This is a genomic window from Halococcus agarilyticus (genome assembly GCF_000334895.1).
Classification (GTDB): Archaea; Halobacteriota; Halobacteria; order Halobacteriales; family Halococcaceae; genus Halococcus; species Halococcus agarilyticus.
The window spans coordinates 1-55,501 of the sequence record NZ_BAFM01000004.1; the positions used below are offsets into that span (position 1 = coordinate 1).

Genomic DNA, 55,501 nt, shown 5'->3' on the forward strand with positions numbered 1-55,501 from the left:
GCTACTACGACGCGGTCAACGAGGTCTACGGCGACCTCCTCACGGAGCCGTACCCCGCGCGCAGCGCGTTCGAGGTGGTGAAACTCCCCGTGGATATCGACGTCGAGATCGAAGCGGTGGCAACGGTCCCCGAAACCGGCGAGTCGGACTGACGGCCGCGCGGGACCGTCGCCCACGGCGAAGGCGCGGTTCGCGTACCCAGGGGATTAATACTGTACGACCGGCTCGTACCGGTATGCAAATCACCGGCTACGACCTGTACGAAGTCCCGCCGCGCTGGCTCTTCCTCAAGATCGAGACGAGCACCGGGCTGGTCGGCTGGGGCGAGCCGATCGTGGAGGGGCGGGCGAAGACGGTGCGAACGGCGGTCGAGGAGCTGTTCGACAGCTATCTCGTCGGCAAGGACCCGCTCCGGATCGAGGACCACTGGCAGGCGATGTACCGCGGCGGGTTCTATCGCGGCGGTCCGATCCTCATGAGCGCGATCGCGGGGATCGACCAGGCGCTCTGGGACATCAAGGGCCGCCACTACGAGGCCCCGGTGTACGACCTGCTCGGGGGCAAGAGCCGGGAGAAGATTCGCGTCTACAAGTGGATCGGCGGGGATCGGCCCGGCGACGTGGCGAGCGAGGCGACCCGGCTCGCGGAGGCCGGCTACACCGCCTTGAAGATGGACGCGACCAACCAGACCCGTCACGTCGAGGGGCGCGAGGTGCTGGAGGGGATCGTCTCGCGGATCGAGCACGTCCGGAGCGAGGTCGACGACGCGGTCGACATGGCGGTCGATTGTCGGGGTCGGGTCTCGAAGTCGATGGCGAAGACGCTGACCCGCCGGCTGACCGAGTTCGACCTGCTGTTCGTCGAGGAGCCGGTGCTGCCGGAGAACCTCGAACACCTCCCCGTGATCGCGAACCAGGCGGGCACCCCGCTCGCCGCGGGTGAACGGCTCTACTCACGGTGGGACTACCAGCCGGTGTTCGAGGACGGCGCGATCGACGTGATCCAGCCCGACGTCTCCCACGCCGGCGGCATCTCCGAGATGCGGCGGCTGGCGAGCGCCGCCGAGACCCACGACGTCGCGGTCGCGCCCAACTGCCCGCTCGGGCCGATCGCGCTCGCGTCCTCGCTCCAGGTCGTGACCCACGTCCCGAACTTCCTCGTTCAGGATCACGGGTTCGACGTCCACTCGGACGCGCGGGGGCCCGCCCACGAGTACCTCGCGGGGGAGTCGCCGTTCGTGTTCGACGACGGCTATCTCGACACGCTCGACGAGCCCGGACTGGGTATCGAGATCGACGAGTCAGTGGTCGCGGAGAAATCCGCGATGGAGACCGACTGGCACAATCCGATCTGGCGGCACGAGGACGGCAGCATCGCGGACTGGTGACCGCGAGGATCGTGTCGGCGTTGGGACGGATCTACTGGATGGCCCACCGGATATCTTCGACGAGCGTTCCGCTGACCGGTCGTGGGGAACGGGTTCGCCACCGATCGCGTGGCGTCATTCGACCCACCCGCGGTAGGCGGTGTTGATCTCGATGACGCCGGCGACGTTTTGGAGAGCTTGGGGGAACTCCTCCTCGAAGGCTTCGTCCGAGAGGTCCGCGGTGGAACTGCTCACGCTGAGCGCGCCGAGGAGACCTCCGGCGTCGGTGACGAGGGCGGTCGAGACACACCGGACGCCCTCGAACTGTTCGTTATCGTCAAACGCAATTCCTCGCGAACGGACGTCGGCTATCTCTGCGCGCAGAGTCGCCGGGTCCACGATGGTGTTTCGAGTGTGTCGCGTCAACGCTCCCCGTTCGAGGAACGCATCGAGATACGAGTCGTCGAGGGCGGCGAGCATCGCCTTCCCCGCGGCGGTGCTGTGGAGATGCTCGCGCGTGCCGAGCGTGGTCGGGATCTCCTCGTGGGGACGTTCCGAGGACTGATACAGCGTGACGGCGTACCCGTTGCGCTCGACGACGAGTCGGGCGGTCTCGCCGGTGGTGGCCGCGAGCCTGTCGACGCCCTCCTTTCCGGACTGAAACACCGCCTCGCGCTCGCGGGCCGCGCCACCGTACGAGAGCGGTCGGAGGCCGAGGCGGTAGGTCCCGTCGACCTGCTGGACGAAGCCGTGTCGCCGGAGGGTCGTCAAGTAGTGATGGACGGTAGCCTTCGAGAGACCCACCGCGTCGCCCAACTCCGTGACCCCTGCGGTCTCCCGGGCGAGGAGCTCGTCGAGGATGCGAACCGCGTTGTCGACCGAGTTGATCGTCTTCGCGCCGTCGGCGTCCGGGGTCATGTCGGGGGTTGTGCGTGTCGATATAAATATTCGGCCCTCGTCGCGGGCCGGGGCTCACTCGTTTTCGGCGTAGATACGGTCGACGACCTGCTGGACGGCGAGCGCCTGTTCGGTGGTGTTCACCGACGGCGGGGCGTCCTCGGTGATCGCCGTCGTGAACGCGCGCAACTGCTCCCGGTACGGGTCGTTCGAGTTCACCGTGACCGAAGCGTCGAGATAGTGGTCCATGCCGCCCGTGTTCGCGCCGTAAAATCGAAGGCTCTGGTCGACCTCGGCCATATCGTCGAGGCGGTCGGTGATGTCGAGTACCGCGCCACCCTCGGTGCCGTAGAGCTGGTATCTGTGCACCGACTCGGCGTTGGCCGCCCACGCGACTTCGAGCGTCGCGGTGGTTCCGTCCTCGTAGGTCAAGAACCCCGACGCCGAGTCCTCGACGTCGAACATGTTCGCGTCGGCGTCCTCACCCCACATGTCGAGGTAGGCGTAGGACTCGCGGTGGCCGAAGTCCTGACGGGTCGTGGCGGCGACGTCGTCGATCACCGGCGCGTCGAGGAAGTGGTGAAGGAGGTCGATCAGGTGAATGCCGATGTCGATCACCGCGCCGCCGCCGGCGATCTCCGAGGAGGTGTACCACGACCCGCGACCCGGCACCCCACGCCGCCGGATGTACGCTGCCTGAACGTGTCTGATCTCCCCAAGGTATCCCTCGTCGATGTACCACTTGAGGACCTTACAGACGTTCAAAAATCGACTCTGGAAGCCGACCATGCAGAGACAGCCCGTTTCACGCGCGGTTGCGGCGATCCGTTCGGCGCTTTCGAGGGTGTGGGCCAGCGGCTTCTCGACGAACACGTCGAACCCGCGCTCCATCGCCGCCGTGGCGACCGGCTCGTGGAACTTGTTCGGCGTCGTGACGAGAACGCCGTCGAGATCGCGTTCGAAGAGTTCGGCGGGGCGTTCGAACACCGCGGTGCCGACGCGGCGCTCGAACTCCTCGCGGGCGTCCGGGCTCGCGTCCGAACCGTAGACGGTGTGGCCGAACTCGGCGAGGATTTTCGCCCGGAGGAGACCGTAGGTCCCGAGCCCCGCGACCCCGATTTCGAGCGTGTCCTCGGTCATAGTTGTCCCTCCGGAGCGAGTGTGATACCGCTTTCGACCGATCGGACCTCGAAATCGTTTCCCAATATCAAACGATCGAGTTTCACGGCCACATACCTACCACGACATCCGGATCAAAGCATTGCAACGAGTCAGCCAGGTGCCACGGCATTTATTCGGCCCAAAGTAAATCTTTTACCGACACGGCCCCAACCTGTGTGCATGGCCACCACATCAACGGCCCACGACGAACGCCCCTACATCGACGGGGAGTGGGAGAGCGGCGACGGCGTGATCGAGGTCGATGATCTCGCGGAGGGCGGCGTGTTCGGTCGGATCGCCGCCGCGGGCCCGCTCCAGGCCGAGGCCGCGCTCGACGCGGCCGAGAACGCACAGACCGCGATGGCCGCGTCGACGATCCCCGAGCGGGTGGCGTGGCTCGAAGCCATCGCCACGGAGCTGCGCGACCGGAAGGACGAGCTCGCGGACGTGATCGTTCGCGAGGCGGGCAAACCGGTGTCGAGCGCCCGGGGCGAGGTCGAGTCGGCCGCCGAGCGCTTCGAGCGCGCCGTCGAGGAGGCACGGGGACTGGACGGGGAGTTCCGTCCGGGGACGACCGCGGGCCACGAGGGGTGGGAGGCGATCGTCAAACCCGAGCCCCGCGGGACCGTGCTCTGTATCACGCCGTACAACTACCCGCTCTCGACGACCGCGCTTCAGGTCGCGCCCGCGCTCGCCGCCGGCAACAGCGTCGTGCTCAAGCCCGCGAGCAAGACCCCCGTGAGCGCCGCCGTCCTGACCGACGTCATCGCCTCGACCGACGTTCCGGCGGGCGGGTTCAACTTCGTTCCCGGACACGGAAGTTCGATCGGCGACGTGCTCGCCGGCTCGGACCAGATCGACGCGATCGCGATGACCGGTTCCTCGGGCGCGGGCGAGCACGTCGCGCGCCAGAGCGGCATCGTGAACCTCCACATGGAGCTCGGGGGCAACGCGCCCGCCGTGGTTTTCCCCGACGCCGACCTCGACGAAGCCGCCGCGGCGTGTGCGAAGGGCGGGCTCAAGTACGCCGGCCAGCGGTGTTCGGCGATCAGCCGCGTGCTGGTCCACGAGTCGATCCACGACGACCTCACGGAGCGGATCGAGAGCGAGATGGACGCCTACTCGACGGGCGATCTCTTCGACGAGGAAACGGCGCTCGGACCGCTCATCAGCGACGATCAGGCCGATTGGGTCGAGGAACTCGTCACCGACGCGGTCGATCGGGGTGCCGAGATCGTTCGCGGCGGCGGGCGCAGTGGACGAGAGTTCGAGCCCACGCTACTCGGCCGTGTTCCGGAGAGCGCACGCCTCGTCGCCGAGGAGCAGTTCGGGCCCGTGATCCCGGTGACGACGTTCGCCGACGAGGATCACGCCATCGAGATCGCCAACGGAACCGACCTCGCGCTCGACGGCTGCGTGTTCACGACCGAGTACGATCGCGCGCTCCGGGTCGCCGAGCGGATCGACGCCGGCGGGGTCCGGATCAACGGTGCCCCCTCGCACGGCCTCGGCGACATCCCGTTCGGCGGGAACGAGAGTTCGGGAATCGGCCGCGAGGGGATCGGGACGAGCATCGAGGGGTTCGTCCGGTACAAGAGCATCGTGCTCTGAAGACACGGCTTCGAGACAGTCCGTCGACCGGACCTGCCAGGAGAAACCGTTTTACCGCCGACCCGAGATCACGGGGTATGGCACGATCGGCCATCCAACTGTACACGCTGCGCGCGCTCGACGAACCGCTCGACGAACTGCTCGCTCGGGTCGACGACGCGGGGTTCGAGGGCGTCGAGTACGCAAACCGGATCGGCGATGCGGACGCCGACGCCGTCCGGACCACGCTCGACGAGACGGGTCTCGAATCGGTCGCGGGCCACGTCGGGATCGACGCTCTCGAAGACAACGCCGACGATACCGTCGAGTTCTACCGGTCGCTCGGGTGTGAGCACCTCGTGGTGCCGTGGCTCGATCCCGAGTGCTTCGAGAACGAGGCCGCTATCGAGGAGACCGCGGATCGGCTGATGACGGTGGCCGAGACGGTCGACGATCACGGGATGGCGCTGTCCTATCACAACCACGATCACGAGTTCGCCGAGGTGAACGGCCGGCCGGCGTTCGAGCATCTCGCGGAAGCCACCGAGGAGCCGCTCGGCTTCGAACTCGACTGCGGCTGGACCACGGTGGGGGGTGCGGACCCCGTTGCCGTCCTCGATCGGTGGGCGGACCGCGTGTCACTCATCCACGTCTCCGACGCCGACGAGTCGGGCTCGCCGGTCGAAGTCGGCGACGGCGTACTCGACGTAGCAGCCTGTGCGGCAGCAGCTCGGGAGCACGACGTCGAGTGGGCGATCTACGAGCACGACGACCCCGACGATCAGATGGCGTCGGTCGTCCACGGCGCGGACGTGCTGGAACGGTTCTGAGGAACAGGAGTGTGCTTTCGGTGTAGCGGCTAGGGACCACAACGATTCGACGCAGCACTTACGAGCTGTCGAGTGCGCCGACGAACGACGCCTCGGCGTCGCGCCACGCCGCGACCACCCGATCGTATTCGGGGTCGCTTTCGGCGTCGTCGATCCGGTCGCGCTCGGCGAGCCAATCGACGGTGCGGCGGACGCCTTCTTCCCAACTGATCGTCTGCTCGAACCCGAGATCACGGCGAGCCTTCGCCGTGTCGAACACCGTGCTGAACCGGAGATGATCCTCGAGACCGCCGGTCCGGTCGGGGACCGCCGCAGTGAGCGCGTCGGTCGGGATATGGACGAGATCGGGGGCGGGCGCGTCGAGCGCGTCGGCCGCGCGGCGGTGGTACTGATTCCACGTCATCGGCCGTTCGCACGTCACGTGGTAGGCCTCGCCGATCGCCGCCCGGTTGTCGAGCGCCCCGACGAACGCGCCCGCGACGTCGTCGCGGTGACACGGCCCCCAGATCGACGTGCCGTCGCCGTGGACCACGATCGGTTTTCCCTCGCGGAGCCGGTCGATGTAGGCGGTCCCGTCGCCGAGCGTGTGGATCAGCGTTCCGCCCTCGCCGTAGGTGTGCCACGGTCGGAGCACCGTCGCCGGGAACCCACGGTCGCTGTGGGCTTCGAACAGCCGATCCTCGCAGGCGGCCTTGTCGGCTCCGTACTCGCTGACCGCGGGACTGCGTGCCGCTGACTCGACGATCGGCATGTCCGCAACCGGACGGTGATAGACGTCGATCGTGCTGCAGAAGACGTACTGCTCGATCTCGCCCGCGAACGCACGGATCGTGGATTCGACGTCCGCTGGCTCGAAGGCCACCATGTCGATCACGCGATCGACGTCGAGGTCCGCCATCTGTTCCTCGAAGCGGTCGTAGTCGGTTCGGTCGCCGGTGACGTGTGCGACGCCCGGCGGGAGGTCGGCGTCGGTGCGGCCACGGTTGTACACCGTCACGTCGTGTCCGGTGTCGACGAGCTGGCGGGTGATTCCCGTACTGATCAGTCCCGTGCCGCCGATGACGAGGACGTGCATGTGCCGACCTCGGTCGTGGTTCGGATAAACGTCCCGACGGTATCGAGATCGTCTCCATCGATAGCGATCGTCGGCCCACACCGTCCGCATCGATCGAGCGAAAGCACTATACTGCTGGTCCCCGCTGTCCGCAAACGAGATGGACCAACACAGGGTCGCCATTATCGGTACTGGCCCGGATCCGCGAAACCCCACGGTCGAGGGGTTCGCGATGGGGTATCGACACGCCGAGGCGTATCGGAACAACGAGGACTGCCGGCTCGTCGCCTGCGCCGACCTCGTTCCCGAGAATGCCAACGCGTTCGCCGAGACGTTCGATCTCGGCGAGGACGGGATCTACGCGGACTACGAGGACATGCTCGCCGCGGTCGAGCCCGACGTCGTCAGTGTCACCGTGCCGCCCGCGATCCACGAGCAGGTCGTCGTGGACTGTGCGCGCAGCGGGGTCGTCGACGCCGTCCACTGCGAGAAACCGATGGCGCTCTCGTGGCCGAGCGCCGAGCGGATGGTTCAGACCTGTTGGCGGCGGGACGTCCAGCTCACGTTCAATCGTCAGCGCCGGTTCGGCCGGCCGTTCACCGAGGCCGACCGGCTGCTCGACGCCGGCGAGATCGGTGCGCTCCGCCGGATCGAGATCGGGTGGGGCGACTTCTTCGACACCGGCGCACACACCGTCGATCTCGCGGGGATGTTCAACGACGACCGACCGGCCGAGTGGGTCATCGCCCAGCTCGACTATCGCGAGGAGGACGTCCGGTTCGGTGCCCACCAGGAGAACCAGATGTTCGCCCAGTGGCGCTACGACAACGGCGTCCACGGCGTGCTCTCGACCGGCGCGGGCGCGTCGCTGACCGACGCCGCGATCGTGCTTCGGGGGACCGACGGGACGCTCCGGATCGACGTCGACGACGATCCGATGCTCGAACTCGAACGGGATGGCCGGCGGGAGGCGATCGACGTCGGCGGCGAGACGATGCACGCAACGGCCGACGACGGCGATCGGTTCGGCTCGCGGTTCCACGATCGCTCGATCGGCGACGTGATCGACGCGCTCCGGACCGGCGAGGAGTCACAGCTCGCCGGTCGGATCGGCCTCAACACCGCGGAGATCCTCTTCGGTGGCTACGAGTCGGTCCGTCGGCGGGGGCGAGTCGACCTCCCGCTCGACGTCGACGACAGTCCGCTCGAAGCGATGGTGGATTCGGGCGCACTCTCGCCGTCGGGAATGGACGACGACGAGACGTAACCCGTCACAGTGCGGTCGTTTCACGTTCATCAGTCGTTCCATCGACGAGATCACCGACCGTTACGCATATGCCGCTCGCCGCCGCCGTTCGTGGCAATGACACACGCTACCGCGGACGATATTCGCGAACTCGACCCCGACGAGATCACGCCGGCGGATGTCGACATCGAACACGTCCGGGCCGCGCTCACCGACGAGGAGAACCTCGTTCGGACACACGCCGCCAAGATCGCCGGTACGCTCGCGAACCAGGATCCCGATGTAGTGGTGGCGCTGGTGCCGACGCTCCTCGATCGGCTCGCGGAGGATCACTCGGTCGTTCTGAAGGAGAGCCTCACGGCGCTCGCGCTCGTCGCCGACGAACGACCCGCCGAACTCGCCGACGGAGTGCCAGCCCTCGTCGATCTCCTCGACCACGATCTCCCGCTGGTGCGGACGTTCGCCGCACGCGTCGTCCGTCCGCTCGCGGCCGAGCACCCCGAGTGGTTCGCGACCGAACTCGACGACCTCCTCGCAACGCTCGACGGCGAGATCACGGATCTCGTCGAGGAACTCGAAGAGCCACCGATGGGCGGTCTCTCGACGTTCGAGCAATACCGTGCCATCGGCGAGGAGGGACGGAAGCGACAGCTCGCCGCGCGGGCGGTCGCGGCGAACGTCGTCGTGGCGGTCGCCGAGGCCGACAGCGACGCGGTGGTCGAACACGTTCCGGAACTCGTCGACCTCCTCGACGGCGACGACACCCTGCTGGTCGCGACGAGTGCCGACGCGATCGCGAACGTCGCCGAGGACCACCCCGACGCCGCGACTGCGGCAGTCGAGCCGCTGTGTGCGTGTCTCGACGGCCACGACGAGACCGCGAGGGCGAGCGCGGTGGCTGCGCTCGGGTTCGTCGGGGACGACGAGGCGGTCGGGCCGCTCCGCGAGGTTGCGAACGATGAGGAGGCCGACGAGGACCTCCGTGCGCTCGCCGCCGACACCGCCGACTGGCTCGATCGCGACGCCTGAGATCAGGGCTCGCGCTGGCGGCGCGCGGCGTACCAGTACAGTCCGATCGCGACCGCTCCCAGCCCGACGATCAGGACGAGATTGACGTACGCGATCGTGCGCGACTCGGTTCCGGGCTGTCCGAACGCGAACGTGATCGCACTCAGCAACGCCATCAACACCAGAAACGCCCAGAGCAATCGGAAGTACTCCCGTGATTCGTAAACCAGCGTCCAGAACTCGTCACGCCACGACATACTCGCCACGTTCGGGGCCCGGTTCAAAGAAGCTTCGCCCACGGGTCGATTCCGGAAGGCTCGGCAGTCAGTCGGTGAGTTCCGGGCTGTCCCAGTACTCGTGGTCGTCGTCCTCGCGGAAGCACGCCACCCGCTGGCCGTCGTGCTGATAATCCGGCGGCGATTCCTGACGGCACGCTTCACGTGCCTCCGGACACCGGGTGTGGAACCGACAGCCCGACGGCGGGTTCACCGGATCCGGGATGTCGATCTTCCGCATCGGCGGTTCGCCCGCCTCCCGGAGCGAGAGGTCCGGCGTCGCCCACCGCAACACGTTGGTGTATGGGTGGTGAGGGTCGTTTACCATGTCCTCGGCGGGACCGATCTCGGCGAGTTCGCCGAGATACATCACCCCGATCTTGCCGTCGCCGTGCTGGGTGAAGTAGCGCGCGTTCGAGAGATCGTGGCTGATGAACACGTAGGAGGTATCGAACTCGTCCTGGAGGTCGAGCATGAGATCCATCATCTCCACCCGCAACGAGACGTCGAGCGCGCTGATCGCCTCGTCGGCGAGGATCACGTCGGGGTTCATCAGGAGGGCGCGACACAGCGCGACCCGCTGTTTCTCGCCGCCCGAGAGCTCGTGAGGGTAGCGATCGGCGAAATCGGCGGCCGGCGTCATTCCGACGTGTTCGAGGAGCGCGTAGATGCGCTCGCGGCGCTCCCCCCGGCTCAGGTCCGCGCCCGTCAGCCGGAGCGGCTCCGAGAGGATCGAGATCAGCCGGCGGTTCGGATTGAGCGAGCTCCCGGGGTCCTGGTGGATGATCTGGAGCGACTGGCGGATCTCGTCCCACGTGATGTCGGCGTCGCTCTTGCCGTCGCGGACCTTCCAGATATCGTGACCGCGATACTTCACGCTGCCGCCGGTCGGGCGCTGGAGCCCGATCGAGGTCTTCCCGAGCGTGGTCTTCCCACAGCCCGACTCGCCGACCAGCGAGAGCACGTCGCGTTCTTCGAGGTCGAAGCTCACGCCGTCGACGGCCCGCACCGTTTGAGTCTCGCCGCCGAAGTCGAACAGACCGGGCCGGTTCTCGAAGTGGACCTCCACGTCGGACAGCGAGAGTACCGGCTCCGACCCGGTGGTGTCGTCGTTACTGCTCATCGGCGGCACCTCCCCCGGTCGCCGCGGTATCGCCGAGCGAGTCGGCGTAGTTCAGCGGAATTTCCTCGATCGCTTCCTCCCAGTGGAAACACGCCGCGCCGTGGCCCTCGGAGACCTCGTGATAGCCGGGGACCTCCTCGCGACACCGATCGGTCGCGAGCGGGCATCGTGGATGGTACGCACAGCCGCTCGGGAGGTTGATCGGGGCCGGGCTCTTGCCGTCGATCGGCCGCATCTCCTCCAGGGGTGCGTCGAGGTTCGGCGTCGAGTTCAGGAGTGCGCGGGTGTAGGGGTGGCCCGCGCCCTCGATCATCTCGCGGGTGTCGGCGATCTCGACCAGCTTGAACGCGTACATCACCGCGAGCCGGTCGGCGAGCGCCGCGACCAGCGGCAGGTCGTGGGTGATAAAGACCATCGTGAGGTCGTACTTCTCGCGCAGTCCTCCGAGAAGCTGAAGGATCGAACGCTGCATCAGGAGATCGAGCGCGGCGGTCGGCTCGTCCATCACCAGCAGGTCGGGATCGAGCACGAGACTGAGTGCGATCAGCGCGCGCTGGGTCATCCCGCCCGAGAGCTCGTGGGGGTACGAGTCGAGCACGCGGTCGGGATCGAGGTAGAGATCCGAGAGCAGCTCGCGCGCCCGCTCCATCCCCGCCCCCTCGTTCGCGTCGTGGGCATCGAGCGTCTCCTTGAAGTGACCCCGAATTTTCATCGTGGGGTTGAACGAGCTCATCGCGCCCTGAAACACCATCGAGATCTCCTCCCACCGCATCGAGCGGAGCTCCGACTGGGAGAGTTCGAGGACGTCGGTCTCGGTCCCGTCGCTCGGCCGGTAGACGATCTCGCCCGAGAGCAGTCCGGGGTTCGGCACCGCGTCGAGCATCGCCGAGGCGAGCATCGACTTCCCGGAGCCGCTCTCGCCGACGATCCCGAGGATCTCGCCCCGCTCGATCTCGAGCGAGACGCCGTCCAGAACGTACGATTCCCCGTCGTCGTAGGTCACCGACGCGTCGTTCATCCGGATGATCGGATCGGACGCACCGATGGTGTCGCGTTGCTGAGTTCGTTCCATCGACATCAGGTCATCACCTCGTTGCTCGCGGTCGTTTCGTCGTCGATTTCGCCGGCGGTGGATTCGGACTTGCCCGCGAGCCGCGTCCGGACCCGAGGGTTGAACACCCGATCGAGCCCCTGGGACAGCAGGATGAGCGCGAGCGCGATCCCCATGATCGCGAGCATCGGGACGATCAGCTGGTAGAGCGCGCCGGTCCCGACCAGCGCCCCGGCCTGCTTGTAGGCGTTGTTGAGCTGGAGCCCCCAGTTCGCGACCGACGTCGGGAGGATGCCGAGGTAGTACAGCCCGACCGAGGTGAACACGACGTAGCGGGCGGCGTTCGCGAAGTTCACCAGCACGTACGGCATCAGGTTCGGGATGATGTCCTTGAACAGGATCCGCGAGGTGCTCGCGCCCATCGTCCGCGAGGCCTCGACGTAGGAGTTCTCACGGAGCGTGAGCACCTGTGACCGGATCGCCCGGGCGAGCCCGGCCCAGTAGTTGATCGTGATCAGCACGCCGATGAGGGCGGGGTTGGTCGGCTCGAACACGACTGCGAGCACCATCACCAGCGGGAGACCCGGGATCGACATCACCACGTCCGAGAAGGAGGTCAGTCCCCGATCCACGACGCCACCCTTGTAGCCGGCGACGGTCCCGATCATCACGGCAACGCCGGTGGCGAACACCCCACCGGTGGCGATCATGATCAGCATCGAGGGGGTGGCGTGGATCACCATCGCGAGGACGTCCTCGCCCGCCCCGGTCGATCCGAGCGGCGCACTCCACACCTCGAACGGGCGAAGGCCCCGAGCCGCCTGATTCGACGTCGGCTGGCGATAGAACAGCGACGCGATCGCCATCAGGACGTAGATCCCGAGGATCGCCCCGCCGATCTTGGTTCGGCGATCGTTCCACGCGACGACGCCGGGCTTGTAGACGAACTCCCCGTAGAAATCACGGAGGCGCTCGCCCCACGTCACCTCGACGTCGGAACTGGTCGTCTCGAACGAGAACTCGCCGCTCACGGATTCGGACTCAGTAGGCTTCACTGGACTCACCCGATTCGATCCGCGGATCGATCTTGCCGTACGTGAGGTCGGCGATGTACACCGAGAGCACCAGCGCGATCGTGATGACGAGGAAGATCCCCATCATCAGGGGGTAATCCCGGTTTTCGAGCGCCTGGAACAGGTAGTAGCCGATCCCGGGGTAGGTGAACACCTCCTCCAGGATCGGCGAGCCGCCGAAGTAAAACCCGATGAGGGTCAGGAAGCCGGTGTACATCGGGAGGATGGCGTTGCGTGCGACGTATCGCGTCGAGATACGCCGATCGGAGAGACCACGCAGCCGGGCGACCCGGACGTAGTCCTCGCCGAGCACCGAGATGGAGTTGCCCCGCATCGCGAGCGCCTGGAGTCCCGCGCCAGTGATGACCAGCGACGCGATCGGCAGCGCCGCGTGGCGGAGCGCGTCCACGACGAACTCGATCGAGAGCCCGGCTTCGACCCCGGGACTCGTCCGATACCGAGCCGGCAGAACTTGGAACTTGTACGAAAAGAGGACGACGAGGCCGATGGCGAGCACGTAAAACGGCATCGACCCGAGGAGGATCGACGCACTGCTCGATGCCATGTCGAACGTGGAGCCTTCCCGGTAGGCCATGACTGCCCCCCAGACGACGGCGATGGCGAAGATGAGGATCACCGACGTTATCATGAGGAACATCGTCCACGGAAGCGCGTCCCCGATGATCGACGCGACCGAGTTGGGGTTCGTGATCGACTGGCCGAGATCGCCCTGGAGGAGCGACGTGACGTAATCGAAGTACTGGACGTACAGCGGCTGATCCGGTTGGACGTTCTGGTAGTTCTCGATGAGGGCGTTGATTCGTGAGGCCGAGTACCCCTGCCGGCTCAGCTCCGCGCGGAGCTGTACCAGCGGCCCGCCGGGGAGCAGCCGGATCATGCCGAAGGTGAGCGTGATGACGAGCCATACCGTCACGATGGCCCGCAGCGTGCGTTCTACGTAGTAGTTCATGGGTCAGGTGGTGTGTGTTGGGTTCGTGTCCTCGATCGACGACACCCGTTCGGGTGCCGAACTCGACGTACGGTCCGGTGTGGGTCGTTCCATGACCATGTGTAACGCGATACAGCTAATCCGCAATATGGATTGTGGTCGGTTGCCGGTACCGGCTCAGTTGCCAGCGTACTGCATCTCGCCCTGCCGGGGGAGCCACGTGTTGGCCCACCGAACCTGCGAGACTTCGGCACCCTCCTCGGGAATGTTCCACTCGCTACCGCCGGTGAGGAACGTCTGTTCGAGCTTCTCCATCACCGGGATCATCGGCAGGTCCTGGTTGGCGACCCACGCCTGCTCGACAGTGATCTCGTCGATCGTGGACTCCTCGGTGGCCTGTGAGAGCTCGCCGATCCGGTCGGCCGGATTGACCGTCATCTCGCCCGAACCGCCCCGCGCGGGGACGGTGATGTCCGCGTTCGAGCCACCCCGTTCCTGATTGGCGGCCGGGTAGTTGTAGCCGTAGCCGCGGTCGTTGAACACCAGCTGATGGCGCAGCGAGAAGTAGGGGTACGCCCCGGACGGCGCGCCGTCGAGCCAGCCGCCCGCAGTGAGCACGAAGTCGCCGTTCGGCCACGTGCTCCCGAGCAGCGTGCCGAACTGGCGTGCGTCGATGGCGCTCTCGAAGCCGAAGGAGGTGAGCTGGTCGGCGACGGTCTGGGCGGCAGTGTTCCAGTCGCTCCACCCCGCCGGCACCATGACCGGAAGGCTGACCGTGTTGCCCTCGGAGTCCTGCCACGTCCCGCCCGATTTCGAGTAGCCGGCCTCCTCGAGAACCTGCGTGGCCTTGTCTGTCTGGGAACTGTCCATCCCGTAGCTCTCGAAGTCGTCCATCGCGTCACCGAGATACTGTTCGAGGGTGTCGGGCGTAATTCCGGTCGGGATCGGCGTCGCCTGCTTCGAGGGTTTCGAGACGTTGTTGACGACCTGCTGTCGATTGATGACGTGCTGGATCGCCTGGCGCACGGCACGGTCGCCGGCGTGCTGGTGGTCGTGGTTCGGAACCAGGCCGAAGCCGAACGCCGCCGGCGTCTGGACCTGCTGGATCGCGTCGGGCATCTGATCCACGATCCGCGGCGGGGTGAACAGGGAGAACACCGAGTCGATCTGCTGGTTGATCAGCGCCTGCTGGGCCGCCTGGTTCCCATCGAGGAACCGACAGGCGTACTCGCTGAAATTGACGTTGCCCGAGTCCGGGTGATCGTCGCGCCGTTCGAGGAGTATCTGCTGCTGACTGGTGCCACCGAGCGACCACGGGCCGCTGGCGATCGGCTCGGTCCACGAGAACTCCTGGAGACTCCGGAGTCCCTCCTCTTCGTTCTGATCGATCTGATCGAGGAACTTGCCGAAGACGCTTTCGGGCTGGTTGACCCAGTTCCCGCTCAGCACCTGAAACTGCACGATTTGCTGGTTGACCTCCGAGCTGAAGTTCATCCTGACGGTGCTGTCGTCGACCGACTCGATGGATTCGGTGTAGTCCGCGAACCCGAGACCGAGACTCAATCCGAGTCGGAGCTGGGTGACGATGTCGGCCGACGTCACGTCGTCGCCGTTCGACCATGTGAGACCGTCGCGGATCGTCATCTCGAACGTGTCGCCGCCGTAGTTCCACTCCGAGATGGCGTACGGCACGAACTCGCTCCGTGCGAAGTTGTACTTGGCGAAGTGATCGAACAGCAGATCGTCCGAGATCTGGGCGAGACCCGACGTGTTGCTGGAGTTCCACTGGATGTTCGACGGCTGTTGGTTGGTGTAGGTGAGATGCTGTGCGTCGTACACCTGACCACTACCACCACCGCTCTCGTTGCCACCGTCGCCGCCGTCAGTGCTTTCGGTACCGTTGCCACCGCTGCCGCCTTCGGTCCCAGTATCGCCGCCGCTACCGCCTTCGGTCCCCGCACCACCGCCCCCGCTATCGTTGTTGCTTCCGCCGCCGCCCGAACAGCCCGCGAGTGCGGCGGCACCGGAGATGCCGGTGATCTCGATGAACCGGCGTCGGCTCACTACGTCGCTGTAACTATTGGCGTCGTCTGCCATGGTCCACTCACACTCCTGGCACGATTCGGCATAAGTGTTGTGGTAAAACATGTTCTATACCCCCGAGTGGACCCGAAGAGCGTCTTCCCGCCCGGGAATCCGTCGGCGTTCGAGAACCGGGTTCGACACGGAGGGCGGTGGCGCACACGTCGAGCACCGGAAACGGAGCCACGACCACGAACCGGGAGCGCCCCGGTCGCGTCTCAGCCGGCGCTCAGCGTAACGTACCCGTCGAAATCGAGCACGATCCGCTGGGCGACGTCGCCGAACAGTGCCTTGCCAGCGGGCGAGCGACGACGACCGAGGACGAAGACGTGATCACAGTCGCGGTCGGCTGCGGTATCGAGGACGGCGGTGTCGATGTCGTCCTCGTCGGTCGCCCTGGCGACGGTCTCGACATCGATACCCGTCGGCAGGACCTCGCGCCCCATCTCCCGGAGGTCGTTCGCGGCGGCGTCGAGGACCGCCCGACTGTCGTAGCTGACGTTCTCGACCGAGCCGATCGACGCGAGCGTCTCGGCGTCGGCCTCGTACTCCGCCTCGGTCATCACCCGCAGGAGCACGAGTTCGGCGTCGGCCCCGCTCGCGTGCTCCCCGGCCTCCCGAAGGAGATCGCGGTGTGCGTCGGTTCGTTCGGCGACCACCAGGCCACGTTCCATGTGTCACCCACTCCCGATACACCCTCATAAAGCCACCGGGGCGGCTCGAAACACCGGACCTGCGGCGGACGGACGACAGGAAGTGCGTCGCCATCGTCGACTGGATGACCTGGAACATCTCGTCGATCCTCGCGGCGAACGCCGAGTTCGATGGGCCAGGCGAAGGCCACGTCGTCGAAAGCGACACGTACCGCGTCACGGTGGACGATTCCGTGTCGTCGTTCGGGACGGTTCCGGACGGAGCATGACGTCAATAATGTTAACGCTTCTGAGTGAAAGACGTTATAAGTAAAGACTCAGCGTCTCGTACTGCGTTCGTGGTCGTGATCGTCACTTTGAACTTGGAGAACGAAATACAATATATTTTTTGCTCGAACCGATGGCAACGGTCGGAGGGGGCACATAGATCTCTTCTCTGTCTTTCTGGCCCGAACGTGCGTTGTTCTGTAGCTGCGTAGTTCGGTCTATTGGTTCGATCCGATCTAATCTATTTTGTCGATCTTCTATATGATGCTAGTCGCCGATGGCATTCGTTCGTGGTCGAAATTACGGGCCGAATGTGGTTGAAGGCGAATTTCAGGCACTCTCCGCCGAATACGGAGCCGAGATCGGAGACGAGTTTCCAGTTCTGATCGGCGGTACGGCCGACTCCACTGCAGAGGAGCGAAGCTGTCGCGGTCACCGAACGACCGGTGGTTTCCTCCCGGTCACCGCGCCAGGCCACGAAGGGAATCGCTTAACCGCGCGCACGGGGCAGGGAGCGTATGGACCACGCGGAGCGAAAGCGGCTCGTGGCGCGGAACACGGCCGAGGTCGTCACCGACGAGGAGCTCGACGGACTGCTGGCCGACGACGATCCGACCGTGTACATCGGCTACGCGCCGACCGGCGAGATGCATATCGGTCACTTCACCACGATCCGCAAGCTCGCCGACTTCCTCCGCGCCGATCTCGACGTCACGGTGCTGATCGCGGATCTCCACGCCCACCTCGACGACGAGAAGAGCCCGTTCGACCTGCTCGACGCGCGCTCCGCGTACTACCGCGAGGCGATCGAAGGGATGGTCGAGGCGGCCGGGGCCGATCCCGACGACATCGAATTCGTGCGCGGGCGCGAATTCGAACTCGATGCCGACTACTCGCTCGACCTCCTCCGGATGGCGGCCGACACCACGATCTCGCGGGTCCAGCGCGCCGGCAGCGAGGTGGTGCGTCAGGCGGAGAACCCCAACCTCGGCGGGTTGCTCTACCCGCTGATGCAGACCTTAGACGTCGACGCACTCGACGCCGACATCGCGTACGGTGGGATCGACCAGCGCGGCATCTACATGCTCAGCCGCGAACTGTTCGACGACCGCGACGAGGACCCGCCGGTCTGTGTGTTCGCTCCCCTCCTGTCGGGCCTTGCGGGTGGGAAGATGAGCGCCTCCGACGAGGGGTCGAAGGTCAACCTCACCGACGACTCCGATACCGTGGCCGAGAAGCTCCAGGGCGCGTACTGCCCGCAGAGCGAGGTCGAGGACAACGGCGTGCTCGAATACGTCGAGTACCTCGTCTTTCCGATTCTCGATCAACGCGGCGAGGTCTTCCGCATCGAGCGCCCCGAGGAGTACGGCGGCGATCTCGTCTACGAGGGCTACGACGACCTCGAAGCGGACTTCGTGAGCGGGGAACTCCACCCCCAGGACCTCAAAAACGCCGCTGCCGAATCCATCTCATCGGCGATCGATCCGATTCGCCAGCGGTTCGCCGACCGGTCCGAGCTGCTGGCCGAGGCGTACCCCGAGAAGTACGACTGATTGGCGCGGCGGTTGCGGTGCGGCAGCGGGTGGCCGCGGTGCGGCGGTTGCAATGCGGTGGCGTGGCGGTCGCAGTTCCTGGCGGATGAAGGGCGAGGCGCGCGAGCGGAGCGAGCAGCGAACGGAGTGAGCGCGCGCCGAGGGCTTCGGCGGTGCTGTGCGGCTGTGGGAAACGGTTGCATCCGCGCGAGCGCAGCGAGCGCGGTTCACCACGAACGAGCGCGAAGCGCGAGTGAGTGGCCGTTTTTGATCCACATTTTTGCGAGGACCCTGAGCGAACGAAGTGAGCGAATGGGGACGAAGTAAAAAGGTGGGTGTTAGAGCCAGTCGTCGGCCCACGCCTCGATCTCGTCGAAGACGGGACAGAGCGCCTCGCCCTTTCCGGTGAGTCGGTAGTACGTGGCGATCGGGGCGTCCTCCTCGATCCGGCGGCTCACGAGGTCCGCCGCCTGGAGGTCGTCGAGCACGCGTGAGAGGGTGCGCGAACTCGCGTCGGTCGAGCGTTTGAGTTCGTTGAACCGCTTCTCACCGTCCTGAAGGTCGTGGAGCACCACTAAGCGCCACTGCGATCCGATCTGGTCGAGCGAGTCCACGACGGCGCAGGCCTCCTCGCCGTGGCGTGGTTGCTGGGATGACATCGGTGATACCCGCTTACACACGTGTCCGCGAGCGAATATAGGTTCGGGTTCGAAGTAGGTAACGTCGTGATACTGGCTCGTTGATCGGTTCACACCGATACCCTCCGAATGCGGTTGTATCGCTGCGTCGCTCGATTCACCGATAGCATCGATGTCACCCCGTTACGTCCGTGACCGGGAAGGGATATACGTCCCCGTGGCGTACCCGGTATCGAAGTGATACCGACCACTACTCGCCCACGACGGATCGCGAATCGATCGCCGGCTCACGGGACGGTGAGCGCCTGATGGGACGACTCTCGACGCTCGGGCGCGCGCTGTTCGGCGGCGTGCTCGCGTTCACCGCGATCGACAACCTTCGGGACATCGAAGGGAACGCTGCGTACGCCGAGTCGAACGGTGTTCCCAAAGCCGACCGACTCGTGCCCCTTTCGAGCGGCATGCTCCTCGCCGGGAGCCTCGGAGTCATTCTCGGCCGTCTCCCACGGCTGTCCGCCGGTGCGATCGCGGCCTTCCTCGTCGGCGTGACGCCCACGATGCACGACTTCTGGAACCGCGAGGAGGCCGAGCGCGAACAGCAGGTGATCCACTTCCTGAAGAACACCGCGCTCCTCGGCGGCGCACTGTTCTTCCTCGCACGCGGTCCCGCCGACGAATAGCTCGCAAAGCCACTCCGAATTTTCCGATACATGCCAGACACACCACCCACCACCGGCCTGCACCACGTGACGAACATCTGCACCGATATGGAACGAACCCAGGCGTTCTACGAGGAGGTGCTCGGGTTCCACACCGTCAAAATGACCGAGAACTACGACGACCCCGGCACGCCACACTACTACTTCTCGGCGACGCCCGAGGGTGAACCCGGGATGACGGTGACGTACTTCGAGTATCCGAACTCGCAGGGCCAGCCCGGCCCGGGGGCATCCCACCACTTCGCCATCGGCGTCGAGGACGAGGACACGCTCCGGGAGTGGCGCGAGCACCTCATGGACCACGACGTTCGCGTGTCACGGGTTCGCGATCGCACGTACTTCAAGAGTATCTACTTCAACGATCCCGACGGCCTGGTGTTCGAGATCGCCACGGCCGGTCCGGGGTTCACCGTCGACGAGGCGGAGCCGGGCAGCGAGGAGATCGATCCGCCGAACGAACGGGGCGGCCCGACAGCGTGACCCGCATCGATCCCGACGCACTCGACGGCTCGCTGTACCGCACGCTCGCGGGCGCGGTGATCCCGCGGCCGATCGCGTGGGTGAGTTCGCTCTCCGCCGAGGGTGTCGAAAACCTCGCGCCGTACTCGTTTTTCAACGTCGTCAGTACGTCGCCGCCGGTCGTGATGTTCGCGCCGACCGACCGATCGGACCGTCCGGAAGGACTCTCGGATTCGGCGCGCAACGCGCTCGATACCGAGGAGTTCGTCGTCAACGTCGTCACCGAACCGCTCGCCGAGGCGATGAACGAGACGAGCGCGACGCTCCCACCGGAAGAAAGCGAGTTCGAGCACGCGGGTCTCGAACGCGCAGCCTCCGAAGCGGTCGCGCCGCCGCGGGTCGCTGCGGCTGAAGTCGCCTTCGAGTGCGAGCTCTACGAGTCGATCGACGTCGGCTCGAATACGATGGTTCTGGGTGAGGTCGTCTCGGTGTATCTCGACGACGATGTGACGACCGACGGGAAGCTCGATGTGGAGAAACTCGACGCGATCGGCCGGCTCTCGGGAAGTTATTACTGTCGGACCGACGGTCGGTTCCGGATGGAGCGCCCGGAGTAGGTGGTGCGTTGCAGTTGCGGTTGCTGTGTGGTTGCGGTGGCGGTGCGGTAGCGGGCCTGGTGGATCGAGGGCGAGCGAACGAAGTGAGCGAGGGCTCGGACGGTGCTGTGCGTCGCGGTGCGGTCGCTGAAAGCGTCGCATCCGCACTCGCTTCGCTCGTGCGGTTCGCCGCGAACGCCGTCGGCGTTCGCGGGTGTTTTTAGTCCAGGTTTTTGGACGGGGTTCGAGGCGAGCGAAGCGAGCCGAGGACCCCGTGTAAAAAAGTGGGTTTTAGAGCTTCTGTTCCGTATCGTCGGCGAGCTCGCGCATCCGCTTGCCGATCCGGCCGGCGTCGGAGAACTCGTCGTCGCTCATCGCCTCCGCGAGTGCGTTGCCGAGGACGAACACGGCGTGTTTGTGTTCACTCTTCGATTTGTGGACGTCGTCGGGGCTGATGTCGAGTTCGGCGTACTCGTCGAACAGTCCGGGATCGACCTCTTCGCGGTCCTGAACGTACTCGGTGATCAGCACCATCTGCTCGTGGAGTTCGAGCAGTTCGTCTTTGTGCATTACCCTCTTGTACGACTGGGCTCGGTTTAATCGTTGTCCCAAGCGTGGTCACGTACCCCACTCGCGGGAGTTCAGAAAACGTACTCGTCCTCGTGACCCATCATGCCGTCGTCTTCGAGGCCGCCCGGTTCCTCGTCCTCGTCGGAGGGCCCACTCGCCTGGTACGCGCGCATGCCGGCCGAAAGCAGCTCTTCGATCGCTTCCTCGCGGTTGAGGAACTCGCCCTCTTCGACCATCCGAGCGATCCGCATTTCGAGCTGTTCCGGAATCGTGATCTCTACCTTGGGCATCGGAGTGACCGTGCTTCGACAGAAGGGTATTTAACTCTGACGGGAAGATCGGTTCGTTCGCGGAAAAAACCATCTCGATAAGCGGAAACAATTGTTTCGATCGACCGGCGACAGGTCGCCGACCTGACTCTCTCGGGACGTTGCCGTGGTGGCGTCGGCGGCGAGCGCTCGATCGGGACGGACGGCGGACGAAACCGTGCGAGGGCGGCGGAAGGACACGCTCAAGGCCCTCCCACCCGAACGTCGGACAATGGAACAGGCAGGGGACGACGGCCGACCGACGAACGCTGCCGGCGGACGACTGGTGAGTCGAACGCGCGAGGTTTCCGACCTGTCCTTTCCGGCGTTTCTCGCGAGCCAGCCGGTCCCCAACGTGTCGTGGGCGACGCCCGACGGGTTCGAACTGGTCGGGAGCGAGGCGGCGGCCACGCTCACGGCGGGCGGGACCGATCGGTTCGACACGCTCCGTGAGGCCGCGGCGGCGCTGTTCGCCGACGTCGACGCCGACGGGCCGCCCGCGGCGCGCCCGCGGGCTATCGGCGGGTTCGCGTTCGACGCCGCACACGACCCCGCGCCGCCCTGGACCGGGTTCCCTGGGGCGCTGTTCGTCGTTCCACGCGTTCAGCTCACCCGGGCCGACGACCGGACCTGGCTCACGGTCGCGGCGGCCGGACCGGACGCCGACCCGACGACGGTCGCGACCGACCTCGACGCCGCCCACGACACGGTCGTCGATCTGCCGATGATGCGCCCGAGCGGCGGGCCCCCTGGTGTGGCCGCCACCCGGCGGACGACCTCGAAGGCCGAGTGGACCGCGGGCGTCGCGGAGTGCGTCGAACGGATCCGGCGGGGTGATCTCCGGAAGGTGGTGCTCGCGACCGCGCTCGACGTCGATCTCGCATCGCCGGTCGACGTGCCTGGCACGCTCGAACGCCTCCGGCGGACCTACCCCGAGTGCTATCGATTCCTCGTCCAGCCCACCGACGAGGCCGGCTTCTTCGGTCCGCCACCCGAACGGCTCGTGAAGATGGACGGTCGGGAGATCGAAACCGAGGCGCTCGCGGGGTCGGTCGCGCGCGGCGACACTCCCGAAGAGGACGCCGAACTCGCCCGGTCGCTCGAAACCAGCGAGAAGATCCGCCACGAGCAGGGGGTCGTGGTCGACGCCATCCGCGAACGACTCGCGCCGCTCGGAGGGGTGCGAGTCGGCGAGCGCGGCGTCCGGAAGTTCGCGAACATCCAGCACCTCCGCACGCCGATCACCGCGACGCTCGACGGCGACGCACACGTCCTTGACGTGGTCGAGGCGCTTCATCCGACGCCCGCGGTCGGCGGGCTGCCGCCCGAGCGCGCGCGCGAGATCATCCACGAGACCGAGTCGTTCGACCGCGGGTGGTACGCCGCGCCGATGGGGTGGTTCGACGCCAGGGGCGACGGCGAGTTCGCGGTCGGGATCCGGTCGGCGGTCGCCGGCGGTCGTCGTGCCAGGCTCTACGCCGGCAACGGCATCGTCGCCGACTCCGACCCCGACGAGGAGTGGGCCGAACTCGGACCGAAGTTCCGGCCCGTGCTCGACGAGCTCGAACACGAATGACCGGAAGCGAGCGCGACGGGCGAAACGGACGCGACCGGCGCGAGGGAAGTGGACGTGGCGGCGAGTCGGACGACGGTTCGAACTGGCCGAACCGCAACACGCTCTGGGCCGAGGTGTTCGTCGGCGAACTCGCAAAAGGGGGGGTCTCGGCGGTCTGTATCGCGCCGGGCAGCCGCTCGACGCCGCTCACCGTGGCGTTCGCCGACCACCCCGACATCGAGGTTTTCTCCCACCTCGACGAGCGCTCGGCGGCCTTCTTCGCGCTCGGACGGGCGAAGCGCACCGGCGAGGTCACGCCAGTGCTCTCGACCTCGGGAACTGCGACGGCGAACTTCCACCCCGCGGTGATCGAGGCGAACCAGGCGCGCGTTCCGCTGCTCGTCCTGACCGCCGATCGGCCGCCCGAACTCCGCGACAGCGGCGCGAACCAGACCGTGGACCAGGAGAAACTGTACGGCTCGGCGGTCCGGTTCTACCGTGATCTCCCCGAACCCGCGGCCGACGGCCGAAAGCTCCGCTCGCTCCGGGTCGATGCGGGCCGTGCGCTCGCGGCCAGCACTGGGACGCCGCCCGGTCCCGTGCATCTCAACTTCCCGTTCCGGAAGCCGCTCGAACCCATTGCCGTGTCGGGCGACGTGCCGGACGGGTTCGAGGACGACGAACCGCTCGCCGCGACGGGCCGCGACGGGCCGTTCGTCCGGACCGAATCCGGACGACCCGAACTCGACGATCAGAGTGTAGAACGGGTTCACGAGGCACTCGGGGTCGAGCGTGGCCTCGTCGTCGCCGGTCCGAGCACGACGCTCGATCCGGCGGCGGTCGCTGCCCTCGCCAGCGCGACCGGCTTTCCGGTGCTCGCCGATCCGCTCTCTGGGCTCCGGTACGGTTCGCATCTCGCCGATCTCGATGTCCCCGTGTGTGGCGGCTACGACTCCTATCTCGACGCGCGCGCGGTCGACAACTGGCCCGCTCCCGAGGTCGCCCTCCGGGTCGGCGCGTCGCCCACCTCGAAGGTCCTCAGAAACTACCTCCGCGATGCCGTTCGAGAGTCGGGGACGCGCCAGTTCGTCGTCGACCCCGCTGGCGAGTGGCGTGAGGCCACCTTCACCGCGAGCGACCTCGTGATCGCCGACCCGAACCGACTCGCGCTCGAACTCGCGGAGCGCGCGGGGCGGACCGACTCGTCCGCGAGCGACACCTGGCGCGAACGGTTTCGGACGGCCGAGGCGAACTATTGGAACGCAGTCGAGACGGCACACGACGACCAGTTCTTCGAGGGCACGGTTCCGGGAGACGTGATCGCGAACGCACCCGACCCCGCGACGGTGTTCGTCTCGAACTCGATGACCGTCCGCGACGCGGATCGGTTCGGGCGGCCCCGTGACGCCGCCCTCACCGTGCTCGGCAACCGCGGTGCGAGCGGTATCGACGGGATCGTCTCCACGGGACTCGGTGCGGGGAGCGCGACCGACGACCCGCTCGTGTGCGTCCTCGGCGACCTCGCCTACTACCACGACATGAACGGCCTGCTCGCGCTTTCGCGGTGTGATGCCGACGCCACGGTCGTGCTGATCAACAACGATGGCGGCGGGATCTTCCGCATGCTGCCGATCGCCGAGTTCGATCCGCCGTTCACCGAGCAGTTCGAGACACCACACGGCCTCGATTTCGCGCCGACCGCCGAGCTGTACGGCTTCGAGTTCGTTCGAGCCGACGACCGTGCGGCGTTCCGGGACGCCTATCAGGCATCGCTCGGCTCGACGGGAACCCAGGTCATCGAGGTCGCGTTCGATGCCGGGACGAGCCATGCGTTCCGCGAGACCGTCCACGGGCGGGCGTGCGACGCGATCGACGAGTGAGGTTCGGTTGGGACTGTCGGCGACCCGTATCCGTGAGGCCCGTGGATCGATAGACCTTCGTTCGCACGGCGCTATCGAGCGCCATGAGCGTTCTCAGCAGGCTCCTCGGGGTGAACTGGCGGTGCGGGTCGTGCGGAAAGGAGTACTACCGGAACCCGTCGTCGTGCGGGAACTGTAACGGAACGGTCTTCGAACGGCCCTGATCCGGACTTCGCGAATCGGGGGTCGAGGTGTCGTTCAACCCGCGGCGGCGACCTGGTCCGACGTCGCGCTGGAGCCGAGTCGCCGTTCGAGGAGCGCGAGCGCGCCGTCGAGAGCGACTGCGAGCAGCGCGCCGGGGATCGCCCCGGCGAGCAATCGTGGGGTGTTGAACAGTTTGATCCCGCTGACGACCCAGACGCCGAGCCCGCCGCCACCGATGAAGTACGCGAGATAGGCGGTTCCGACGTTGAGCACCACGCTCGTCCGGATGCCCGCGAAGATCACGGGGAGCGCGAGCGGCAGTCGGACGTTTCGGAGGATCTTCCAGTCGCTCATCCCCATCCCGCGGGCGGCGTTCACGGTGCTCTCGTCGACGCTTTCGATCCCCGCGATGGTGTTGGTCAGGATCGGCAGGAGTGCGTAGACGAACAGCCCGACGACGGAGGGAAGAAAGCCGAGCCCGAGGATCGGGAAGACCAGCGCGATGACCGCGAGCGTCGGCACGGTCTGGGCGACGTTGCCGGCTCCGCCCACGACCGTCCGTATCCGGTCGTTCCGGGTCGCGAGCACGCCCAGCGGGACGGCGACCGCGATCGCGAGTAGCTCGGAGACGAACACCAACACGAGGTGCTCGCGGAGGAGTTCGACGAACGCATCCGCGTTCGCCAGCAGGTACGACCACGTCTCGACGAGCAGCCCGACGACGCTCATTCCGCGGCTGCCCCCGCACCTGCCCCTGTTTCGGCGGCGGTGTCTGGCGCATGCTGGGCTCTAATCGCGGCCTCGGTGACGACGCCCACCACGTCGGCGTTCTCGACCACCGGCAGCGCGTCGACGCCCGCTTGAATGCACCGCGAGAGCGCGACCTGCGTGCTGTCGGTCGGCGAGACCGGGATGATCTCGCCGCCGTCGGCCATCACGGCGTCGTCCGACCGGAACGCCTCGACCACGTCGGCGTGTTCGTCGGGCACGTCCTCGTGCATGACCTCACTCACGCGCAGCACCTGGAGCTGTTTCAGGGTCCGGTCCGGGCCGATGAAGTCCTCGACGAACTTCGTTGCGGGCTCGTCGAGCAGCCGGGACGGAGTGTCGTACTGGACGAGTTTCCCGCCGTTCATCACCGCGATCCGATCGCCCATCTTGAGCGCCTCGTCGATGTCGTGGGTCACGAAGACGATGGTGGTGTCGAGCTCGGTCTGGATGTCGAGGAACTCGTCCTGGAGCTCCTCGCGGGTGATGGGATCGAGCGCGCCGAACGGCTCGTCCATCAGGATGACCGCTGGATCGGCCGCGAGCGCCCGCGCGACGCCGACGCGCTGGCGCTGGCCGCCCGAGAGCTCGGTGGGGTAGCTGTCGCGGTACTCGTCAGCCGGGAGCCCCATCAGATCGAGCAGTTCGTCCACCCGATCGTCGATCCGGTCGCGGTCCCAGTCCTTGAGTTCGGGCACCGTGGCGACGTTCTCGCCGACGGTCATGTGATCGAACAGCCCGATGTCCTGGATCACGTAGCCGATGTCCTGGCGGAGCGCGGTCGCCGGGAGGTCGCGGACGTCGGTGCCGTCGTAGTACACCGTGCCCTCGGTCGGCTCTTCGAGCCGGTTGACCAGCTGCATCGTGGTGGTCTTCCCGCAGCCCGAGGGCCCGACGAGCACCGTCGTCGTGCCGGCCTCGACCTCGAAATCGATGCCATCGACGGCGTGTGTGCCGTCGTCGTACCGCTTGTGAACGTTGTCGAATCGGATCATGTGAGTTGTGCGCGGACCGTCTGGATGGTTCGGGTGACGTACGTCGGATCGAGCTGCTCGCCGTTGCGCAGCCGGAGTCCGCGCTCGACGAGCGCGAACAGGTAATCGAACGCGAGCGCGAGCACCGAGATCAGCACTGTCGTGACGACGATCATCGCGGTGTCGCCCTGGCTGATGCCGTAGAAGACGAAGTGGCCGAGACCGGGCCCGCCGATGAACGCGCCGATCGCGGCGAGCCCCACGAGGATGACCACGGCGTTCCTGATGCCGGCCATCACCACCGGGAGCGCCACCGGCAGGCGGACCCGCCGGAGGCGCTCGATCCGGTTCATGCCGAGTCCGGTGCCGGCCTCGACCGCGGCGGCGTCGGCCTGCGTGACGCCGATGTAGGTGTTGCGGATGATCGGGAGCTGGGCGTACCCTATCAGCGCGGCGATCACCGGCGGCGCGCCGATCCCGAGCGAGGGGATGAGCACGCCGAAGAGCGCGATCGCGGGGAGCGTGAGCAACACGCCCGCGATCCAGAGCACGACCGTCGCCGCCCGGTCGTTGTAACTGATCCCGATACCGAGTCCGATGCTGATCGGGAGCGCGATGGCGAGCGCCTGGAGTACGAGCACGACGTGCTCGACCGACATCCGCAGCAGGCGATCGCTGTTGTCGAGCGCGAACCCGACGAGCTCGTCGACGAACGGCACGAGCGCGGGACTCATACTCCCACAACCCCGTTCGTCGTCGTTCCTCGCCGCGTCATACCAACCCCTCCGCTTCGAGATACTCGCGGGCCACGCTCTGTGGGTCCCGTCCGTCGAGCGAGACCGCCTTGTTGAGCCGGAGGATCTTCTCGGTGTTCAGCGACGGCCCGATGGCGTTCAGCGGCTCGGCCATCGCGGGGAGCTCCTCGATCACGTCGCTCACCAGCGGGGCAGGGTTGTAGATCGGGAAGAACCCCTTGTCGTCCTCGATCGTCGCGAGGTCGTACTGGACGATCTGTGGGTTGGTGCTGAACCCCATCCCGACCTTCGCGCCGGTCGTGGCGACGATCTGGTAGGCGAGCGAGGGGCTCACGGTACGAACGTTCAGCTCGTCGGCGACGCCTTCGAACCCGTAGTGTTTCGTCATGCCCGGCCAGCCGTCCGAGCGCTGCTGGAACTCCGGACCCATGATCGCGGTGAAATCCGTGTTCCCCTCCTTGACGTGCGCCGCGAAGTCGCTCATGGTTTGTACGCCGGTCTGTTCGACCCACGCCCGGTCGGCGACGAGGACGTACGTGTTGTTGAACGGCGCACGGTTCAGGTACGATAGTCCGTAATGACGCTCGAACTTGCGTTTCACCGCCTCGTAGAGCTTCTCGGCGTCGGGGATGACCCGTTCCTTCTTCGGCGGGATCGTCGCCCAGCCACCACCAGTATAGAACCAGAACAGGTCGACCTCGCCGCTGTCGACGGCCCGGAAGTTCATCGCGCTCCCGCCGAGCCCGGTCTCGTCGTGGACGGTGAGATCGGTGTTCGCCCGGAGCGATTCGAGCGCCATGTACCCGAGCAGGATGTCCTCGGGAAAGCGCATCGAACTCACCTTCACCGCGTTCGATCCGGTGGCCCCGAGCACGCTCGTACAGCCGGCCGTCGCACCGAAGCCGGCGGTTGCAGCCGCCCCACCACCGAGTTTCAGGAAGTCGCGTCGTGTACTGTTCACTATCAGTTGTTACTCCGTGTATCGACTCCGGCGTTCGGTCGCCGGTCGAACGAGCGGTTCCCCCGGTCGCTCCGCGTGACGTTCGATCACGAGACTACCAGTTGATAACACGGATATTCACGGATACCGTCTATGCCGTCTTTTGCAAGTGGCCGTGATACACCGCATCACTGCCACGGCAGTGCCGTCGGTGAGGAACGGCCAACATTCACCAGTCGAGTTCACGTAACGTTACCGGACGACCGTCGAACTACCAAACTTTTTCGGCCAGCCGGACGCACGAGGCGTATGGTTTCGGCCCTGTTCGACGCCGAGAAGTGGGAATCGGCCGACGAGTTCGACTTCGAGGACATCACCTACCACCGCGCTACGGACTCGGGCACCGTCCGGATCGCGTTCGATCGGCCCGCAGTTCGCAACGCCTTTCGACCGGGAACCGTGGACGAACTCTACGACGCGCTCGATCACGCGAAGCGCCAGACCGACGTGGGCTGTGTCCTCCTCACGGGGAACGGTCCCTCGCCGAAGGACGACGGCTGGGCGTTCTGTTCGGGCGGCGATCAGTCCGTCCGCGGTGGATCGGGCTACGAGTACAACGATGGCGACGATGACGCAGACGAGGGCGAGTCGAATGAGGACGAGCAGCCGAGAACGGGCCGGCTCCACATCCTCGAAGTCCAGCGACTGATCCGCCACATCCCGAAACCCGTGATCTGTGTGGTGCCTGGCTGGGCGGTCGGTGGCGGGCACTCTCTCCACGTGGTCTGTGACCTCACCATTGCCTCCACCGAGCACGCACAGTTCCTCCAGACCGATCCCGACGTGGCGAGTTTCGACGGCGGGTTCGGCTCGGCGTATCTCGCCAAGCAGATCGGTCAGAAGAAGGCGCGCGAGGTGTTCTTCCTCGGAAAGACCTACGACGCCACGGAGGCCGCCGAGATGGGGATGGTCAACGAGGCCGTTCCGCACGACGACCTCGAATCCATCGCCCTGGAGTGGGCCGAGACGATCAACGGGAAGTCCCCGACCGCGATCCGGATGCTGAAATACGGGTTCAACGCCGCCGACGACGGCATGGTCGGCCAGCAGGTCTTCGCGGGGGAGGCCACGCGCCTGGCGTACATGACCGACGAAGCCCAGGAGGGCCGGGACGCGTTCGTGGAGGGCCGGGAGCCGGACTTCTCCGACGTGCCGTGGCATTATTAGGCATCCACTTTTTTTACGGTGAGGGGTATCCTCGCGCGACTGCGGCGCGCTGCGGGTACCCCTCCCCGCAAAAACCTGGACTAAAAACTCCCGCTCACTCACTTCGTTCGCTCGCGGTGGGATCGCTGGCGCTCTCCGCACCGCGTCCGCAGCCGCACCGCCGAAGCCCTCGGCCCGCGGAGCGGGCCTCGCCCTTCATCCACCAGGCGAGCAGCGCTCCCCTGAGCCCTGTTTCACTCCAGTCGTCGGGGTGCCGAGAAACGGCTCCCGTGTCGGATTTCTGAAACAGCTGCTGTGGGGGGTGCCGAATCCATACACGTCGAGCGATCTCGTTCGTATTCACGAACACGGTCGTGCATGCTGGCTGTGGGGAACTGCTGTACGGCACTCTCGTACACAATGATTCGATGACCCTGCCGACGGACTATCGAAACGGCGTTCGTTCGTCCGTAGGGAGGACGTCCGGAAGGTCACCGAGCGTCGAGATCCGAACGTCGGGCTCTCGATACGGCGTCTCCTCGTCGTTTTTCGACCCACACCGACGCCATCCCGAGCGTCTCGCCCATCATGAGGTCCTCGTTGTACTCGTCGCTGACGAAGGCGACTAGCTCGTCGCCCTCGGGAAGGCACTCGAAGTACCCCTTCGGATGGGGTTTCGGCCGTTGCAGGTCCGAGGAGACGACGAGATCGTCGAAGCAGTCGAGAACGCCGTGCTCCGAGAGAACCGTCTCGATCCACGGGCGCGCCATGTTGCCGAAGAGGACGAGCGTGTGGTCGGCTGCGAGCTCCCGGAGGACGTCGACGTGTTCTTCGGGAAACTCGGGATCGAGCCACGTCTTCTCGACGTACTCGCGACACGCCTCGTGGGATGCCTCCGTGAGCGTCGAGAGCAGATCCACGTATTCCGCCGTGCTCTGGACGAAGCCATCACGGAACGCGAAGTAGGCGAGCCAGCCGGGATAGGGGTCGGCTTCGGGATCGACGCCCAGAACGTGGGCGTGTTCGCGTTCGTCGCCGTGCTCGACGATGACGCCGCCGTAATCGATGACGAGATGCATTGGACCTTGTTGGACTTTCTATGCTGGTTTCAATCTGTCGAACCGACAGCCACAGCCCTTCGTGTCACGAGTCCAGCCGACAGTATCGGTACTGTCGAGACTCGGCTAGAGAACTGCTGTCGAACTGACTATCACTTTTGACGTTTCTCGAACTCGCCACAGGAAACACAGTACGAGAGATCGAGGTGGGAGAACCCCAGGGCACGGGTTGAATCGATGGCACTCTCGAAGGGCTTTAATGGGCGTAGCTAAACGGCGAGACATGCCAGGTCCAGTCTTTCTGGAGGGCGATGCGGTGACGCTTCGACCCATCGAGGAGGCGGACATCGAGTTCGTCCAGCGCTGCATGAACGACCCTCGGGTGTGGCGTCCCGCGCTCGACAGCAACCCGATGAACCGCGAGCTCGGGTCGGAGTTCTTCGAGGAGGTCCTCTCGACCGAGGAGAACGTTCACTGTCTCGTCTGCAACGGCGAGGAACCGTTGGGGATCGTCTCGTTGACCGGATCCCAGTACGGCCCGGACGAGACGGCTCGGGCACGCGGCGCGGAACTCGCCTACTACCTCGCGCCGGAGCACCACGACGAGGGGTACGGTTCCGACGCCGCCGCACGGATGATCCGGTACGCCTTCGAGGACCGGAACCTCCGGCGGGTGAGCGCGCGGTGCGGGAGCTTCAACGACGCCTCGATCGGCCTGCTGGAGTCGCTCGGCTTCGAACACGAGGGGACCCTGCGGGAGGCGGCGTGGTTCCGTGGCGAGTACCACGACATGCTCTGGTACGGGCTCCTGCGGGCGGACTGGCGAGCAGAGCGGTAGATCGGGCCCGTGTCGGCCGTCGAGCAAATCGTCCGGATTCAGGCGAGCTCGCGGTGGATCCGCCGTCCCTCGTCGTTCAAGATTGGGCCGACGACCTCGCTGACGCCGTCGAGGATCGCCGCCGATCGAACTGGGGGCTCGCTGCCGCCGAGTTCGTCGAGTTCGTCGCCGCCGACGCTGTAGACCACCCGGCCGAATCCTGCCGTGGTCATCCCGCCGGCACACATCGGACACGGTTCCGTGCTGGTGTACATGACCGTCGCGGCGCGCTCGTCGGGATCGAACGCCCGGCAGGCGCGATACGCGAGATGGAGTTCGGGGTGGCGACGAACGTCGTCCTCGGTGTGCACGCGGTTCGAATCGGCCATCACGACCTCGTCGTCGCGAACGAGCACCGAACCATAGGGTCGATCACCGCGCTCTGCGGCCTCGCGAGCGAGTTCGAACGCCCGTCGCATGTGCGACTCGTGGTCGGAATCGTCGAAGTTCGAAGTGGACACGTTCGTACTGCTCCGAACGGGCGGATAAGTCGTTCGGGCAGGGAATCGCTGATCGGAACGCTCCCACCATCGACGGTCGGTGGCTCGACACGCCGAGTCGGCCTCCTGGAGACGATCGACGGAGGTGTCACCGCCTGGCCGCCGCCGAACCCTTCACGGCGAACGGCCGATCAGCCTCCTGGTTCGGGGGCGAGGAAGGCAAGGGCGACGCCGAACAGCGCGACGCCACCCGCGAGCAGGAAGGCGGGGCGGTAGCCCGCGCCGTCGATGATCCGACCGGCGACGATCGGGGCGACGAACGCGCCGAACAGCCCGACGCTCGTCAGCAGCGAGACCGCCGTGGCCCGCACGTCCGGAGCGACGATCTCGGGGACGTACGAGAACAGCAGGCCGATGGCGAGCTGGACCGCAAAGCCGCTGACGACCAGCACCACGACGAGCATCGTGACGCGCGACACCACGGCGAACGCGACGACGGCGGGCGTCGCGATGGCGAAGGCGGCCACGGCCACTGGGCGGCGACGACGCCCGAACACCCGATCGGAGAGTGCCCCACTGCTCGACCGCGAGACGACCCCGATCGCCGGGAAGAGCGCGGTCAGCACTCCACCAACCGCCAGCGGAACGCCGAACTGCTCGACCATGAAGCTCGGGAGCCACGTGTTGAGAAAGAGGTACAGCGAGTAGGCGAGAAAACAGCAGGCACAGAGCGTCCAGACGGCGGTGTCGGTGAAGAGGTGAACGAACCCGTCGCGATCGGGGCTGTCCGTCTCGACGTCGATCGAGCGCCCGCGGGTCGCGAGCAGGAAGATCCCGAGGCCGACGACGGCGATCGCCGCGAACGCGGGCAGGGTCGCGGGCCAGCCGAACGGCCGCGCGAGCAGCGGGCTCCCGAACTGACCGAGCGCGAATCCGACCGGTGCGCTGGCGGTGAAGATCCCGACCGCGGTCGCGCGGACGTCGGGCCCGACTGCACGACCGATGGTGTTCGCGCCGGCGTTCCAGAAGAGCACGTACGCGATCCCGCCGAGCACGCGCGAGACGAGCAGCCACCAGTACGCACCGGCCGCCGCCGCGAACCACCCCCAGACGCCCGCCACGAGCAGCGCGATCCCGCCGACCGTCATCGCCCGGCGCACCGAGACCCGATCGAGCGCGATCCCCACCGGGACGCTGGCGACGACGGCAGTCGCGTACATCACGCTCATGAGCCAGCCCGCCGCACTCGCGTCGATTCCCATCGATGCGCGAACCAGTGGGAGGACGCTTGCGGGCGCGATCTCGTACGCTGCCGCGGCGGTCGAGAGCAGGAAGAAACCGACGACGAGTCCGACCGTCTCGTATCGCGACCGACGACTGGAGGCCTCGACGTAGCTCACGTCGGTGGTTCCCAGGGTGACTACAAACCTCTTCGTCTTCGTGTCGTTCCGATCACCCTTTCCTGTGTCGACTGTTCCGCACGTTCCGCGCCGACCGTTCCGTCCGCCCCGTTTCGACCGTCCCACCCACCCCGTGAAACCGCAGTCACTATGCGACGGGAGACCGATTTTCCGACAATGAGTACGCAGGAGGTCTCACGGCGGCAAGCGTGGGTGATGGCCGCCCGTCCACAGACGCTGCCGGCGGCCGCCGCGCCGGTGGTCGTCGGCACCGGACTCGCGCTCGGAACGGGTGCGTTCGCCCCGCTCCCCGCACTCGCTGCGCTGATCGGCGCACTCTTGATCCAGATCGGGACGAACTTCGCCAACGACTACTACGACGCCAAATCCGGGGTCGACTCCGACGATCGCGAGGGATTTACCAGAGTCACTCAGTCCGGGCTGATCGCCCCCGCGGAGGTCAGGTGGGCGATGATCGCGACCTTCGCGCTCTCGATCCTCGTCGGCACCTATCTCGTCTACGTTGGTGGCCTCCCGATCGTCGTGATCGGTCTCGCGAGCGTCGCCGCAGGTGTCCTCTACGCCGGCGGCCCCTACCCGCTCGGCTCCTACGGACTGGGAGACCTGTTCGTGTTCGTCTTCTTCGGTCTCGTTGCGGTTACCGGAACCTACTACGTCCAGGCGGCCGCTGCCGCTTCGCCCTTTCCGCTCACACCGCCACCCGAAACGCTGCCGCTCGCAGCCGTGGTGGCGAGCCTCCCGGCCGCGGCGCTCTCGACGAACATCCTCGTCGTCAACAACGTCCGCGATCTCGAAACCGACCGAGCCGCCGGCAAGCGCTCGCTCGCCGTGCTGATCGGCTACCGATGGAGCCGGATCGAGTTCCTTCTGCTGACGGGGATGGCGTACACCGTTCCGATCGTCTTCTGGCTCACCACGTACGGTCCGCTCGTACTCGCCCCGCTACTCACGCTGCCGTACGCCGTACGGATCGCTCGAACAGTACTGACCAGCACTGAGGGAACGGCGCTCAACCCCGCGCTCGAACGTGTGGGGAAGCTGCTCGCGGCCCACTCCGCGCTGTTCGCGCTCGGTCTCGCCCTCCCGGGAGCGCTCGCATGAGGATCGAGCGGTTCTCGCTCGCGCTCGCCACGCCGCTCGCGACCGCCCGCGGCACCATCGACGCCCGCGAGGGGTTTCTCGTCTTCGTCGACGTGGACGGCGTCCGGGGCGTGGGTGAGGCGACACCGTTGCCCGGCTGGACCGAATCACTCGACGTCTCCCGCGCTGCGCTCGATCGCGCCCGACGAGCTGCCGCAACCGACGGCTGGGACGCGGTGCTCGGGACGCTCGCCGACGCCGGTGTTCCGGCGGCCCGTCACGGACTCGCACTCGCGCTTGCCGATGCGCGCTCGCGGACCGCTGGCGTTCCGCTGTACCGCCATCTCGGTGGCGAACACGCCGAGTGCGTCCCTGTGAATGCGACCGTCGGCGACGGCGGCATCGAGACAACCGTCGCGGCGGCCGCCGAAGCGGTCGAACGGGGATTTTCGACGCTCAAGATCAAGGTCGGTACGCGTGAAGTCGCCGGGGATGTCGCGCGCCTTGACGCTGTTCGGAGTGCGGTCGGCGACGCGATCGAACTCCGGGCCGACGCGAACGGTGCGTGGAGCCGCGAAGAAGCCCAAGCAGCACTCGACGGGTTCGCCGATCTCGATGTCGCGTTCGTCGAACAGCCGCTCGCCGCGGACGATCTCGCCGGTCACGCCGCACTCCGTGGCGGATCGGTCGGTGTCGCGCTCGACGAAACGCTCGCCGAACACGCCGTCGAAACGGTGCTCGACGCGGACGCGGCGGACGTGCTCGTCGTGAAGCCGATGGCCCTCGGCGGCCCCGATCGCGCCCGAGCGGCCGCGCTTCGCGCCCGCGAGGCGGATCTCGATACCGTTGTCACGACGACGATCGACGGCGCGCTCGCCCGGACCGGGGCGGTCCACGTTGCTGCGAGCCTTCCCGACCCGCCGGCGTGTGGGCTGGCGACCGCCGATCGGCTCGCCGAGGACCTCGTCGCCGAGCCCGCACCGGTCGCCGAGGGCGAGGTGTGCGTCCCGCAAGAATCCGGCTCGGTTCCGGAGTCGTCGCTCCCGGTGGGTCGATGAACGACGTTCTCGCCCACCGCGTCCGTGCGACGCCCGACGCGACCGCGCTGATCGACGCGGGCAGCGGACGGGAGTGGAGCTACGCCGACCTCGATGCGGCAGTCGACCGGACTGCGGGCCGCCTCGCAGGACTGGGGATCGAATCGGGCGACCACCTCGGCTGCCTCCTCGACACCCGCCCCGCCGCCGTCCGGCTGGTCCACGCCGCGCTGCGGCTCGGCTGCGTGCTCGTCCCGTTGAACACCCGGCTGGCCCCGAACGAGCTTGAAGACCGGATCGAACGCGCCGATCTCGCGGCCCTGATCTGTGAGGCCGACACCGAAGCGAGTGCGGTCGCGGCGAGCGGGGTTCCGGTCGCGTCCGTCGATCCCACGGAACACGCGGACGTCACGGCGCTCGCCGACATCGAGATGATCGAGTGCGAGCCGGCAACGTGGTCCCGCGACGATCCGTGTCTCATGCTCGCCACCTCCGGTACCACCGGCCGGCCGAAGCTCGTCGTGCTCACGATCGGGAACCTGATCGCGAGCGCGATCGCCTCGGCGTTCCGGCTCGGTGTCCTCCCCGACGATCAGTGGCTGAACCCGCTGTCGATCTACCACATGGGCGGGCTCGCACCGATCATGCGCTCCGCGCTCTACGGAACGACGGTCGCTCTCGTCGGCGATGGCGGAACGGGGTTCGACGCCGCGACGGCTCGCCACGCGCTCGTCGAGTACGACTGTACGGGCGTCTCGCTCGTCCCGACGATGCTCCGGCGGCTGCTCGACGATGGCGACCTGCCCGACTCGCTCCGGTTTGTCCTCCTCGGCGGTGCGCCGGCCTCCACGGACCTCATCGAGCGGTGTGCGCGCCGGAACGTCCCCGTCCATCCGACCTACGGGATGACCGAGACGGCCTCCCAGGTCGCCACCGCCCGCCCCGAAATCGCGTTCGCCCACTCGGGCACCGTCGGTCAGCCGCTCGTTGGGACCGACCTCGCCGTGATCGACGCTGTGGGAGAACGCGTCGATCGCGGCGAAACGGGCGAACTCGTCGTCTCCGGGCCGACGGTGTTCACGGGCTACTACGGCGATCCCGACGCCACCGCGGCGGCGTTTTCGGCTGATGGCTTCCACACCGGCGACGTTGGCCACCGCGACGCCGAGGGCCGGCTGTGGGTCACGGGTCGCCTCGACGAGCGGATCGTCACCGGCGGGGAGAACGTCGATCCAGCGGCGGTCGCCGACGCACTCCGCGCCCATCCGGCCGTGGACGAGGCGATGGTCGTGGGTCTCGACGATCCCGAATGGGGCGAGCGTGTCGGCACACTGCTCGTCGCCGACGGCGAGATCGACGCCGACGCGCTACGGGCTCACTGCCGTGAACGCCTCGCCGGCTTCGAACTCCCGCGGACGATCGGGTTCGCCGGTTCGCTTCCGCGAACGGCCTCCGGTACGATCGAGCGTGATGCAGTTCGGGAAATCCTCCGCGAGCGAGGCGAGTGACCGGGAACGGAAATTGAACGAACAACTGAAAACCGTCAGCGAACTCGATAAATGACGAGTCACAGATAACCGTACCACACCACACACCTCCCCAACCGACTGCGTTGCTCGTCACTTCGTTCCTGCGCTACTCATCCCTCGCACGAGTCGCGTCGGCGGCCCTCCCTCCGGTCGCGCCGCGCTCCGCTCCCGCGCGCCAACCGCCCTATCGCTACCAACGACAATCACACCTCGTTACGTCGTTCCACCAGCGGCGTTTAGGTTCTGCATCGCCAACGAGAATCCATGTGTACGCTCGTGGTCGCGTGGCAGGTCTTCGCCGACGCGCCGGTAGTCGTGGCGGCCAACCGCGACGAGGCGCTCGATCGGCCATCCGAGCCGCCGTCGGTGATCGCCGAGGAGCCGAGAATCGTCGCGCCGCGCGACGCCGACGCGGGCGGGACATGGATCGGGTACAACGAACACGGCGTGTTCGTGGCGATCACGAACCGCTGGACCGACGCCGACCTCGCGGGCGAGCGCTCGCGCGGACTGCTCGTCCGGGACGCCCTCGATTGCGAGTCCGCCGAGGAGGCCGCCCGTCTCGTCGAGCGCGCGGTCGCAGCCGACGAGTATGAGGGGTTCAACCTCCTCGTCGCGGATGCGAACGCCGCCGTCCTGTGCGAATGGGACGGCGGGCTTCGCACGGGGAACCTCGGGCCGGGCGTCCACGTCGTGATGAACGTCGGCGCGATCGGGCGCGTCACGATCCCGGCGTCGTGGCCCGAACGCGGCGAGCAGCAGGCCGAAAACGGACGAAACGTTCGGGAATCGCTCCAGCCCGAACCTGGCGAGGGCCACGCCGCGTGGCGCGACCGAGCGGCCGACGTGCTCGGCGATCACGACTATGGAGTGTGCGTCCACCACGAGGAGTTCGACTTCGGCACCAGGTCGTCGTCGCTACTCACGATCGACGCCGACGGCAGCGCGGACTACCGATACGCCGACGGACCGCCGTGTCGGACGGAGTTCGAGCCGGTCGAAAGCCAAGTTTAACCCACCCCCGTTCGTTGGACAGCCATGAGCACGGCAGCCGAAGGGGATCTCTCGGAGGACGAACGCGCCGGCCTCGAACTCGTCCGCACCACGGGGGGCATCCACCAGAGCGAGTTCTGGAAGGAGCTCGACGTGAGTTCACGCAAGGGGAGCCGAATCGCCGAATCGCTGGAGGACCGTGGTCTCGTCCAGCGTGAAGACACCGTCTACGAGGGCCACAACACCTACTACATCGCTCCCGCCGCCCGCGACCTCGATTTCTCCCTGCTGATGGCGGGCAACAACCTCTCGCCGCTGGTCGGCGAGGAGGACGTCGAACCCGAGAGCGACGCCTTCTCGCAGTGGATCATGCAGCTCGCGTACGAAGACTGATACTTCGGCTCCGTTGCACTGGTGGCCGTTTTCAGCGATTCAGGGTCCGAAACACCGATTCTCCCGACGGATCCTGGCCGAGGGTTTAACCGGCTTCGGACCGTACCTGTAGGTGTAGCAACTCCCTGCATAGCCGCTGTAATCACCCATTCGAGCACCCGCTCACCCGTAGTCATCTTGGAAGGAAACACAACCCGAACCCGCACGCACGAACCGAACGAACACACCGACGAGCAATCGCGCGAGCGCACCGCGGACGAAAGCGAACGAGTCTGTCCCGAGTGTGGCGGCCGACTCGTGAACGACGCCGAACACGGCGAGACGACCTGCGCCGAGTGTGGTCTCGTCGTCGACGAGAACGAGATCGATCACGGCCCCGAGTGGCGCGCGTTCGATAGCGCCGAGCGTGACAGGAAAAAGCGCACCGGCGCACCCACGACGAAGCTGATGCACGATGAGGGCCTATCGAGCCAGATCGGCTGGCAGAACAGGGACGCCAACGGCAACGCGCTGAGTGCGCGCAAGCGCCAGCGGATGCAGCGCCTGCGCACGTGGGACGAGCGCTTTCGCACCCGGAACTCGAAGGAGCGCAACCTCAAACAGGCGCTCGGCGAGATCGAGCGCATGGGGAGCGCGCTCGGCGTCCCGAAAGACGTCCGCGAGACCGCGAGCGTCATCTACCGCCGCGCGCTCGCCGAGGATCTTTTACCCGGTCGCTCGATCGAGGGCGTCTCCACCGCCGCGCTCTACGCCGCGATCCGCCAGATGGGGCTTCCCCGGAGCGTCGAGGACGTCGCTGCGGTCACGCGCGTCGACGAGATGGAGTTCAAGCGTGCCTACCGCTACATCAACCAGGAGCTCGGTCTCGAAATCGGTCCACCTGATCCCCAGCAGTACGTCTCGCGGTTCGCCTCCGATCTCGGCGTGAGCGACGAAACCGAACGCCGCGCCCGCGATCTGCTGCGGACGGCCCAGGAACGAGCCGCCCACAGCGGCAAGAGTCCCGTCGGGCTCGCTGGTGCTGCGCTCTACGCCGCCGGGATCCTCACCAACCGACAGCTCACCCAGGACGAGGTCAGCGAGGTCGCCGGGGTGAGCAACGTGACGATCCGGAACCGGTACCACGAACTCCTCGAAATCGAAGCCGACACCGACGCCGCGAGTCCGTCCGCGACTGCCGCCTGAACGGACGACTCAGCCCTGGCCGACGAGCCGTTCCTCGTCCTCCCAGTAGTCCTGGCGGAGCTGGTACTTCTGGACCTTCCCCGTGGCAGTCTCGGGAAGGTCGTCGACGAAATCGACCTTTTTCGGGACTTTGTACCGCGCGAGGTGCTCACCGGCGAACTCTCGGACAGCGTCGCTCGTGAGGTCCGCGTCCGCCTTCTGGACGACGAGCGCGGTCACCGCCTCGCCCCACTCGTCGCTCGGCGTCGGGATCACGGCGGCCTTGGAAATGTCGGGGTGGTCGTAGAGCACGTCCTCGACCGCGATCGACGAGACGTTCTCGCCACCGGAGATGATGATGTCCTTCTCCCGATCCTGGATCGACACCATCCCGTCCTCGTCGATCGTGGCGAGGTCTCCGGTGTGGAAGTAGCCCGGGAGTTTGGCGTTGAACGCCTCCTCGGTGATCTCGGGTTTGTTGAGGTAGCGATCCATCACCTGGTTGCCCGCGACGACGATCTCGCCGAGGGTGTTGCCGTCCGGGGCGACGTCTTCGCCCTCGTCGTCGACAACGCGGACGTCGGTGGCGATCATCTCCGCACCTTGGTTGACCTTGAGATCCCGACCGCGCTCGGCGAGGCGACGCGGCGAGTTCGACGTGGTGATCATCGGCGCGGTCTCGGTCAGCCCGTAGAGGTGGATGATCCGCCACCCGATCTCGTCCTCGATGGTCTGCAGCGTCGCGGTCGCGGGCGCGCTCCCGGCGGTGGAGATCCGAACGTCACGATCACCCATCGTCACGGTGTCGGGGTTGTCCTCGTAGTGGGCGATGAGCCGGTTCAACACTGTGGGCGCGCCGGAGAGATACGACACGTCGTGCTCGCGGACCCGCTGGAGTGTTCCCTCGGGTTCGAACGTGCGCTGGCAGACGTGCGTGCCGCCCATCCCCGTGATGGCGTAGGTGTGACCCCACCCGTTGCAGTGGAACATCGGCAGCGTCCAGAGGTAGGTGTCGTCGTCCGCGACCTCCATGTGCTGGTTGAGCACGAGTGCGTGCCAGTGTTCGGTCCGATGGGTTCTGACGACGCCCTTCGGATCGCCGGTCGTGCCCGAGGTGTAGTTGATCGAGGCGTCGTCGTCCTCCGCGATGGCGGGTCGCTCCGGCGCATCGGTCGAAGCTCCGGCGAGCCACGCCTCGTAGTCGGTCCAGTCGCCCTTGATGTCGTCGGCCTCGTACCCCACGAACGCCTCGGCCGGCACCGAATCACGGACCGCTTCGACGTTTTCGGCGTAATCGTAGTCCGCGATCACGACCCCCGCCTCGCAGTCGTTGAGGATATATTCGAAGTCGTCGGACGTGAGGAGGTAGTTCATCGGCACGAACACGCCCCCGATCTGGTTCACCCCGTAGAGCGTTTCGAGGAAGTAGTGGGTGTTCGGCGAGAGCAGTGCCACCCGGTCGCCCTGCTCGACACCCATCTCCAGCAAGGCATTCGAAACGCGATTCACTCGCTCGCCGAACTCGGCGTACGTGTACTCGGTTCCGTCGTGGGCGACGACCCCCACGGCGTCGTCGTAGCACTCGACGGCGCGATCGAGGAAGTCGGTGGTCAGCATCTCCACCTTCATGAACGATCGATGGTTTTGGGGGCCGGGACTAAGCCCTTTCGGACCCCCACTTTTTTACTTTGCTACGAGACGGCGAAGCCGTCTCGGCATCGTCAAAAGAGCCGTCAGCTCTTTTGGACCTCGCGGGACCTTCGGTCCCGCTCAGTGACGAAAGACGCCGACGGCGTCTTTCGAACCACGTCGGGTCTCCTCGCTCGTCGGCTTCGCCGACTCGCTGCGGGGACCACTCTCTGCTCACGGGCGCGAAGCGCCCGTTCGCATGGTACGAGGGATCTCCGGTCCCTCGCTACTCGTAAAAACCTGGACTAAAAACACCCGCTCGTTCGCCTTCGGCTCACTCGCGGCGAACCGCGCTCGCTGCACTCGCGTGGACGATCTCCACTCATCCCCGCACCACGGCCGCATCAGTACCGCGAAGCCCTCGGCGCTCGCTCCGCTCACGGGTCGCAATGCTCCCCGTTCGCTTGGCGGTGCTCACTGCGTTCGCACCGCCCACCGCTCGCGCCGTCGCCCTTCATCCACCGAGGTCCGCAACCGCACCGCCGAAGCCCTCGCTCGTTTCACTCGCTCACGGGTCGTTCCTCCCCGTTCGCGCGTTCGGCGGTGCTCACTCCGTTCGCACCGCCCGACGCTCGCCCTTCATCCGCCAGGAGAGCAGGCTCTCCTGAGCCTCGGCTCACTGCGTTCGCCGAGACGCCAGGACCGCACCATCGCCGCGACCGCACCACAACCGCCGTGCGAACCCAACGGGTTTTCGTCGCGGGCGGCTGAGGTATCGCCAATGAACGACGAACTCCGCGAGCGGATCGAACACGAAGCCGAGAAACACGCTCTGCTCAACGCGGTCAAACACGACAGCGAGGCCGATGTCGGTGCGGTCGTCGGCCCGCTGATGGGCGAAAATCCGGATTTCAGGGAACACGGCGACGAAGTGCCGGGCGTCGTCGCACCGGTCGTCGAGCGGGTGAACGAACTCGACACCGAGGGCCGCGAGAAGCGTCTCGAAGTCGTCGCGCCCGACGAGCTCGCCGACCTCGAAAGCGAGGACGAGACCGACGACCACGCGTTGCCGGACCTGCCCAACGTCGACGAGTACGACGAGGTCCGGATGCGTCTCGCTCCGAATCCCAACGGCCCGTGGCACATCGGCCACGCGCGCATGCCCGCGGTCGTCGGTCGGTACAAGGAACGCTACGACGGCTGGATGCTCTGCCGGTTCGACGACACCGATCCCGAGACCAAGCGCCCAGATCTCGAAGCTTACGACGCGATCCTCGACGCCATCGACTATCTGGGCTTCGAGCCCGACGAGGTGGTTCGCGCCTCTGACCGGATGGAGACGTACTACGAGCACGCGCGCGCGTTGATCGACCACGGCGGCGCGTACACCTGCTCGTGCCCTGCCGAGGAGTTCTCCGATCTGAAAAACAACGGCGAGGCGTGTCCCCACCGCGACAAAGACTCCGAAACCACCCGCGAGGAGTTCGACGCGATGGTCGACGGCGAATATTCGGCGGGCGAGATGGTCCTCAGAGTTCGAACCGACATCGAGCACAAGAACCCCGCGCTCCGGGACTGGGTTGCCTTCCGGATGATCGATACGCCACACCCCCGCGAGGAAGCGGGCGAGTACCGGTGCTGGCCCCTGCTCGATTTCCAGTCGGGGATCGACGACCACCTGTTCGGGATCACCCACGTCATCCGTGGGATCGACCTCCAGGATTCGGCGAAGCGCCAGGGGTTCCTCTACGACTACTTCGACTGGGAGTACCCCGAAGTGCTCCACTGGGGGCACGTCCAGATCGACGCCTACGACGTGAAGATGAGCACCTCGACGATCAAGGCGCTCATCGAGGCAGGCGATCTCGACGGCTGGGACGATCCGCGCGCACCAACCATCGCGAGCCTCCGCCGGCGGGGGATCCGCGGTGGAGCCATCACCGACGCGATGAGCGAGCTGGGAACCTCGACCTCCAACGTGGATCTCGCGATGAGTTCGATCTACGCCGCGAACCGCGACCGGATCGACGACGAAACCGACCGCGCGTTTCTCGTCCGGAACGGCGTCGCAAAGCCCGTCATCGGCGGTCCCGAAACCGGCACTCCCCCTGTGCATCCGAACCACGAGGACCGTGGCGCTCGCGAGATTCCGGCCGAGGGTGGGGTACTCGTCGAACCTGACGACGTGCCGCCGAACGGACAACGCGTCTGGCTCAAAGGCTACGGTCCCGTGCGCCACACCCGCGACGCCTTCGAGTTCACCGGCGAGGGGATCGAGGTCGTCAGAGAGGAGGACGTGCCGGTCGTCCATTGGGTTCCTGCGGACAGCAACCGCCTCCTCCGCCTACGAACGCCCGAGGGCGATGTCGAAGGCCACGCGGAACCAGGTATCGCCGATTACGATCCCGACGAGATGGTGCAGTTCGAACGAATTGGGTTCGCACGGATCGACCGACATGAAGGCGATCGGACGGTCGCGTACTTCGCGCATCCATAGAGCCCGGTTCGTCGGCCCAACGTTTTTGCCGCGCGCAGCCCCTACAGCCGGCGATCATGTCCGGGGTGGAGCTCACCGAGCACGTTGAGGGAATCGTCCACGAAGACACCCAGGTCGGCGACCACGGTCTCGATCTCACGGTCGCGGGCGTCCACGAAATCGAGGAACCGGGCCGCGTCGACTTCGGCGGTGGAGAACTCGAAGCCGCGTCGACCACGTCGCACGAGACGGAAAAGCGAAACCCGGACGATGACTACGAGTGGTGGAACCTCGATGCTGGCCAGTATCTCGTTCTTTTCAACGAATCGGTGCACGCCGACGAACCGCTCGTCTGCCAGGCGCGCGAGGAACTCCGGAATCGCGGCGCGTTCCACCCGACGCTGTTCGTCCGGGAACTCGAACGCGTCCCGCTGTCGGTCCCTACGGGCGGGATTCGCCTCAAGGAGAACGCGCGCGTATCGACGCTGTTGGTCCCGCCTCGCTCGTAACGATCGGCGGTTCAGCGACGGGGGAGGGGTCGTTGCTCCCTGTACCGATCCCGCCGAGGGCGTCCGGGCGGTCCAAAACTTAAGTACTCACCTGTTCTGGTGTTCGGTACCGATGGCCATCGATCCCGAATTCGAACAGAACCGCGAGATCGTCGACGAACACGAGGGCCACGACGTCTGGGGGCCGGTGGACGAACCCGACGAACTGGGGATCCACGGCACCCACGTCGCGGTCGACTTCGACCTCTGTATCGCCGACGGAGCCTGTCTGGAGGACTGCCCCGTCGACGTCTTCGAGTGGGTCGACTCGCCCGATCACCCCGAGAGCGAGATCAAGGCCGACCCAGCAGAAGAAGCCCAGTGCATCGACTGCATGCTGTGCGTCGACGTCTGTCCCGTCGACGCCATCGACGTCGACGCCGGCCGGGCAGGCCGTACCTGAACCGAGGAACTGGGCGACGGGTCGCCGATCGAGTACCGGCAAGAACCTACGACAGACCAACACGGTAATAGTCGGCGGGAAGCTATGCCAGAGAGAGACACACGGGAGTATCCATACCAATGCACTCAGTCGTTCTGACGAAAGGCGTACCGGATTTCCGCGAGGGACAGGTCGCGTTCGACGAGGACGGACATCTCGAACGCGGAAACACCCCGACGGTGATGAACCCCAACGACAAGCACGCGCTGCGGACCGCCCTCCAGACCAAGGTCCGACATGGAGGTTCCCTCAGCGTGATGAGCATGGGGCCGCCTGGCTACGGCGACGTCCTCCGAGAGGCGATGGAAACGGTCTACGCCGACGACCTCTACCTCCTCTCGGACCGCGAACTCGCGGCCTCGGACACGTGGGCGACCGCGATCACGCTCGCCACGGGCCTCCAGAAACTCGACGACACGCCGGACCTCGTGTTTGCGGGATTCAAGACCGCCGACGGTGAGACCGGCCACACCGGACCCCAGGCGTGCTGGTGTCTCGACTGGCCGATCATCACCCACGTCGTCGCGCTCGACGTCGACGAGGACGACAGTACTGTTCGGGCGAAACGCCTCGTCGAGGGCGACATCGAGGAGATCGAAACCGTCGAGGCCCCGATGCCCGCGTTCATCGTCGCCGATCCCGAGTTCGAGCCGACGTACCGCAAGGCCTCGCATCGACTCACGCTCAAGGACCTCCAGGCCGAGACCGCGGAACGCGCCGAAAACCACGAGGAGCATCTGACGACATGGGATCACGCGGATCTGAACCTCGACCCGGACTACATCGGCCTGGACGGGTCGCCCACCATCGTCTCGTCGGTCGATCCGATCCCGAAAGCGCCAGCAGAGCGTGAGGCGACGATGGTCGATCCCGACGACGGCGAGGGGATGAGCGAGGTGTTCGAGGCGATGCAACCGTTCGCGGACGGACGATCGGCGGCGGGTGACTGATCATGAGCGAGAACATCGACCCCGGTGAGCACACGGTCGAACAGCTCCAGGACGAACTGGCCGAGATCGACAGCCCTCGCGAGCTCGAAGGGATGCTCGACGCCGAAAAGGACGGCCAGCAGCGAAAGACGGCCCAGGAGGCGATCCGCGCGCGGATGCGCGAGGTCGGTCCCGCCGAGGACGAGGCGGTCGAAGAGGGAACCGAGACCGAAGGCGAGTACCGCGAATCCGCCGACGAGGTTGAGGGCGATCAGGAGGAGGCCGCATCCGCGAGTGACGGGGGAGCCGATGACGGAAGCGACGCCGACGATCTCGCGCTCGATCCCGCGGAGTACGACATCGCGGAGTTCGGTCCCGCGATCAAGGGCGTCGACGACGCCGACGAGCTCGAAGCCATCCTCGCGGCCGAGGAGAGCGGCGAGGACCGCGACAACGTGAAGACGCTGATCGAGAGCCGGATCGACAAGGTCACGGAGGACGCCGGAGAAACGGGCGAGATCGATCCGAGCGAGCTCTCGACCGCCGAACTCGGCAACGCGCTCCAGGGGATCGACGACGAGGAGCGCCTGCGGGAGGTCTTGGAGGCCGAACAATCCGGCGAGGACCGGAGCGCGGCGGTCAACCTGATCCAGAACCGGATCGACTCGGTCCAGGAGGAGGAAGCGCCCGAGGAGATCGAGGTCGTCCCGCCGGAGGAGAAACACCCCGATCTCGATCACCCGACGGCGGACAAACAGTACGTCAAGGCCATCGAGGACGGCGACTACCGCGACATGTGGGTCTACTGCGAGACCCAGGCGGGCGAGCTGATCGACGTCTCGAAGGAGATGCTCGGGAAGGCCCGCGAGCTGATGGACACCTACAACGAGGAGTACGAAACCGACGAGCGGGTCATCGCGGTGCTGATCGGCAGCGACGTCGAGAAGCACACGGAGGACGTGATCGCGTACGGGGCTGACGTGGTGGTCCACCACGAGGACGATCGGTTAGAACGGTTCCAACACAAGCCCTACACCGAGCTGTTCTGTGACATGGCGCGGTGGGGCGGCGACCCGACCGCCGACGAGGGGCCGGAGGAAGCCGACTGGCGCGAGTACGACGAGCCCCGCTACACGGTGTTCCCGGCGACGAACAACGGACGAGACCTCTCGGCGCTGGTCCAGGGCGAACTCGACTCCGGGCTGGCGTCGGACTGTTCCGACCTCTACATCGAGGAGGCCATGATCTCGAACCCCGCGAAGACCGGCCGGCCGGGCACGAAAAAGGAGTTCGAGCGGGTGCTGCATATGAAGCGGCCCGATTTCTCGGGATTCGAGTACTCGACCATCCTCTGTCTCGACAACCCCACCCGGGAGTTCCACCCTCAGGGCGCGTCGGTGATCCCGGGGAGTTTCGACCTCCCCGAACCCGATCACGACCGCGAGGGTGAGGTGATCGAACACGACCTCGATCTGGAGGAGGACTGGCTCCGGGTGTCGGTCACCGACCACGATCAGCTCGACGAAGGTGTCGATCTGACTGGCCACGACGTGGTGGTGGCGATGGGCCGGGGCATCGGCGACGACCCCACGGAAGGTATGGAACTCGGCATCGACCTCACCGACGCGTTCGAGGATGCCGGACTCGGGGTCTCGCGCGGGATCGTGACGGGTTCGTACGAGTTCGCGGGCCACGTCGAGCGCTACACGGCGGAGGAACGCCAGATCGGCGAGACCGGTCAGGTCGTCGAACCCGACCTCTACATCGCCGCCGGGATCTCCGGCGCGGTGCAGCACAAGGTCGGCATGGACGAATCCGAGACGATTATCGCTGTGAACACCGATCCCGACGCGCGCATCCGTGACTTCTCGGATTTCTTCGTCGAGGGCGACCTCTTCGAAGTGTTGCCGGAGCTCACCGCGGCGCTGGAATCGGGCGAACTGGATGTCGAAGCGATTGCGGCAGACGGAGGGGCAACCGATGACTGAGGATTACGAACACTACGAGGCGGTGGTGGTCGGTGCGGGACCAGGCGGCGCGGCGGCGGCCGCGACGCTCGCACGCAACGGCGTCGAAACAGTAGTATTGGAACGGGGCGTCGACGCCGGTTCGAAAAACGTTACGGGGGGACTGATCTACGCCGAGGAGTCCGCACCCTACACGATCGACGGCATCTTCCCCGGCTTTCGCGAGCACGCGACCGAACGGCCAGTAACGGACTACTACATTCACAACATCGCTGGCGAGCAGGTCCGAACGTTCGACATCACGGACGGTCACGAACAGGACACCGAGTGGGCCGATGCCGTGCTCCGCCGAAAAATGGACTCGTGGATGGCCCGGCAGGTCCACGAGATCACCCGCGAAACCGGTGGCGGCCTGCTGACGGAGGTGAAGGTGAACGGGCTCCTCGAAGAAGACGGCGAGATCGTCGGGGTGACGTGCGAGGAACTCGACCCCATCAAAGCCGACTTCGTCGTCGCTGCGGACGGCGTGAACTCCGAACTCGCGCGCGAGGCGGGGCTGATGGACTGGGAGGAACCCGAAGAGTGGTTCCAGGGCGTGAAGGCTGTCGTCGACATGCCTGGCGACACGATCAACGAGCGGTTCGGGATCGCCGACGACGAGGGTGAGGCCCACCTGTTCTCGGGCGACCTCTACGACGGCGTCCGGGGCGGCGGGTTCCTCTACACCAATCAGGATTCGCTGTGCATCGGGAACGTCTTCCACCTCGACAGCATCGTTGAGGAGGAAGCCGAGGTTCAGGACCTGCTCGACGCACTCCTCACCCATCCGGTGCTCGCCCAGTGGCTCGGCGACGACTACGACGAGCGCGAGTATTCGGCGAAACTCGTTCCCGACTCGAAGAAGGCCGCGAACCCCTCGCCGCATCAGGGTCGGCTGGTGCTCGTGGGCGACGCCGGCGGGCAGATGCAGGCCCAGGGGCCGATCATCAAGGGGATGAACCACGCGGTGACCGCGGGCGCGCTCGCGGCGGAGGCGTTCGTGGAGGCGCGTTCCAGAGGAGAGCCCGACTCGGCGGGCGAACGCTACGAGCGCCGGCTCCACGACGAAGGCGTGATGGCGAAGCTCCGGCCCGCGCGATACGAGGTGGCGAGCGCGCTCGGCGAGAACGACACGACGACCCGGCTCGCCGAACGCGCGCTCGACTCGTCGGTCGGGCGACTCGGCGTCCGGATGGCCGATCGTGTCGGGTTGCTCGAACGCGCGTACAGCTCGCCGTACCTCGCGACGATGATGCCCGACACGAAGACGCCCTACGTCACGCTGCCCACGATCATCGGCGAGGAACTCGGCGCGACGGTCGAGGCCGAATCCACCGTCGAGCTCCCGAGCCTCGAAGAACGCATCGGCGACCTGACCTACGACACCGACGTTGGCAACCCCCACATCGTGGTCGAGGACAACTCCTTCGAGGCCAGCGGCGCGGCCGTCACGGCCTGCCCGGTCAGCGCGATGGATTACGGCGGCGGATGTTACCGTGACGAGACGGTGCAGTCGAACGGCGACGAGAAGCGGGTCGTGAGCCTCGACACGCAGCCCTGCGTCGAGTGCGGGACCTGTGCCATCGTCGCCGACACGCAGTGGGAGCATCCCCGTGGCGGCAAGGGTGTCGAGTTCAGGGAAGGCTGATGGACCGGCGTTCGATGTCGGTACAGGCCGGTACTCGCCGCCGATGACGTCGGGCTACGCCGACCGGATCACGGGGTTCGTCGAGCAGGCAGAGCGCGACCGTCGGAAGTTCGATCCTCCATCGAACCCACCGGACGAGGAGCGCGCGATGGCCTTCCTCCGGGAGGGTCTCGGCCCGCTCGTGGCGCTGTACCTCGAAGCCAGAACTGCTGAATGGGACGTCGAGTTTTCGGCCGCGGAGCTCGAACAGTTCCACCGGGCGACGAACGCCTGGCTCGCGCTCTATGCACGGTGCTACGGCGTCGAGATGGAGCCCGACGCCACGGTTCGGCGGGCCGCCGAACTGTTGCTCGACACCGACAATATTCGAGATACTGCACAACTGCTGACACGTGTGCCGTCGCGCTGACGACGACCGGTCGTCGAACCGGACGGCGACACTCCATCAAAAATCGACACAAATAGTTAAGTAGCGTGTAGTGGTATCACTTCGCATGCAGGTATCGGAGGCGTTCGAGTTCACCCACGAGGACCGAAAGAGCATCTACCAGTACATCGAGGACGCCGACGATCCGGTCGAGGCCACCGAGGTCCGGGACGCGCTCGGTCTCGATCCGAGCGGGTTCAGACACCACCTCGCCATCCTGAAGCGCGACGGTCTCGTCCACGAATCGGCCGGAATGGTCGAGGCGGCGTTCGAGGGCAGCGACGCGGCCGACGAGGAGACCTTCGAGCAGGAGGGCGTAGAGTACACCATCCGGCCGGCGATCGAGACCGATCGATCAGGGCTCGTGGGTGTGATCCGCCAGGTCGCCGGCGAGAAGACCTACACCGTCGCCGAGAGCGTCGCGGACGTCGTCGACCACGAGGAGGCTCTCGTGCGGGAGAACGAGGTCCGCTCGCGGATGTTCTTCGTCGCCACCGTGGGCGACGAGGTGGTGGGGTGGATCCACCTCGACGCGCCCGAACTCGAGAAGCTCTCACACACCGCCGAGCTCACCCTTGGGGTACTGGAGGAGTACCAGGGCCACGGTATCGGCGGTCGACTCCTCGATCGCGGGCTCGCCTGGGCGGAAGAGAACGCCTACGAGAAGATCTACAACTCGATTCCCTCGACCAACGAGGACGCGATCGCGTTCTTCGAGGCCCACGGCGGCGAGGTTGAGGCCACCCGCGTGGATCACTACAAGATCGGCGACGAGTACATCGACGAAGTGATGCTGGCGCTTCGTCCGTAGTCGCCCATCCGAGAGGGGAGGAGGAAACGATCAGCTCCATTCCTCGGCTGCACCCTCCAGCGGCTCCGCGACGACGCCCTCCTGCTGGACCAGTACGCGGGCGTGAGCCGTGCAGACCTCTCGGTTCGCGTCCCACGGGACGTGGAGGCGCACCGCCGCCGGATCCTCGCACTCCGCCTCGGCGCACGTCGTCATGGGCGACGTACGCGGTGCGTCGTTACAGTCGTTGCGGCACAGCCGTGTCCGAATGCGAACGCGAACGAACTCAGAGGAAGTGGACGAGCACCATTGTCACGAGCATCGTCACGGTCAGGAGCGCCTGGATCACCGTCGAGGCGAGCATCCCGATGGCGGCGTAGATCGCGGTCCGGAGGCTCTGTTCGGGGTCCTGATGGCGGTAGAACTCGACGACAAAGACCGTCCCCATCACGCCGACGATGACCCCGAGCGGGCCGGCGACGAAGAAGAGGACGATGCCGACGACCGCCGCGAGCACGGTCGTGACCGTCGACGCGCCGCCGGCACGGGCCGAGACCGCACCGGCGAAGTAGTCGGCGAGAACGCCGATGAGGCCCACGATCACGAGCACGACGAGCAGGATCGGGCCTGGCTCGGCGTAGCCGGACTGCCACCAGTAGAGCAGAACGCCGGCGATCGACAGCAGCGCTCCCGGCAGCAGTGGGACGACGCTGCCGGCGACGGCGACGACGAGGAGTACGAACGCGGCGATCGCGAGGAGTTCGACCATACGGGCCGTGGACGGTCGCGCGGGTTAGTCACACCGATATCGACCGTGGCGGGGACGATTTCGCAGCGCCGATATACCGTGGCTCCGCAGAGGAGCTATCGGGCGATGGAGTCCACCTGCTCCAACCGCTGGGTTCCCAGCTGATGACTCCTTTTCGAGCATCCATGCACGACACTCGGCTCCTTCGCACGATCGAGGCCGCCACGCTGATCGGCATCGGCGGGTTTGCGGGGTCGAACCTCCGGTATCTCGTAGCACGCGTGATTCCCGGGCCCGGTGGAACGCTCGCCGTCAACGTCGTCGGGAGCTTCGTGCTCGGGTTCGTGCTCTACGAGGCGATCTACGCCGGCGTACTCGCCGAGCGAACCCGGGTCGTCGTCGCCACCGGCTTCCTCTCCTCGCTGACGACCTACAGTACGTTCGCACTCCAGACCACGCTGCTCGCCGAGCCGGTGTGGATGGTTGCGAACGTGCTCGTCACCTACTGCCTCGGATTTGCCGGGGTGCTCGCGGGCCGCAGCCTCGCCCGGCGCGTCGACGGGGGGACTGGCGAGTGATTCCACTCGACCCAGCCTACCTCGTCGGCACCGGCGGAGCGCTCGGGGCGCTCTGTCGAACCTACGTGGGCCGGCACGTCGAGGGCGAAACCTACCCGCTCGGAACGCTCGCGGTCAACGTTCTCGGGAGCTTCGTGCTCGGGCTCGTGACGTTCGCTGGCGCTGGCGAGGAGATCGTCTTACTCCTCGGAACTGGCGCGTGCGGATCGTTCACCACCTTTTCGTCGTTCTCGTTCGAGACGGTTCGGCTCGTGGAGCAGGGCGAGTCGGCCGCGGCGGCCGCAAACGGTGCCGTGAATCTCGTCGGCTCACTGGCGGCGATCGGCGTCGCGTGGCTCGCGGTGCGGATCGTTCTCGGGTAACCGTCAGGCCGGTGGACTGACGGGCCGGAGAATCAGTCGTAGCGATCGCGTTCCTCGTGGGCCACCCGGTCGCCGTACCGATCGACCAGCGGCCGGTAGGCGTCGCCGAGCGCGCGGAGGCACTCGCGGGTCGAGACGTAGCCGAGGTCGTTGGCGACGCGCTCGACCGGGCGACCCTGGAGGATTCGGGCGACGACCAGACGCTCCTCGCGGGCCGAGAGATGGCTACTCTCGGGATCGGTGAGATGGACGAGTGCGAGCCGGCGAAAGGCGTCGGGGTCGATGGCGGCGAGACCCGGCCCATACGCTGCGGCTGCGATCGTCCGCCACTCGTGGGCCGAGAGATCGAGCGGTGTCGTGACGGCGCTCGCAGCCATGACTGTGCGGACGATGTCGGGATCGAGGTCGGCGAGCGAGTCGGTCAGCAGGCCGCCGATCCGTCCGACGAACCACCGAGCGTGGCGGTCGCGGAGAGCGTGGCCAGACTCCGAGAGCGGTGCGAACATGAGCGCGGAGTGTTCGCCGCTGCGGTCGTTGCGGGTGATCGCGAGGTGAACAGGTGAAAAACCGTTGCGAGCCCAGAACCGGACGAGTTGGGGCGTCGCACCGTAGCCGACACCGAGCCAGTCGATTTCGTCGTCCTCGCTCGCCGAACGAATCTCGTCGAGCAGTCGTGAGCCGAGCCCGCGCGATCGAGCGGCGGGATGGGTGGCGATCCGGAGCACGCGCCGGCCGGTCGTGACTCCTGCTTCGAGGTCGCGACATTGGCTGGTGAGCACGTCCGGGAGGAGGTGGCCCTCGATCCGATTTCCTTCGTACACCGAGCGCCGGAGATCGGCAGAAAGGCCGCCTTCGCGGGCGAGCAGCGCGACCGACACCACGTGGCCGTCGTGACACAGCGCGTGCACGGTGACGTTCGGTGCGTCGAGCAGTCGCGCGAGGTCGTTCGGCTCCGTCCGGTAGTGGGCCGCGACGAGGAGTCCGAACGCCTCTCGAAGCTCCACCTCGTCGGCGAGCAACTCGTCGGCCGAGAGGCGTTCGTGGGTCACGGTCTCGGGCGTGGCCTCGGCGACCAGCGACGCGACGGACGGGCGCGCGTCGAGCAGGAGGGCTCGAAAGAGCCATACCTCGATCGGATCGCCGGCGGCGTACCTGATCGGATCGTCGAGACGTTGCTCGGTCACGTCGAACGCGCTTTCGGCGAGTCGGTCCCGAAACCGGACCGAGAACCCCCGCCCCGCCCCCTCGTAGCCGTGGACGGTCGTGACGAACGCCACCGCGGGGGCGTCGAGGAACGTCGCGAGTCGGTCGACGGGCAGTGCGGCGGCCTCGTCGACGATGGCGACGTCAGCGGTAGCGAGCGCTTCGTCTTCGACGGCGGCCGCCGGCTCCGCGAACCGTACCCGCCCGCCACCTGGCGTGTCGAGGCACTGTGGGTTCTCGTCGCGGTCCGTGCCGGCGAGCGCATCGAGGGTTTCGAGGAGTTCGCGCGCCCGCTCGAACACGGCGGCGGCGCTCCGGTAGCTTGGTGCGGTCACGAGAACCTCGTTCCCCTCGGCAGCCAGCGCGCCCGCGGCGAGGCCGGCGGCGCTCGACTTCCCGCGGCCGCGGTCGGCCTCGACGACGAGTGCGTGACCCTGCTCGCGGAGACGTTCGAACACCTGGACAGCGTCGGCTTGGTCGGCCGTGAGACAGGCGTCGTAAGTCGCCTGCGGGAACGAGTGGTCGCTCGGTGGCGCTGGTGGCTGCCGCTCCGTCGCCACCGGTGGGTCGGTAAGACCATCACGCTCGATAGTTCCGGAATCGACATCGACGATCGCGATTCCAGGGTGAGCGCGGAGCGTCTCGACGAGCCAGGTCCGGAACCGACCGCCGACAGCCTCGCCGTCGAACGGTGGGACAGCGAGCGTCTCGTCGAAGCCGTCCCGCCGATCGGGCCACGCATCGAGCGGCGGCGTACAGAGCACGACGAGACCGCCGCCGTCGACCGCACCCACGGTGCGGCCGAGCGCGTTCGGCCGGCACTCGTCGTGACAGTCGAGCACGACCGCCGTTCGAGTTGTTCCGAGGAGCGCATCGGCGCGCTTCGGGGTGACGCGCTCGCAATCGCGGAAATCGGCTCCGTTCGCGGCCTTCGTCGCGACGATCGTCGTCTCGGAGGCGGGAACGCCCGCACCGTCGAGCGCGTCGGTCGCCGCCCGGTAGCTCGCCTCGCGCTCGCCCGCGAGCACGAGCAGCCGGCGCTCGTTCGCGCGGCGGGCTTCGTCGCGGAGCGCGGCCGCGAGGTCGGCGATCATGGGAGATCACGGCGGTGGGACGGTATGGGAACGTCGGTTCCGGCTCGGCGAGTGCTCGAATCCCGATCACCGATAGAACTTATGTCATGGGTCACGAACGCGACGGTAGGATGGACGACCGCGACGGCTCCACTACGTCATCGATCGATCGACTGCGGAGCCGTTTCGGTGGGTCCACCGACTCCGCCGACGAGAACGAGTCGTCGGAGAAATCGGCGTGGCAGCGATACGGATCGTTGCTCCAGATATTTTTCATCCTGGCGGCGGCGTTCGGCGGCGCGATCGTGAGCGTCGCCTCGACCGCGATCGACCGGACGGAGGAGTTCGCCCGGGAGGGCGGTCCCGCACTGCTCGACACTCTCTGGCCGGTGCTCGTCGGCGCTACGCTGCTCGCGGTCGTGGTCTGCGTGGGCGTCGTCGCACTCGGGGTTCGGAACGTGTAGCGTCTGGCGTCGGCTGCCGCGTAGCGATCACTGGAGGCGGGCGTACGCCGAGGCGAACTTCGACTGGTGATAGCCGACGATAGCACCGACGAGGGCAACTTGTGCGAGAACGGCGGAAACTCCCACCGTGCTCAAACCGTACATGAGGGCCAGCAGTGGAACGAGAAGCACTACACCGATCACGAGCTGCTGGCCCAGCGGTGCATCGGCGTACAACTGCCTCGCCTTCCTACCGCGTTTGGTCCGTGCGAGCCACCCGAACAGCGCAACGCCGAACAGCACCCCGCAGAGCAGCGCGAGCAGAAACGCCGGCAGTCCGAACGCATCACCGACGTACTCGTTGACAGTCAGCGCCGCCCAGATGCCCCAGAGCACGACGAAGAAGACGTGCCAGAGTGGACTGTTGCCGAGCGGGAATTTCGGCACTTCGTCGATTCGTGTCGCCATCGGCATGGTGTCGTTCGAGTGAGACGATAGA

At 66.5% G+C, this 55,501-nt stretch carries 57 protein-coding genes and 1 riboswitch; of the genes, 32 read left to right on the forward strand and 25 right to left on the reverse strand.

Translation table 11 applies throughout. The features are described 5' to 3' along the window. Both TX76_RS04155 and dgoD read left to right on the forward strand, forming a co-directional pair. Positions 1–152: RidA family protein (locus tag TX76_RS04155; protein ID WP_267462357.1), on the forward strand; the 152-nt coding region annotated here is incomplete at its 5' end. A gap of 83 nt (positions 153–235) precedes the next feature. After that, positions 236–1,387 carry a galactonate dehydratase gene (gene dgoD, locus TX76_RS04160; protein WP_049899420.1) on the forward strand — a complete coding sequence of 384 codons (1,152 nt, stop codon included), beginning with the start codon at positions 236–238 and terminating at the stop codon, positions 1,385–1,387. A gap of 114 nt (positions 1,388–1,501) precedes the next feature. Here dgoD and TX76_RS04165 read toward each other — a convergent pair whose 3' ends face one another. Together TX76_RS04165 and TX76_RS04170 are read right to left on the reverse strand one after the other, a co-directional pair. Continuing rightward, complete coding sequence (locus tag TX76_RS04165; protein WP_049899423.1) at positions 1,502–2,284, reverse strand: IclR family transcriptional regulator; 783 nt, start codon at positions 2,282–2,284, stop codon at positions 1,502–1,504. Positions 2,285–2,338: 54 nt separating this feature from the next. Further along, positions 2,339–3,403 (reverse strand): Gfo/Idh/MocA family protein, encoded by a 1,065-nt coding sequence (locus tag TX76_RS04170; RefSeq protein ID WP_049899424.1) that lies wholly within the window; start codon positions 3,401–3,403, stop codon positions 2,339–2,341. A gap of 201 nt (positions 3,404–3,604) precedes the next feature. Here TX76_RS04170 and TX76_RS04175 point away from each other — a divergent pair, with 201 nt between their 5' ends. Then, entirely contained in the window at positions 3,605–5,035 is a 1,431-nt protein-coding gene (locus tag TX76_RS04175; protein ID WP_049899426.1) for an aldehyde dehydrogenase family protein, read from the forward strand. Positions 5,036–5,112: 77 nt separating this feature from the next. Further along, positions 5,113–5,844, forward strand: a complete 732-nt coding sequence (locus TX76_RS04180; RefSeq protein WP_049899428.1) for a sugar phosphate isomerase/epimerase family protein — start codon at positions 5,113–5,115, stop codon at positions 5,842–5,844. Between the two features lie 58 nt (positions 5,845–5,902). On the opposite strand, the gene TX76_RS04185 is transcribed toward TX76_RS04180, so the two are convergent. Further along, positions 5,903–6,919, reverse strand: a complete 1,017-nt coding sequence (locus tag TX76_RS04185) for an NAD-dependent epimerase/dehydratase family protein (protein ID WP_049899430.1) — start codon at positions 6,917–6,919, stop codon at positions 5,903–5,905. A gap of 139 nt (positions 6,920–7,058) precedes the next feature. On the opposite strand from TX76_RS04185, the gene TX76_RS04190 reads away from it, so the two are divergent. Further along, positions 7,059–8,165: a Gfo/Idh/MocA family protein gene (locus TX76_RS04190; RefSeq protein WP_049899432.1), complete on the forward strand. Its 1,107-nt coding sequence runs from the start codon at positions 7,059–7,061 to the stop codon at positions 8,163–8,165. Between the two features lie 96 nt (positions 8,166–8,261). Next, on the forward strand, positions 8,262–9,173 hold the full coding sequence (locus TX76_RS04195) for a HEAT repeat domain-containing protein (protein ID WP_049899434.1): 912 nt from the start codon (positions 8,262–8,264) through the stop codon (positions 9,171–9,173). A gap of 2 nt (positions 9,174–9,175) precedes the next feature. Here TX76_RS04195 and TX76_RS04200 read toward each other — a convergent pair whose 3' ends face one another. From TX76_RS04200 to TX76_RS04230, 7 genes are all read right to left on the reverse strand, one after another. Beyond that, entirely contained in the window at positions 9,176–9,409 is a 234-nt protein-coding gene (locus TX76_RS04200; protein ID WP_049899436.1) for a hypothetical protein, read from the reverse strand. Between the two features lie 67 nt (positions 9,410–9,476). Continuing rightward, positions 9,477–10,550 carry an oligopeptide/dipeptide ABC transporter ATP-binding protein gene (locus TX76_RS04205; RefSeq protein ID WP_049899438.1) on the reverse strand — a complete coding sequence of 358 codons (1,074 nt, stop codon included), beginning with the start codon at positions 10,548–10,550 and terminating at the stop codon, positions 9,477–9,479. Next, a complete protein-coding gene (locus tag TX76_RS04210; protein ID WP_049899440.1) occupies positions 10,540–11,628 on the reverse strand; it encodes an ABC transporter ATP-binding protein in 1,089 nt (362 codons plus the stop codon). The genes TX76_RS04205 and TX76_RS04210 overlap by 11 nt, the downstream gene beginning before the upstream one ends. Next, complete coding sequence (locus tag TX76_RS04215; protein WP_049899443.1) at positions 11,628–12,656, reverse strand: ABC transporter permease; 1,029 nt, start codon at positions 12,654–12,656, stop codon at positions 11,628–11,630. Before TX76_RS04215 ends, TX76_RS04210 begins: the two co-directional genes overlap by 1 nt. Further along, positions 12,643–13,644, reverse strand: a complete 1,002-nt coding sequence (locus tag TX76_RS04220; protein WP_049899445.1) for an ABC transporter permease — start codon at positions 13,642–13,644, stop codon at positions 12,643–12,645. Before TX76_RS04220 ends, TX76_RS04215 begins: the two co-directional genes overlap by 14 nt. Positions 13,645–13,800: 156 nt before the next feature. Next, positions 13,801–15,720, reverse strand: a complete 1,920-nt coding sequence (locus tag TX76_RS04225) for an ABC transporter substrate-binding protein (RefSeq protein WP_079890746.1) — start codon at positions 15,718–15,720, stop codon at positions 13,801–13,803. A 203-nt stretch (positions 15,721–15,923) separates the two neighbouring features. Beyond that, a complete protein-coding gene (locus tag TX76_RS04230) occupies positions 15,924–16,379 on the reverse strand; it encodes a universal stress protein (protein ID WP_049899447.1) in 456 nt (151 codons plus the stop codon). Positions 16,380–16,483: 104 nt separating this feature from the next. Between TX76_RS04230 and TX76_RS17480 the strand changes: the two genes are divergently transcribed. Beyond that, positions 16,484–16,627 (forward strand): hypothetical protein, encoded by a 144-nt coding sequence (locus TX76_RS17480; protein ID WP_154018996.1) that lies wholly within the window; start codon positions 16,484–16,486, stop codon positions 16,625–16,627. Between the two features lie 516 nt (positions 16,628–17,143). Further along, a complete protein-coding gene (locus TX76_RS04235; protein ID WP_049899449.1) occupies positions 17,144–18,178 on the forward strand; it encodes a tyrosine--tRNA ligase in 1,035 nt (344 codons plus the stop codon). Between the two features lie 317 nt (positions 18,179–18,495). On the opposite strand, the gene TX76_RS04240 is transcribed toward TX76_RS04235, so the two are convergent. Continuing rightward, positions 18,496–18,816, reverse strand: coding sequence for a winged helix-turn-helix transcriptional regulator (locus TX76_RS04240; protein WP_049899452.1), 321 nt, complete (start codon positions 18,814–18,816; stop codon positions 18,496–18,498). 287 nt (positions 18,817–19,103) lie between these two features. On the opposite strand from TX76_RS04240, the gene TX76_RS04245 reads away from it, so the two are divergent. Genes TX76_RS04245 through TX76_RS04255 form a run of 3 tightly spaced genes read left to right on the forward strand, consistent with a single transcriptional unit; the run spans position 19,104 to position 20,590 of the window. Continuing rightward, entirely contained in the window at positions 19,104–19,475 is a 372-nt protein-coding gene (locus TX76_RS04245) for a DoxX family protein (protein WP_049899872.1), read from the forward strand. A 30-nt stretch (positions 19,476–19,505) separates the two neighbouring features. Beyond that, a complete protein-coding gene (locus TX76_RS04250) occupies positions 19,506–19,994 on the forward strand; it encodes a VOC family protein (RefSeq protein WP_049899454.1) in 489 nt (162 codons plus the stop codon). Beyond that, positions 19,991–20,590, forward strand: coding sequence for a flavin reductase family protein (locus tag TX76_RS04255; protein ID WP_049899457.1), 600 nt, complete (start codon positions 19,991–19,993; stop codon positions 20,588–20,590). The genes TX76_RS04250 and TX76_RS04255 overlap by 4 nt, the downstream gene beginning before the upstream one ends. A 270-nt stretch (positions 20,591–20,860) precedes the next feature. Here TX76_RS04255 and TX76_RS04260 read toward each other — a convergent pair whose 3' ends face one another. Both TX76_RS04260 and TX76_RS04265 read right to left on the reverse strand, forming a co-directional pair. After that, positions 20,861–21,139 carry a UPF0058 family protein gene (locus tag TX76_RS04260; protein WP_049899459.1) on the reverse strand — a complete coding sequence of 93 codons (279 nt, stop codon included), beginning with the start codon at positions 21,137–21,139 and terminating at the stop codon, positions 20,861–20,863. 71 nt (positions 21,140–21,210) lie between these two features. Then, positions 21,211–21,429, reverse strand: a complete 219-nt coding sequence (locus TX76_RS04265) for a DUF7120 family protein (RefSeq protein WP_049899461.1) — start codon at positions 21,427–21,429, stop codon at positions 21,211–21,213. Positions 21,430–21,679: 250 nt separating this feature from the next. Here TX76_RS04265 and TX76_RS04270 point away from each other — a divergent pair, with 250 nt between their 5' ends. After that, positions 21,680–23,023 (forward strand): isochorismate synthase, encoded by a 1,344-nt coding sequence (locus TX76_RS04270; RefSeq protein ID WP_079890753.1) that lies wholly within the window; start codon positions 21,680–21,682, stop codon positions 23,021–23,023. Continuing rightward, positions 23,020–24,882 carry a 2-succinyl-5-enolpyruvyl-6-hydroxy-3-cyclohexene-1-carboxylic-acid synthase gene (menD, locus tag TX76_RS04275; protein ID WP_079890747.1) on the forward strand — a complete coding sequence of 621 codons (1,863 nt, stop codon included), beginning with the start codon at positions 23,020–23,022 and terminating at the stop codon, positions 24,880–24,882. The genes TX76_RS04270 and menD overlap by 4 nt, the downstream gene beginning before the upstream one ends. 237 nt (positions 24,883–25,119) lie before the next feature. Here menD and TX76_RS04280 read toward each other — a convergent pair whose 3' ends face one another. From TX76_RS04280 to TX76_RS04295, 4 genes are read right to left on the reverse strand one after another with little or no spacing between them, the layout of a single operon-like run. Beyond that, on the reverse strand, positions 25,120–25,794 hold the full coding sequence (locus TX76_RS04280) for an ABC transporter permease (protein ID WP_049899466.1): 675 nt from the start codon (positions 25,792–25,794) through the stop codon (positions 25,120–25,122). Then, positions 25,791–26,828, reverse strand: a complete 1,038-nt coding sequence (locus tag TX76_RS04285) for an ABC transporter ATP-binding protein (protein ID WP_049899467.1) — start codon at positions 26,826–26,828, stop codon at positions 25,791–25,793. Before TX76_RS04285 ends, TX76_RS04280 begins: the two co-directional genes overlap by 4 nt. Further along, entirely contained in the window at positions 26,825–27,541 is a 717-nt protein-coding gene (locus TX76_RS04290) for an ABC transporter permease (RefSeq protein ID WP_049899469.1), read from the reverse strand. Before TX76_RS04290 ends, TX76_RS04285 begins: the two co-directional genes overlap by 4 nt. 37 nt (positions 27,542–27,578) lie before the next feature. Next, the gene (locus TX76_RS04295; RefSeq protein ID WP_049899471.1) at positions 27,579–28,523 is read right to left on the reverse strand and encodes a glycine betaine ABC transporter substrate-binding protein; all 945 of its coding nucleotides are present in this window, start codon (positions 28,521–28,523) and stop codon (positions 27,579–27,581) included. A 288-nt stretch (positions 28,524–28,811) separates the two neighbouring features. Here TX76_RS04295 and TX76_RS04300 point away from each other — a divergent pair, with 288 nt between their 5' ends. Then, positions 28,812–29,729 carry a 1,4-dihydroxy-2-naphthoyl-CoA synthase gene (locus tag TX76_RS04300; RefSeq protein ID WP_049899473.1) on the forward strand — a complete coding sequence of 306 codons (918 nt, stop codon included), beginning with the start codon at positions 28,812–28,814 and terminating at the stop codon, positions 29,727–29,729. Between the two features lie 470 nt (positions 29,730–30,199). Here the strand turns inward: TX76_RS04300 and TX76_RS04305 are convergent, their stop codons facing one another. Further along, positions 30,200–30,787: an HAD family hydrolase gene (locus tag TX76_RS04305; RefSeq protein WP_228842302.1), complete on the reverse strand. Its 588-nt coding sequence runs from the start codon at positions 30,785–30,787 to the stop codon at positions 30,200–30,202. Positions 30,788–31,049: 262 nt separating this feature from the next. Between TX76_RS04305 and TX76_RS04310 the strand changes: the two genes are divergently transcribed. Next, the gene (locus tag TX76_RS04310; RefSeq protein WP_049899475.1) at positions 31,050–31,604 is read left to right on the forward strand and encodes a GNAT family N-acetyltransferase; all 555 of its coding nucleotides are present in this window, start codon (positions 31,050–31,052) and stop codon (positions 31,602–31,604) included. Between the two features lie 38 nt (positions 31,605–31,642). Here the strand turns inward: TX76_RS04310 and TX76_RS04315 are convergent, their stop codons facing one another. Beyond that, complete coding sequence (locus TX76_RS04315) at positions 31,643–32,062, reverse strand: nucleoside deaminase (protein ID WP_049899875.1); 420 nt, start codon at positions 32,060–32,062, stop codon at positions 31,643–31,645. Between the two features lie 212 nt (positions 32,063–32,274). Further along, on the reverse strand, positions 32,275–33,498 hold the full coding sequence (locus TX76_RS04320; RefSeq protein ID WP_394295437.1) for an MFS transporter: 1,224 nt from the start codon (positions 33,496–33,498) through the stop codon (positions 32,275–32,277). A 162-nt stretch (positions 33,499–33,660) separates the two neighbouring features. Here TX76_RS04320 and TX76_RS04325 point away from each other — a divergent pair, with 162 nt between their 5' ends. From TX76_RS04325 to TX76_RS04350, 6 genes are all read left to right on the forward strand, one after another. Beyond that, positions 33,661–34,605: a 1,4-dihydroxy-2-naphthoate polyprenyltransferase gene (locus TX76_RS04325; RefSeq protein WP_049899479.1), complete on the forward strand. Its 945-nt coding sequence runs from the start codon at positions 33,661–33,663 to the stop codon at positions 34,603–34,605. Continuing rightward, the gene (locus tag TX76_RS04330) at positions 34,602–35,642 is read left to right on the forward strand and encodes a mandelate racemase/muconate lactonizing enzyme family protein (RefSeq protein WP_049899482.1); all 1,041 of its coding nucleotides are present in this window, start codon (positions 34,602–34,604) and stop codon (positions 35,640–35,642) included. The genes TX76_RS04325 and TX76_RS04330 overlap by 4 nt, the downstream gene beginning before the upstream one ends. Further along, positions 35,639–37,129, forward strand: coding sequence for a class I adenylate-forming enzyme family protein (locus TX76_RS04335; protein ID WP_049899484.1), 1,491 nt, complete (start codon positions 35,639–35,641; stop codon positions 37,127–37,129). The genes TX76_RS04330 and TX76_RS04335 overlap by 4 nt, the downstream gene beginning before the upstream one ends. Positions 37,130–37,414: 285 nt before the next feature. Continuing rightward, entirely contained in the window at positions 37,415–38,164 is a 750-nt protein-coding gene (locus TX76_RS04340) for an NRDE family protein (RefSeq protein WP_049899487.1), read from the forward strand. 24 nt (positions 38,165–38,188) lie between these two features. After that, entirely contained in the window at positions 38,189–38,536 is a 348-nt protein-coding gene (locus TX76_RS04345; RefSeq protein WP_049899489.1) for a helix-turn-helix transcriptional regulator, read from the forward strand. Positions 38,537–38,713: 177 nt separating this feature from the next. Beyond that, complete coding sequence (locus TX76_RS04350) at positions 38,714–39,721, forward strand: transcription initiation factor IIB (RefSeq protein WP_049899491.1); 1,008 nt, start codon at positions 38,714–38,716, stop codon at positions 39,719–39,721. Between the two features lie 9 nt (positions 39,722–39,730). On the opposite strand, the gene TX76_RS04355 is transcribed toward TX76_RS04350, so the two are convergent. Next, a complete protein-coding gene (locus TX76_RS04355) occupies positions 39,731–41,329 on the reverse strand; it encodes a class I adenylate-forming enzyme family protein (RefSeq protein WP_049899493.1) in 1,599 nt (532 codons plus the stop codon). Between the two features lie 781 nt (positions 41,330–42,110). Here TX76_RS04355 and TX76_RS04360 point away from each other — a divergent pair. From TX76_RS04360 to TX76_RS04395, 8 genes are all read left to right on the forward strand, one after another. Then, positions 42,111–43,826 (forward strand): glutamate--tRNA ligase, encoded by a 1,716-nt coding sequence (locus TX76_RS04360; RefSeq protein WP_049899496.1) that lies wholly within the window; start codon positions 42,111–42,113, stop codon positions 43,824–43,826. Between the two features lie 56 nt (positions 43,827–43,882). Beyond that, the gene (locus TX76_RS04365; protein ID WP_049899499.1) at positions 43,883–44,314 is read left to right on the forward strand and encodes a dCTP deaminase/dUTPase family protein; all 432 of its coding nucleotides are present in this window, start codon (positions 43,883–43,885) and stop codon (positions 44,312–44,314) included. Between the two features lie 112 nt (positions 44,315–44,426). Then, positions 44,427–44,756, forward strand: a complete 330-nt coding sequence (locus TX76_RS04370; protein ID WP_006076091.1) for a 4Fe-4S dicluster domain-containing protein — start codon at positions 44,427–44,429, stop codon at positions 44,754–44,756. Positions 44,757–44,875: 119 nt separating this feature from the next. Further along, positions 44,876–45,745, forward strand: a complete 870-nt coding sequence (locus tag TX76_RS04375) for an electron transfer flavoprotein subunit beta/FixA family protein (RefSeq protein ID WP_049899502.1) — start codon at positions 44,876–44,878, stop codon at positions 45,743–45,745. A gap of 2 nt (positions 45,746–45,747) precedes the next feature. After that, complete coding sequence (locus TX76_RS04380; RefSeq protein WP_049899505.1) at positions 45,748–47,712, forward strand: electron transfer flavoprotein subunit alpha/FixB family protein; 1,965 nt, start codon at positions 45,748–45,750, stop codon at positions 47,710–47,712. Continuing rightward, positions 47,705–49,378 carry an FAD-dependent monooxygenase gene (locus tag TX76_RS04385; RefSeq protein ID WP_049899507.1) on the forward strand — a complete coding sequence of 558 codons (1,674 nt, stop codon included), beginning with the start codon at positions 47,705–47,707 and terminating at the stop codon, positions 49,376–49,378. The genes TX76_RS04380 and TX76_RS04385 overlap by 8 nt, the downstream gene beginning before the upstream one ends. Positions 49,379–49,421: 43 nt before the next feature. Further along, a complete protein-coding gene (locus TX76_RS04390) occupies positions 49,422–49,787 on the forward strand; it encodes a hypothetical protein (RefSeq protein WP_049899511.1) in 366 nt (121 codons plus the stop codon). Positions 49,788–49,872: 85 nt separating this feature from the next. After that, complete coding sequence (locus TX76_RS04395) at positions 49,873–50,616, forward strand: GNAT family N-acetyltransferase (protein WP_049899514.1); 744 nt, start codon at positions 49,873–49,875, stop codon at positions 50,614–50,616. A gap of 30 nt (positions 50,617–50,646) precedes the next feature. Here TX76_RS04395 and TX76_RS17970 read toward each other — a convergent pair whose 3' ends face one another. Together TX76_RS17970 and TX76_RS04400 are read right to left on the reverse strand one after the other, a co-directional pair. After that, complete coding sequence (locus tag TX76_RS17970; RefSeq protein WP_195155994.1) at positions 50,647–50,811, reverse strand: hypothetical protein; 165 nt, start codon at positions 50,809–50,811, stop codon at positions 50,647–50,649. A 70-nt stretch (positions 50,812–50,881) separates the two neighbouring features. Continuing rightward, positions 50,882–51,364: a DUF456 domain-containing protein gene (locus tag TX76_RS04400; RefSeq protein WP_049899517.1), complete on the reverse strand. Its 483-nt coding sequence runs from the start codon at positions 51,362–51,364 to the stop codon at positions 50,882–50,884. A 92-nt stretch (positions 51,365–51,456) separates the two neighbouring features. Further along, positions 51,457–51,524: riboswitch (Fluoride riboswitch) on the forward strand. 4 nt (positions 51,525–51,528) lie between these two features. Here TX76_RS04400 and TX76_RS04405 point away from each other — a divergent pair. Both TX76_RS04405 and crcB read left to right on the forward strand, forming a co-directional pair. Further along, positions 51,529–51,921: a fluoride efflux transporter FluC gene (locus TX76_RS04405; protein WP_049899520.1), complete on the forward strand. Its 393-nt coding sequence runs from the start codon at positions 51,529–51,531 to the stop codon at positions 51,919–51,921. Next, positions 51,918–52,283: a fluoride efflux transporter CrcB gene (gene crcB / locus TX76_RS04410; RefSeq protein ID WP_049899523.1), complete on the forward strand. Its 366-nt coding sequence runs from the start codon at positions 51,918–51,920 to the stop codon at positions 52,281–52,283. The genes TX76_RS04405 and crcB overlap by 4 nt, the downstream gene beginning before the upstream one ends. Before the next feature lie 32 nt (positions 52,284–52,315). Here the strand turns inward: crcB and tmcA are convergent, their stop codons facing one another. Beyond that, a complete protein-coding gene (tmcA, locus tag TX76_RS04415; protein ID WP_049899526.1) occupies positions 52,316–54,580 on the reverse strand; it encodes a tRNA(Met) cytidine acetyltransferase TmcA in 2,265 nt (754 codons plus the stop codon). A 110-nt stretch (positions 54,581–54,690) separates the two neighbouring features. On the opposite strand from tmcA, the gene TX76_RS04420 reads away from it, so the two are divergent. After that, positions 54,691–55,023 carry a hypothetical protein gene (locus TX76_RS04420; protein WP_049899529.1) on the forward strand — a complete coding sequence of 111 codons (333 nt, stop codon included), beginning with the start codon at positions 54,691–54,693 and terminating at the stop codon, positions 55,021–55,023. A 27-nt stretch (positions 55,024–55,050) separates the two neighbouring features. Here TX76_RS04420 and TX76_RS04425 read toward each other — a convergent pair whose 3' ends face one another. Next, positions 55,051–55,470 carry a hypothetical protein gene (locus TX76_RS04425; protein WP_154018998.1) on the reverse strand — a complete coding sequence of 140 codons (420 nt, stop codon included), beginning with the start codon at positions 55,468–55,470 and terminating at the stop codon, positions 55,051–55,053. Positions 55,471–55,501 lie beyond the last annotated feature (31 nt).

Coding starts and splice junctions, on each gene's coding strand:
- TX76_RS04340 (WP_049899487.1), top strand. CDS start 37,415: ATGTGTACGCTCGTGGTCGCGTGGCAGGTCTTCGCCGACGCGCCGGTA.
- dgoD (WP_049899420.1), top strand. CDS start 236: ATGCAAATCACCGGCTACGACCTGTACGAAGTCCCGCCGCGCTGGCTC.
- menD (WP_079890747.1), top strand. CDS start 23,020: ATGACCGGAAGCGAGCGCGACGGGCGAAACGGACGCGACCGGCGCGAG.
- TX76_RS04165 (WP_049899423.1), bottom strand. CDS start 2,284: ATGACCCCGGACGCCGACGGCGCGAAGACGATCAACTCGGTCGACAAC.
- TX76_RS04235 (WP_049899449.1), top strand. CDS start 17,144: ATGGACCACGCGGAGCGAAAGCGGCTCGTGGCGCGGAACACGGCCGAG.
- TX76_RS04175 (WP_049899426.1), top strand. CDS start 3,605: ATGGCCACCACATCAACGGCCCACGACGAACGCCCCTACATCGACGGG.
- TX76_RS04325 (WP_049899479.1), top strand. CDS start 33,661: ATGAGTACGCAGGAGGTCTCACGGCGGCAAGCGTGGGTGATGGCCGCC.
- TX76_RS04265 (WP_049899461.1), bottom strand. CDS start 21,429: ATGCCCAAGGTAGAGATCACGATTCCGGAACAGCTCGAAATGCGGATC.
- TX76_RS04180 (WP_049899428.1), top strand. CDS start 5,113: ATGGCACGATCGGCCATCCAACTGTACACGCTGCGCGCGCTCGACGAA.
- TX76_RS04195 (WP_049899434.1), top strand. CDS start 8,262: ATGACACACGCTACCGCGGACGATATTCGCGAACTCGACCCCGACGAG.
- TX76_RS04315 (WP_049899875.1), bottom strand. CDS start 32,062: ATGCGACGGGCGTTCGAACTCGCTCGCGAGGCCGCAGAGCGCGGTGAT.
- TX76_RS04260 (WP_049899459.1), bottom strand. CDS start 21,139: ATGCACAAAGACGAACTGCTCGAACTCCACGAGCAGATGGTGCTGATC.
- TX76_RS04250 (WP_049899454.1), top strand. CDS start 19,506: ATGCCAGACACACCACCCACCACCGGCCTGCACCACGTGACGAACATC.
- TX76_RS04390 (WP_049899511.1), top strand. CDS start 49,422: ATGACGTCGGGCTACGCCGACCGGATCACGGGGTTCGTCGAGCAGGCA.
- TX76_RS04220 (WP_049899445.1), bottom strand. CDS start 13,644: ATGAACTACTACGTAGAACGCACGCTGCGGGCCATCGTGACGGTATGG.
- TX76_RS17480 (WP_154018996.1), top strand. CDS start 16,484: ATGACCTGGAACATCTCGTCGATCCTCGCGGCGAACGCCGAGTTCGAT.
- TX76_RS04170 (WP_049899424.1), bottom strand. CDS start 3,403: ATGACCGAGGACACGCTCGAAATCGGGGTCGCGGGGCTCGGGACCTAC.
- TX76_RS04240 (WP_049899452.1), bottom strand. CDS start 18,816: ATGTCATCCCAGCAACCACGCCACGGCGAGGAGGCCTGCGCCGTCGTG.
- TX76_RS04210 (WP_049899440.1), bottom strand. CDS start 11,628: ATGTCGATGGAACGAACTCAGCAACGCGACACCATCGGTGCGTCCGAT.
- TX76_RS04285 (WP_049899467.1), bottom strand. CDS start 26,828: ATGATCCGATTCGACAACGTTCACAAGCGGTACGACGACGGCACACAC.
- tmcA (WP_049899526.1), bottom strand. CDS start 54,580: ATGATCGCCGACCTCGCGGCCGCGCTCCGCGACGAAGCCCGCCGCGCG.
- TX76_RS04365 (WP_049899499.1), top strand. CDS start 43,883: ATGTCCGGGGTGGAGCTCACCGAGCACGTTGAGGGAATCGTCCACGAA.
- TX76_RS04280 (WP_049899466.1), bottom strand. CDS start 25,794: ATGAGCGTCGTCGGGCTGCTCGTCGAGACGTGGTCGTACCTGCTGGCG.
- TX76_RS04345 (WP_049899489.1), top strand. CDS start 38,189: ATGAGCACGGCAGCCGAAGGGGATCTCTCGGAGGACGAACGCGCCGGC.
- TX76_RS04370 (WP_006076091.1), top strand. CDS start 44,427: ATGGCCATCGATCCCGAATTCGAACAGAACCGCGAGATCGTCGACGAA.
- TX76_RS04355 (WP_049899493.1), bottom strand. CDS start 41,329: ATGAAGGTGGAGATGCTGACCACCGACTTCCTCGATCGCGCCGTCGAG.
- TX76_RS04330 (WP_049899482.1), top strand. CDS start 34,602: ATGAGGATCGAGCGGTTCTCGCTCGCGCTCGCCACGCCGCTCGCGACC.
- TX76_RS04290 (WP_049899469.1), bottom strand. CDS start 27,541: ATGAGTCCCGCGCTCGTGCCGTTCGTCGACGAGCTCGTCGGGTTCGCG.
- TX76_RS04300 (WP_049899473.1), top strand. CDS start 28,812: ATGGTTTCGGCCCTGTTCGACGCCGAGAAGTGGGAATCGGCCGACGAG.
- TX76_RS04380 (WP_049899505.1), top strand. CDS start 45,748: ATGAGCGAGAACATCGACCCCGGTGAGCACACGGTCGAACAGCTCCAG.
- TX76_RS04375 (WP_049899502.1), top strand. CDS start 44,876: ATGCACTCAGTCGTTCTGACGAAAGGCGTACCGGATTTCCGCGAGGGA.
- TX76_RS04360 (WP_049899496.1), top strand. CDS start 42,111: ATGAACGACGAACTCCGCGAGCGGATCGAACACGAAGCCGAGAAACAC.
- TX76_RS04395 (WP_049899514.1), top strand. CDS start 49,873: ATGCAGGTATCGGAGGCGTTCGAGTTCACCCACGAGGACCGAAAGAGC.
- TX76_RS04200 (WP_049899436.1), bottom strand. CDS start 9,409: ATGTCGTGGCGTGACGAGTTCTGGACGCTGGTTTACGAATCACGGGAG.
- TX76_RS04385 (WP_049899507.1), top strand. CDS start 47,705: ATGACTGAGGATTACGAACACTACGAGGCGGTGGTGGTCGGTGCGGGA.
- TX76_RS04270 (WP_079890753.1), top strand. CDS start 21,680: ATGGAACAGGCAGGGGACGACGGCCGACCGACGAACGCTGCCGGCGGA.
- TX76_RS17970 (WP_195155994.1), bottom strand. CDS start 50,811: ATGACGACGTGCGCCGAGGCGGAGTGCGAGGATCCGGCGGCGGTGCGC.
- TX76_RS04245 (WP_049899872.1), top strand. CDS start 19,104: ATGGGACGACTCTCGACGCTCGGGCGCGCGCTGTTCGGCGGCGTGCTC.
- TX76_RS04190 (WP_049899432.1), top strand. CDS start 7,059: ATGGACCAACACAGGGTCGCCATTATCGGTACTGGCCCGGATCCGCGA.
- TX76_RS04230 (WP_049899447.1), bottom strand. CDS start 16,379: ATGGAACGTGGCCTGGTGGTCGCCGAACGAACCGACGCACACCGCGAT.
- TX76_RS04205 (WP_049899438.1), bottom strand. CDS start 10,550: ATGAGCAGTAACGACGACACCACCGGGTCGGAGCCGGTACTCTCGCTG.
- TX76_RS04425 (WP_154018998.1), bottom strand. CDS start 55,470: ATGGCGACACGAATCGACGAAGTGCCGAAATTCCCGCTCGGCAACAGT.
- TX76_RS04310 (WP_049899475.1), top strand. CDS start 31,050: ATGCCAGGTCCAGTCTTTCTGGAGGGCGATGCGGTGACGCTTCGACCC.
- TX76_RS04225 (WP_079890746.1), bottom strand. CDS start 15,720: ATGGCAGACGACGCCAATAGTTACAGCGACGTAGTGAGCCGACGCCGG.
- TX76_RS04420 (WP_049899529.1), top strand. CDS start 54,691: ATGGACGACCGCGACGGCTCCACTACGTCATCGATCGATCGACTGCGG.
- TX76_RS04185 (WP_049899430.1), bottom strand. CDS start 6,919: ATGCACGTCCTCGTCATCGGCGGCACGGGACTGATCAGTACGGGAATC.
- TX76_RS04335 (WP_049899484.1), top strand. CDS start 35,639: ATGAACGACGTTCTCGCCCACCGCGTCCGTGCGACGCCCGACGCGACC.
- TX76_RS04405 (WP_049899520.1), top strand. CDS start 51,529: ATGCACGACACTCGGCTCCTTCGCACGATCGAGGCCGCCACGCTGATC.
- TX76_RS04305 (WP_228842302.1), bottom strand. CDS start 30,787: ATGCATCTCGTCATCGATTACGGCGGCGTCATCGTCGAGCACGGCGAC.
- TX76_RS04400 (WP_049899517.1), bottom strand. CDS start 51,364: ATGGTCGAACTCCTCGCGATCGCCGCGTTCGTACTCCTCGTCGTCGCC.